This is a genomic window from Myxococcus sp. XM-1-1-1 (assembly GCF_020037095.1).
GTDB classification, from domain to species: Bacteria; Myxococcota; Myxococcia; order Myxococcales; family Myxococcaceae; genus Myxococcus; species Myxococcus fulvus.
This window is the reverse complement of record NZ_JAIQDH010000010.1, coordinates 288357-346027: the sequence shown is the minus strand read 5'-3', so window position 1 is coordinate 346027 and position 57671 is coordinate 288357. Positions and strand designations below refer to the sequence as shown.

Below are 57671 nucleotides of genomic sequence, written 5' to 3'. Positions count from 1 at the left end.
GCGTGTCCGTGGACGAAGGGCTCGCGGCGCTCGTGACCTGGGCGCGCGAGCACTCCGTCCCCTGAGCTAGCGTCCGTGCCCTCGTCACCCGGGCCGGCGGGTGGCCTGCTTCCCGCTCGAGGCTCCTGGTCCTCCAGGAGGAGTGTCGTCATGTCCCGCAATCATCGCGTGCGCTTGCGTCTCACCTTCTTCGCGCTGCTGCCGCTGCTCGGCGCCTGCTCGGACTCCCTCGAGCCTTGCGTCCGGGACTCCCAGGCGGCCTTCGCCCCCGCGGACTTCCTCGATGATCACCTCCGGGCGCGGCGCGTCGACTGCGGTTTCCAGAGCGGCGTGAGCGAGCTGGCCGTGGGGGCGGATGGCACCACCTGGCTCCGCCGCGGCGAGTACGAGGACCGGGGCGAGGACACCTTCTTCTTCCCGCCCGTCAAGCGCCTGTCGCAGGTGGACGCGGAGGGAGGGTGGCGGGGCGAGCTGTCGCTGCCGGACTTCGTCCACCGCCATGTGGTTCATCCCAGCGGAGAGCTCACCGTCTTCGGCTGGGAGCGCGAGGAGGACCCGCTCGCCATCCAGGTGCGCCGCATCCGACCGGATGGAACCGTCGTCGCGCAGCGGCGCTTCACCCACGCGATTCCTCCGGAGGCGCGCATGGACTTCATCGCCCTGCCGAACGGCGCCCTGGGACGGGCGCAGCTCCCGGACTCCGAGCGCAACGCCGCCATCATGCTGGCGCGGGCGGATGGAGAGGAGGCCGTCCTCCTCCTGGCGCTCGACGGCATCCGCGTGGGGCGGCTCGACGCGCGCCTGGAGACCCTGTGGCTCAGCCCCGTGGCGCCCTCGGTGGCCCTGAAGGACTTCTCCACCTGGGAGCAGATGGAGGCCGTGGGCGCCCCCTGGGTCGGCTGGGGCCTGGACGTGGACGAGCAGCACCAGGTCCACGTCGCCACGCCGCTGATGGACCTCCAGCGGCGCGCCTACGAGGAGTCCTTCGAGCGCGAGCCCAGGGGCGCGACGGGACGCGCCTTCCTCCTGTCCTCCTTCTCGCCCACGGGCGCGTTCGTCTCCGCGCGCGCCGTGTCCGCGCCCGAGCCCCAGGAGATCGTCGGCCTGGTGGTGCGGGCCGGCACCTTCGCGCTCGGCGCCAGCGAGCGGGCGCTGGTGGGCGGCAGGACCCTCTCCCCGGACCTGTACTTCGCCTCCGGACGCCTCGACGGCGCCGCGGAGGACGACCTCGTGCGCGCCCTCGACGTCGAGCGCGACGACATGCCCGTGTCCTTCGTCGCCTGCGGTCAGGCGCGTTACTGCTTCGCGGGCGACACGGGCTTCGCGCAGGACTCCACGGACCCCGAGCAGCGCAAGAGCAAGGGCTTCCTGCTCACGGTGGACGCGAGCGGCCAGCAGCAGGGCCTGTTCCAGCTTCGGCGAGAAGAGGCCGTGCACGTCCTCATCGCCAGACAAGGCGTGGGGGACTCGGTGGTGTTCGCGTTCGGCATCGACGGCTCCCGGACCACGGGGGGGCCCGGGAGCCGCGCGAAGTCCAACGAGACGTGGGTCGGCATCCTCCCGCCGCCCTGAGGCTCACCCGCTCGTCACCTCCACCTGTCCGTGCTCCACGCGCCAGCACTCGCTGGTGCAGGCGCGCGCGAAGGTGGAGTCGTGGCTCACCAGCAGCAGCGCGCCGGGGTACTCGCGCAGGGCCGCCTCCAGTCGCTCGATGGAGGGCAGGTCCAGGTGGTTGGTGGGCTCGTCGAGCACCAGCGCCCAGGCGTGCTGACCCAGGCCCCGCGCGATGAGCAGCTTGCGCACCTCACCCGGGGACGGCTGCTCCGAGCCGAGCAGCCGCTCCGGGTCCACGCCGAGCGCGGCGACGAGGGACAGCACGCGGCCCTTCTCCTCGGGAGGCAGCGCGCGCACCGCGTCCAGGGTGGCCCGGGCCTCCTCGGCGCCCACGTCCTGCGGCAGGTACAGGATGCGCTCGCGCGGCACGCGGGTGTTCTCCAGCAGCGCGCGCACCAGGGTGCTCTTGCCCGCGCCATTGGGACCCTCGATTCGCACGCGCGCCTCGCGGCCCACCGACAGCTTCACCGGACCCAGCAGCGGCACGTCCCCCACGCGCAGCTCCGGCACGTCCAGCGTGATGAGCCACGGGTTGGGCGAGCGCACGTAGTCGACGAAGACGGAGCGGCCCATCGTCTTGTCCGCGTGGAACTCGCCCACCGCGTCGCTGACCCGCTCCAGCTCCCGGCGGAGGATGCCCACGCGGCGGCCCGCATGGTTCTCTGCCCAGCCCGCGACGACGGACGCGCCCATGGAGCGCGCGTCGTTGTCGTTCTTGTCCTTGAGCCGCTTGCGGGTGCTGCGCGCCGCGTCCGCGGAGGCCTGCTCGCGCCGGGCCTGGTCCAGCATCCGGGCCGTGCGCTTCTGCTCCGCTCTGGCCTGCTGATAGGCGCCCAGCTCGGCTTCACGCTCGGCCTCCCAGTGCTGCCTCGCCGCCAGGTAGGCCCCGGGCCACAGCCGCGCGTCGCCGCCGTGCACGCGCAAGGTGTTCGTGGTGAGTGACTCGAGCAGCGGCCGGTCATGTGACACCACCACGCCCACGCCCTTGAAGCGCTTGAGCGCGGAGACGAGCCAGGCCCGGGCCTCGGCGTCCAGGTGGTTGGTGGGCTCGTCGAGCAGCAGCACGTGTGGCTCGGCCGCGAGCGCCGCGCCCACCTGCCAGCGCTTGCGCTCTCCCGGTGACTGCGTGGACCAGCGCTCCAGCGCGGAGACGTCCAGGCCCAGCTGTCCATGCAGCCGCCGCGCGAGCGAGTCCCACGACTCGGCGAACTCGGTGATGTCGGGCGTGAGCGCCTCGACCTCCTGACGGCACAGCCGCAGGGTGGGGGAGGGCGGCTCGAACTGGAGATGCCCCTCGGTGGGCGTCAGCTCTCCGGCCAGCAGGCGGAGGAGCGTGGACTTGCCCGCGCCATTGGCGCCCACCAGGCCCGTCCAGCCCGTGGGCAGGTGGAAGTCGACTTCGGAGAGGACGGTGACAGCGTCGGAATAGGCGTACGACACGCGATGCGCGCGGAGGGATGACATATGAGGCGAACTCCTGAATCCAGGGCGCGAGCACGCACGAGGCGGCTCAGCGCGATGACGACTCGAACGACCTGGGACTCAGCGGTTCTGCCTCAAGGGTGAATCGACCTCGCGTAGGGAGGGGTTGTCAGGCCCTCCGGTGGATGCGTGCCTTCAATCTATGACGCGCGCCGGGGTGGATTGCAACCCCGACGTGCCCGCCGTCCAGGTCCGACGGCGGGCGTGAAGCCTTCCAGACAGCGACGGCGGCTACTCGTCCTGCTCGGTGGGCGGCCGAGGGCGCCGCGGCGGCACGGCGGGGACGCCGGCGAGCGTGGCGGACTCGGAGAGCACGTTGCCCCGGGCAATCGCCTGCGCGCTGAGGGCCGCGGCGGTGGGCACCTGCCGCTGCGCGGGGACCTTCGCCTTGGCGGCCTCCTCGTCCTTGAAGAAGACCTCCTTGAGCGCGGAGACGGCGCCGAGCGTGGCGGTGGCCTCGTAGGGGATGAACATCTTGTTGTCCCCCTTGCTCATCTCCTGGAGGGTCTCCATGTAGCGCAGCGCGAGCACCTCGGGGGTGGCGCGGCCGTTGTGGATGGCCTCGAAGGTGAGGCGCGTGGCCTCCGCCTTGCCCTCGGCCTCCAGCATGGTGGCGCGCTTGTGGCCCTCGGCGCGGGCGATCTCCGCGTCGCGCTCGGCCTCGGCGCGGAGGATTCGGGAGATCTTCTCGCCCTCGGCCTGGAGGATGGCGGCGGCCTTGTCGCCCTCGGCCTTGGTCACCTCGGCGCGGCGCTCGCGCTCGGCGGTCATCTGCTTGGCCATGGCGGACTTGATGGCCTGGGGCGGCTCGATCTCACGCAGCTCCACGCGCGTCACCTTCACGCCCCACTTCTCCGTGGCCTCGTCCAGCACCATGCGCAGGCGCGTGTTCACCGTCTCGCGGCTGGTCAGCGTCTGGTCCAGCGTCAGGCCGCCCATGACGTTGCGCAGGTTCGTCATCGTGAGCTGCTCGATCGCCAGCGCCAGGTTCTCCACCTGGTACAGCGCCTTCGCGGGGTCGACGATCTGGTAGTAGATGACCGAGCCGACCTCCATGTTGACGTTGTCGTGGGTGATGACCTGCACCGTCTCGAAGCCCATGACCTGCTCGCGCAGGTCCACCATGGTGCTGCGCATGTAGCGGTTGCCCGTGCGCATCTCGATGGGGCGGGGGCTGTCGATGAACGGGATGAGGATGTTCAGCCCGCTGGTGGCCACGTCGTGGAACTTGCCCAGCCGCTCCACCACCATGACCTTGGCCTGGGGAACGATGCGCACGCAGGTGTAGAGCAGGAAGCCCAGCGCGCCCACCACGGCGAGTAGAAGTACGACCGTCCCTGCGTCCATCAGCGCTTCTCCTGGTTCTGTTCCCCGGGGGGAACCGATGACAGCGTCGCCGAGGGGCGGCGCACCCAAAGCTTGAGTCCTTCGACCTGCTCCACGGTGACCAGCTCGCCCGCGAGGATGGCGCCCGTCAGCGAGCGGGCCATCCACAGCTCGCCGTTGATGCGCACCGTGCCCCCGTGGGGCGCGTCGATGGCCTCCGTCACCACGGCCTCCTGACCGACCATGGCCTCGATGCCCGTCTTCAAGTGCGAGGCATCCCGCATGAAAACGTTCTTGAACAGGGTGCGCGAGGCGGTGATCAACCCGATGGCCACGGCGCTGAAGAGCCCGAGCTGGACGATGAAGGTCAGCCCCAGGCCCGCGGCGAGCGAGGCGACGAGCGCCCCGGCCGAGAACCACACGAGCCCGAAGCCGGTCAGCTTCAGCTCCAGCACCCCGAAGACGAGGGCGGCGGCGACCCAGAGCTGCCATGCGGAGGGGAACAGGTCCATGAAGGTCTCTTTGTCAGTCGATTCCCCTCCCTGTCAAACGGGGGTCGGCCGGGACGAAAGCGTCCTTCAGGACTGAGAGGGCCAAAGGCGCCGCGTCCCCTCAACGCCGGACCTTTCCAGGCTATTTCACCCGGAACAGCTCCCGCGTCTCGACGATGGGCTGATAGCCGCCGACGGTCCGGGTGAAGAGCAGTCGCTGGGGGACGCCCGTGCTGTCGCAGTCCAGGGCCTCCAGGGCGAGTGTCTCCTTGAAGACGAGCGTGTGCTGGAGGGGTTTGGAGTGGGAGGTGGTCTTCTCGATTCCGACGGTGCGGGGTGGCTCCTGGGGGCGGACGGGGTAGGACTTGGCGGGGCGGCGGGTGACGATGAACTCCACCTTGGCGGGGGAGCGCTCCAGGTCGAGCACGTAGTCGCTGGTGTCCCTGTGGCTGGGGCCCGCGGTGTCCGGGGTCAGGCTGTCGAACTGCACGTGGGTGTCCGCCCAGTAGGCGCCCCGCTCATCGCGGTGGAAGCGCACGGTGAGCGTGTAGTTGTTCTTGAGCAGGGCGTCATTGGCCATGCGGACCAGCGGGTCCTTGAGCTGCGCGTCGGTGAGGGGTGTCTGCCATTCCTTGAACACGCGCCCCTTGTAGGTGCCCAGGTACAGCTCGCGGTTGACGCCACAGGGGGCGGGCTTGCGGGAGGCGTAGCGCGTTTCCGCGCCCTGGCCCGGCGACGGGAACAGCAGGGCGGACGCGAGGATGAACAGGAAGGGAAGGGCGAAGCGGTTGAGGCCGTGCGACGACATGGGTCCTCCTCGTCGGGAGATGACGGGGCGACATGGGCCGATGCCGCCCTCCGGAGCGACTCGCGCCAGGAATGGGGCGAGAGCCGAGCGGACGACGACGGTAGGCACCGCGCACGGGCGTGACAGGGATTCTCAGGAGTCGAGCGTTGCTGCGCGGACAGCCTCGCGGGGTGTGGCGCGCGCGTGTCCGAGGTCGAACGAGGACCTCGGACGAAGGGCTGTCTGGAAACGTCGTGGCTACGGGCTCAGGGTCATGAAGAGCTCGGCGACGCCGTCCACGACCTGCGGGTGGTCCTGGGGCTCCGCGCGGAAGCCACACTTCTTTAGGACGCGGACGGAGCCGACGTTGTGGACGGCGACGCACGCGTGCAGCGGACGTGTCGGCTCCACCGTCAGGAACTCCGAGAGCGCGCGGGTCGCGATGCCCCGGCCCCAGTGCTCCCTGCCAATCCAATAGGCGATGAGCCGCTCGCCGTTCTGCTCCCAGCTGCTGATGTACCCGGCGACCTGTCCGTCGACGACGATGGTGCGGGTGACGTTCTCGGGGCGGAGGACCTTCGTGCGCCAGTGCGTCATGAAGGCCTCGCGCTCCCGGGACGGGAAGGCGGCCATGTGCAGCGCGACCGGGTCGCGTTGGTGCTCGAAGAAGAGGGGGAGGTCTTCGTCCGTGACGTTGCGCAGGTGCATCAAGAGGGTCCAGCCTCCACGAGTCGGGTGTCGCGGCGAGTGTAGCTCGCGGCCCCGCTCGCGATGACTGGAATGCAAGGTGGGGGAGGGCGGCCCGAGCGCGACCGCCCTCACGTCCTCATCGGCCCGAGGGGAGCGTCCCCGCCTTCAGGCTGCTCTGGTAGTCCACCTGCCACCGCGCGGGGAGCCGCGCGAGCAGCTCCGCCGTCAGCGCCGCCCGGTCCTTGAACTCGTAGGCGCGCTGCATGGTGACGTCGCCGACCAGGAAGCCGTTGGCGTACAGCGTGCTGCCCTTGGCCTCGCGCTTCTCCTGGAGCGAGCTCCGGTCGAGCTTCAGGTTGTGCACGGCACCCGCGAACATCTCGCGGTCCGCCTTCACCAGGGTGGAGATGCCCGAGTCGGTGAGGACGCGGTTGCCGACCTTCAGCTCCTCCGCCCACACCACCCCGCGGTCCGGCGTCATCACCGGGTGGGTGCCCGTCAAGAGCAGGTCATGGCCCACGTCGTCGCGGAGGCGGACCATCTCGATGCTCTCGGTGCCCACCGTCGTGTCCGCCACACGCAGCGCCTGGCCCGAGCCGTCCGTCACCACGCGGGCTCCCTGGGCGATGCGCTCGATGGGGGCGCTCTTTCCTCCCGCGAGCTTCACCTGGGTGCCCGCCGCCAGACAGCTGTAGGAGATCTGGATCTTCGGCATGCACACCATGCTCGGCGTGAAGGTGGGCGACGAGGAGAACTGCTTGGTGACCTGCGTGGGCCTCCCCAGGCGGTTCATGGTCACGTCGATGCTCATGAACAGGTCCACGTCCTCGTAGGGCTGGAAGAAGACCCCGGTGAAGACGCCCTGGTTCTGGGGGATGTCCCACTGCACCTGCCGTGGGTCCGAGGGGTTGATGGTCAGCCAGTTGAAGAAGGTACCGAAGGCCATCTCCCGAGGACCACCGCTCTCCTCGACGAGCTTGGCGTACGTGCCCGGCGTGTTGTTGATGCTCGTCACCGGGAAGGGGAAGGTCATCGTCCCCTTCAGCGGAATCTGCACCTGCTGGAAGTTGACCAGCGGGTAGTCACAATCGCCGTTGTTGCGCTGCAGGCAGATGGTGACGATGTTGTCCGGCCTCGCGGCGGGTGCCAGGTCCCTGGGGTGGACGATGTCGCAGCCCGGCGACGGCGAGACAGTGGCCGACTTGTAGAGGACGTACTCCTGGCCGCCGAAGGAGACCAGGCTGGCCGAGTCGACGTAGAGCAGCGGATCCCGGGTCAGCGGGAGCACTCCCGTGGCGCGGGCCCACAGCTTGCGCCCATCGGCATAGACCTCGCCCCACCCATAGTCAGACACCTGGTTCTGCTGGGTCTCGTCCCAGACCACCACGTCCAGGAAGCTGTAGTCCGCGCCTCCCTGCACGGTGGAGAATGCCGTCGCCTCGAAAGTCCTCCCGTCCGGCCCGACGATGACCTTGCCGATCAAGTGGTCCCTGGGGGCCTCCGGGGAGACCTGGGCGCTCACGCCCTGCCTGCGCGCGGCGTGGCGCTCGCGCACCGACTGGAGCATGGCGAAGAACTGGGGATACTTCTCCGGGGTCTTTCCCGCGGCCGCTACCCGGGCGCGGAGGAAGCGGTACTGGGCCTCGTCGGACAGGTCCAGCGCGACGACACCACCGTGCCTCGCGGCCAGTGCTCGCACCTGGGACAGGTCTCCGGGGCGCAGCTCGTTCGAGCCCGGCGCCTCGGTGGGGCTCTGCCCGGAGTCCTGGGGGCTCTCCTTCTGGCATCCAGCCAGGGCGAGGCTCACGGTGAGCAGCAACGACAAGGGAGCAGCATGTCTGCAAAGACGTCGTGACATGGTCTACCTCTGGGGGTGGGACTGCGGTGAGAGCGGCCGTGCCAGTGCACGCGTGTCCGTCCCTGGGGAGGAACGTGGGGCGAATGACAGGGATTGGCAAAGGCATATCAAGAGTTGTTATTCATTGATATCCGTCAGGGTCCCGCAAGGTTCCGAACAAAACAAAGACATCGATTGGAGGCATGGAAGGGCGAGGAGGCCTGGTGGTTTCCCACGAGGCGACATGGGGGTTTCCACGGTGGGACAGCTCGGTGATAAGCGTCCCCCATGTCGAAGATCCTCATGGCGGCCCACCCCACGGCGGGCCACACCAACGCCCTGCGCGCCATGGGCGTGCGGCTGCGCGAGCTGGGGCACGACGTCGCGATGGCGCTCGCCGCGCCGCCGCTCCCTTTCTCGAACCTCTGGCCGGAGCCCCTGCGCGTGGCGACGACGCTGCCCCAGGCCATCCAGCGCGACGGCCTGCGGCTCATCCGGCTCCAGCCCGCACCCGCCATGCTCTGGTACGGCGCCCGTATTCCGCACGCTCGGGGCGTCGACGAGCTGGCCCTGGCGCTGCGTCTGTTCACCGCCGGGATGAAGTCGCAGGCCCGCCACCTCGCCCGGGAAATCGAGGCGTCCGGCATCGACGTGGTGCTCGGCGACTACCTCATGCCCGCGGCACTGCTCGCGGCCCGGCTGACGAGGCGGCCCTACGCGGCGTTCTACCACTCCGCGCTGCCTTTCCCCGTGGAGGGTGCGTCTCCCTTCGGCAGCGGCCTGCCGGACGACGCGCCTCGCGACGAGACCTGGGCGCGCGCGGAGCGGGCCACCCAGGCGCTCGGCGCGTGGTTCGATGCCCGGGTCGCCAGGGATGCGCGCGCGTTGGGCGTGGGCCTGCGCCCTGGCGGTTTGCTCTCCGCGCCCATCTCCGACGACCTCAACCTGCTGGCCACCCTTCCGGAGCTGGAGCCCGGGCTGAAGCCGCTCACGGGGCCCGTGGAGATGACCGGCCCCTGTCTTCCCCGGGCGCGGGACGCGGACCAGGACGACCCCGCGCTGCGCTCCCTCCAGCCCGGACGTCGCCACGTGTACGTGTCGCTGGGGACGGTGTTCAACGGCCAGCCCCGCGTGTTCGACGCCATCCTCGACGGACTGGCGCGACACGACGTCCACACCGTCGTCAGCGCGGGCGCCAGCTTCGGGCGGCTGGAGCGACGCGCGGGCCCGCGCACGCTCGTGTTCCGTCAGGTGCCCCAGGTGCCCCTGCTGCGGCGCGTGGACTTGGTGGTGACACACGGCGGGAACAACACCGTCCAGGAGTCGCTCGCCGCGGGTCGCCCCATGGTGGTGATTCCCTTCGGTGGGGATCAGCTCGCGAATGCGCGCCGCGTGGAGCGGCTCGGCGTGGGGCGCGTGGTGCTTCCCTCGGCGCTGGAGGCCTCCTCCGTCGCGAGCGCGCTCTCCCGGCTCCTGGAGTCCGCCGTCACGACCCGGGCCCGCGCGCTCGCGTCCTCGCTGGAGGGCGTGGACGGAACCGAGCGCGCGGTGCAAGCGGTGCTGCGACTGTCGAAGTGAGCGCGGTGGCGCCGCTCAGTCCTGGACCCAGCGGAACGTCACGCGATCCCCGCCGGTGAGCCGCGCCGAGAGGTTCGAGAGCTCATACACGTCGGTATGGGTTCCGAAGAGGCCCTTCGACTTGCTGAAGAGGAAGCGGGTCGACGGATCCAGCACGATGCTCGACCACTCCGAGTGGGTGTCGCAGCCGGCGGTCGAAGGCGACGGCCAGTTGCACCAGCTGTTGCCGGACTCGTTCCAGACCTTCCACGGCTGGCTGCTGCTGAGGAGGGTCACCTGCTTCCAGCGACTGATCAGCCGCCAGGCGCTCGCGGACCGTGTGCCGGTTGCCGCGAGTGCCTCGGTCCACCATGGATACGCACAGCCCGCAGAAAGCTGGCTGCGGGCGGCGGTGCTTTCTTCCCGACGCGCGTCAGGGCTTTCGCTGGGCCGCCGCGAGGAAGAAGGGCTTCGCCGCGTCATCCGCGGCCTTCCGGTACTCGGGGATGCGGCCGCGGTCGGAGGCGGCGAGGGCGGCCTTCAGCTTCGGGGCGTCGAGGTCCTGGGTGTAGCAGGGCGTGCCCGGCTGCTGGCGCCAGGAGCCCTCGAGGTCTCCGGCGTCGACCGGGTCGAAGCCGAGCTCGTCGATGAGGCGCAGGACCTTCGCCTTGGCCTCGGGGGCGCCGGCGACGGGGAGCGCGACGCGGCCGGGCGTGCCCGGAGGCTGGCTCTTGTCCGCGAGGGATTGGGAGTAGATGTTGTTGAAGGCCTTGACCACCGGCCTGCCGAGCCGCTCGCTGACCCAGACGCTCTCCGTCCTGCCTTGCTCGAGCTCGGGGATGGCGCCGTCCCGGGTCGGGTAGTAGTTGCCGGTATCGATGATGACCACGTCGGCGGGCACGCCCTGGAAGAGGTCCTTGGGCAGGTCCATCACCGCGCGCTGGGGGATGGTGACGACCACGACCTCGCCGCTCTTCGCCGCCTGGGCCGCCGTGACGGCCGTCGCGCCGATCTCCGCCGCGAGCTCCCGAATCGAGTCCGGTCCCCGCGAGTTCGCCAGGGAGACCTGGTGGCCCAGCTTCACCCACTTGCGCGCCAGCGTGGCGCCGATGTGGCCCGCTCCGATGATGCCGATCTTCATGTGTGCCTCCTGGAAGGAGGGGAGCCGGCCATGCGGGCTCCCGACCGATGGGGCACGCCTGATAACCAGCTCCTCCGACGCCTGCCCGGAAGAAATCCATCTTTCGCGAAGTCGGATTGTCCCGCACGGAGTCTGGCGGGAGGCGACTGCCTGCCCCGCCACGACATGACAGGCGGGGCAATCGTGCCGGGCGGACCGATGCCTGTGTTTCAAGGCGCGCCAGCGCCCAGACCAATGGACGTGGAGGCTGCCCGACAGGGGGGAAGGGCGGAGCCGACCTCTGAAAACGATCTCCTGCCCCCTGCGCTGCTGCGCGATCCCTCGAATCAACCAGGAGACGGAGATGCCAGGGAGGCAGGATGCCGTTCCTCATGGGAAGAGGCGTCGCCTTCCCTCCGTCGGTGCCCAGGCCGTGCGTTGCCCACCGGCTTGGGGTTCCGTGAAGGATGTGCTGGGCTCACTCCCGCAGTCCCAGCGCAGTCCCTCGTCACGGAGGATGCATGAAGAAGATCGTGTTGCTGTCGTGCGCGCTGCTGTGGGTCACCGCTTGCGGTGGTCCGGAGGCCCCGGAACCTCTCACCCCCGAGGCCCCCATCCAGGACCTCGTCTCGCAAGGAGATCTTGCCCCGACGTACTGGTACACCTGTCAGCTCCCGTGTCGGGCGGGCTTCTGTCCCACCAGCTCCATCCCATACCCAGACTGCTCCTCGGGTATCCGCTACACGTGCACGCCATGCATTGGGGGGCCTGACCCTCTGTGATGCACGTGACGTGAGTCCTTGTGAGAGGGGGGCGGAGAGTGCCCCCCCAGTCGCGCGTCCCGTTCGCCGAAGCGTGTCGACCGTCTCCCCGTCAAGCTGGGAATGAATGTCCCGGGAAATGTCCCACGGAATGAGGGTCATGCGTCTCGCCTGGCGGGACGTGCCCCCGCTGGCGCCCGTGCCGGGCGAGACTGACGACGGGGGCGGCAATCGGCCCAGGGTGAGGTCCGTGCGTGCGCGAGCCGGCGAACGAGGTCGAGCAGACCGAGGGCTACTACCGTCGCTATGGCGAAGCCGTGCATCGGCGGTGTCTGCGCCTGCTCGGCGATGAGGCGCTGGCCTGGGATTCGACGCAGGAGGTCTTCCTGCGCGTCCACTCCAACCTGAAGCAACTGCGCGCCGCGGGCTCCGCCTTGTCGTGGCTGCTCACCGTGGCGGACCGACAATGCTTCTCCGTGCTGCGCCGCCGGCGCACCGAGGCCACCCATGCGCTGTCTCGACTGGCGCCACTTCCGGAGGCCCGCGCATCGCCGGAGGCCGCGCTGGAGCGGCTTCTGGTGGACGCGGACCTGGTCAGGCGCGTCCTCGCGCACTGTCCGGAGGACGTCCAGCGCATCGTCGCCCATCGCTTCATCGACGAGCTGGAGCAGGAGCAGATCGCCACGCTGCTCGACGTCTCCCGCAAGACGGTGCAGCGCAAGCTGCAGACCTTCTTCGACACCGCGCGGCGACTCCTGGAGGTCGCCCCCCGCACCGAGCCTCGAAAGGGAACGGCCCCCGCATGAACCCCACCTCCATCCCTCGCTTCCCGGGCGTGCCGGACCTCCTGCTGGAGCGCTACCTGTGTGACGAGCTCTCCCGGGAAGAGGCCCGGCGCGTGGAAGAGGCGGCGCGCGTCTCGCCCGAACTCGCGGCGCACCTGCGGGAGCGCCAGGCCGAGAAGGCCGCCTTCGCCCTCGTGCGCCCCTTCGGCCCGGTGCGGGCCCGACTGGAGACCCCGCGTCCGAGCCGCTGGCGCGGGCCCTGGCATTGGAGCCATCCCGTGCTGGTGCTCGGCGTCGTGCTCGCGGCGGTGCTGCCCCGGCTCGTCACCCTCGAGGAGGTGGAGAAGGTTCGCGTGCGCGGCGGGCTCACCGCGCGAGTGCTCGTCAAGCGAGGTGACGCGGTCTTCGAGCAGGGGCCCGGTGTGGTGTTGCGCCCCGGAGACCGGGTCCGGGTGGAGGTGGAGGACGTCAACGGCGGCGCGCTCTATGTCCTGGCGCTGAGCGAGCGCGGCCGCGTCACACCCCTCCAGGGCTTCGAGGCCACCGGCGGCGCGTTGTCCATGGGGCCAGGCCGATGGGTGCTGCCCGGGAGCCTGGAGCTGGATGCCGCCCCCGAACAGGAGGCGCTGGTGGTGGTGCTCGCCTCCGATGCCCCGAGTGCTCCATCGCCCCAGACCGTCCAGCGCTGGCTGGAGCACGCGGCGAGGGAGACGGCCTTCCCCCCGTCACCCTCGCCGCTCCCTGGCACCCGCCACACCGTCCACGTCCTCCCCAAGGAGCTGCCATGAGGACGGTGCTGCGCTTCGGTGTCCTGCTCGCCCTGGTCGTTACCTCCGTCGCGAGCGCGGAGAGCCGGTTCTCCATCAGCGTGGGCCACAACCTGGGCCGGGACACGGACGAGCCTTTGCGCTGGGCCCAGCAGGACGCCGAGCGCATGGACGCCGTCTTCGGCCAGCTCGGCGGAGTCCCCGAGGACCGTCGTCTCCTGCTGCGGGGGGAGTCCGTCTCCAATCTCAAGCTCGGGCTCGCGCGGATGCGAGGCCGCATCGAGGAGGCGCGGCGCGCCGGAGAGCGCACGCTGCTGTTCTTCTTCTACTCGGGCCACGGTGACGAGTCGGCCCTGCGCATGGGCGGCGAGGCGCTCCCGCTCGCGGAGCTGCAACGCCTGCTGTCGGAGGTCCCCGCCACCGTCACCGTCGCGGTGCTGGACGCCTGTCACAGCGGCGCGCTCGTGCGAGGCCGCTCCAAGGGCCTCAAGTCCGCGCCCGCGTTCGACATCTCCTTCCTCCGCCAGGTGGGACCGCAGGGGCGCGTGTTCATCGCATCCGCGGGGGCTCACGAGGTGGCGCAGGAGTCGGACAGCCTCCGGGGTTCGTTCTTCACGCACCACCTGATTTCAGGCCTGAGGGGCGCGGCGGACGTGGACGCCGATGGCCGCGTCTCGCTCACGGAGGCCTATGGCCACGTCTACCACCGCACCCTGGCGGGCTCGCACGCCTCCACGGCGGCGGTGCAGCACCCGGAGCTGTCCAGCCAGCTCGCGGGAGAAGGGGACCTGTTCCTCACCACGCTCTCGCGGGCCCACGCGCAGCTCGAGCTGCCACCACGGGTGGGAGACAGCGTCGTGCTCGTGGACGAGCGCACGTTGCAGGTCATGGCGGAGGTGGAGCCCCGAGGTGAAGAGCCGGTGCGCGTCGCGCTGCCAGCGGGTCGCTATCGGGTCCAGGTGCGGCGAGGCCCCCAGGTGCTCTACGGCAAGGTGTACCTGCCCTGGGGCGACAAGCAGCGCCTGGAGCCCGCGTCGCTGGAGGTCCGCACGCTGGCCCTGCACCAGCGCAAGGGCGCGCTCCTGGAGTCCAGCAACTGGCGGCTCCAGGCGGCGGTGGGCGCGGGCCGCTCGTCGACGCAGCTGGGAGGGTGGGGGCCTCAGGTGGGAGTGCTGCTCGCGAGGGAGAGCTCCGGTGGGCTTGGGTTGTCCTTCCTCGGAGGACTCAGCCTGGGGGGCACCCGGGGCGCAACGAACGCGCAGCGATTCGAGCAGGTGGAGCTGGGGCTGTGGAGTGGCCTGGGCCTCGCGGGCTCGGTGGGGCGAGTCTGGATGGGAGCCCACGCGGGCCTCGGTGTGCTGGGCCTGGCTCAGCGCGCGACGAGCCCGGATGCGGAGCGCCGCCGCGAGCTGGGCCTCCCCACGCGACGGACACGCACGGGCGCGGGCGCGGCCACCTTCGCCGCGCTCTCCGCGGAGGTCCCGGTGAGCGCGCGCACGGGCCTCTTCGCCCGGCTGGGCGGCCATGTCGCGCTGATGCGCGAGGACGAGAAGCTCAGGACGCAATTCGCGCCACAGTTGATGCTGGGTTGCACCTGGGGGCTGTGAGCGTGGGTGGCATGTCCCACGTGAGTCCGTCCACGCGTCTCCTTGCTCGCATCGACTGGATGGCGCGAGCGCTTCGAGAAGAGGGCGCGCGGGTTCGCCGGCTGATGCCTGTCACGTGACCTGGGATTGCGCCCGGGTCCGAGAGGAAGGCCATATGACGACGATGCGGGAGCGCGGTTTCTGGAAGTGGAGCCTGCTTGCACTGGCATTGACGGGATGCGGTGGTGTCATGGGAGACGAGGCGGAGGACGAAGCCCTGCTGACGCTGGAGGGCACGCTGCGCGCCTCTTCCACCTTCGACCTGGGGAACTCCGACCGCATTCGCGCGTCGCTCCTCTGGGATGTCTGGCCCAAGGTCGTCGTGGACTGCATGGTCCAGCGGACGTACCCGGAGGGCCTCGCCCGGTGCCAGCGATTGGCCCCGAAGACGTCGTACCACCACCCCGACGCGGACGTCAGGGTCAACGGCCACTTCCCCAACACCTTCAGCATGTCCCTCAATCGCCTGCCGGATCCCGCGGCACTGATTGGAGAGGAGGGCTCCAAGCTGGGCATGGCCTACGTGATGGCCTACGTGGACGGCAACGGCAACGGCACCCTGGACCGGGTGTCGAACGAGGCCACTTCCAGCCCTGACATCGTCGTCGGGTTCCAGTCGGGCTTCAGCGCGGACTCGACGGAGCAGTCCTTCATCCTGTACCGCGAGGGCGCGCTCCACCCGCTCTACCGCTTCGACTTCCCGGACTGCCCGGAGATCCCCCAGGGGTACTCCGTGGTGACGCTGCACTACACGGAAGAAGGGACGGAGTGCACCGTGAAGACGCGCAGGGTGGACCTGGACATGGATCTGGAGGCGAACCAGGCCTTCCAGCAGCTCGCCTGCGAGGAGCCCAACGCTCGAGTCCTCCTGGACACGGTGCGAGCCTCCACCGTGGGGCCTCCGCCCGTGGGGAGCACCCAGCGGTGCGGCACGTTCATCCACTCCATCTCGCGCAATGACCAGGTGCTGTACGTGAATCCCCACCCCGAGCGCTTCTGCTCCGTGGCGAACACGGAGGTGTACATGCTGAAGGACTACTGGGATGGCACCTGGGATGACCGGGCCTCGCCGCCGTCCTGGTGGCCCTGCCCGGTGGTGACCACGCCCTGAGGTGACGACCGCGGGGGCCCGCGCCCGTCACTGCCGCGGATAGGAGTCCTTCGCGGCTTCCCGGCGGGCGCGCTCCGCGGCCTCGCTCTCCTCTCGCCGACGGTCCGCTGCCGCGCGCTCTTCGATGGCGCGCGTCAGCGCCTCCGGCGTCTTCTCTCGGAGGAGCGGGGCGAGCTGCTCGAGCGCGCGCTGGAGGTCGGGGAAGGGAACCCGGTTCTTGTCGACCAGGATCTTCCACGGCTCGGAGACCGAGGTCCGCTCCAGGTCGAAGGTGACGTGCTGCACCTGCCGCTCGGTGGGGACGTCGATGCGGGCCCCTGTGAACCGGTCCTGCTCGCAAGCGCTGACCCAGACGGACTCGTGCGAGCCCGACTTCATCCGCCGTCCTCGAACGCCGTACTGGACCTTGCAGAGCTTCAGGGAGCCCAGCTGCGCCTGGATGCCGGCCATCTCCTGGAGCGCGCCGACGTCGATCTCCTCACTGTCTCCGGCCGAGCCACCTGACCCGCCCAGCATGACCCCGGCTCCCAGGGCGCCCGCCATGACCATCACTGCGGCGCCGGCGAAGAGGACCACCTTGTTGTTGGACCTGGGCGCGGGGGACGGGCGGGATGGGCTCATGGAGGAAGCACCTTAAGTGGGGGCTCTCGGGGAGAGAAATCGAAAGATGTCTCCCCGCATCGGGTGCGGCGCGGGCTGATGACTCGACGTGGATGGTGGCAACCCCTGCGGGGGGGATGAAGAACGACTGGGCGGGGATGAATCCGCCCGGGTGATATCGCGCACCCACGTGCGCCAGCGCTCCTCCGCCGTCGAACTCGGGTCTCCCGTCACGAAAGGACGTGAGAGGGCGGTGAGACACCGACCCTCTTCGTGACCAGGAGGGGTACCCATGACGTGCAGACACGGGCGCTGGCGTTGGTGTGTCGCCGCCACCCAGAAGGAACTCGATGCCGTGGCGCGCATCCGCTGGGCGGTCTTCGGCGGAGAGCTGGGCTTGTTGTCCGAGCAGTCCGCGGTGTCCCGGCGGGAGGTGACGTGCGTCGACACGCTCGACACCACGGTGCACGTGCTCGTCCATGCCGGTGACGAGCCGGTGGCGACGATGCGCGTGGCGCTGCCCAACGCGGAGGTGGCGGCGAACCTGGGCGGGAAGGTGGGGCTCGAGATGGAGCAGCGGGTGGACCTCTCGGGGCTGCTCCAGCCGGGGAGGCTGGTCGCGGAGCCCTCGCGCTTCTGTGTGTTGCCCCAGTGGCGGCGCTCGGAGGCCGTCACGTGGCTGCAGGCGGGCATGTACGCGGAGAGCCGGCGGCGCGGCGTGACGCACTGGATTGCGTCCGCGAACCTGGAGACGGACTCGGCCGAGGACGCGCGCCTCGCCTGGCGGGTGGCGGCGCGCCGCGGCTGGCTGAGCCCTCACTGGCGCGTCTCCATCCCCGACACGTGTCGCGCCCCGGCGCGTCCCCGCAGCCCCTTCTACACGCCCGAGGAGCGGGCCAGGGCGGCGCGAGGACAGTGGGACGGGCTGCGGCTGCCCCGGGCGCCCGCGCTCTTCGCCAGGACGATGGGCGCGCGCTTCATCGCCGAGCCCCTCTACGACACGTATTTCCAGTGGTTCACGCTGCCGCTCGTCATGGCGCTCGATGAGATTCCGACGGACTCCCTGGCGCGCTTCCACGCGCTGGAGCACGGCGTGAGCCTGGCCGCCTAGGCGGTCGCGGTTCCTTTCCCTTCACCTTCAACACGCAGCGACCGGGAGCCCCAGGGGCACCGGACAGGAGACGTACGTGCACACCCAGACGGAGAATCACGTGGGAGCGAATTGGTTGGCGGCGCTGGACGCGGAGGCGCGAGGGCTGGTGGAGGCGGTGGACGCGCAGCCCGACGCTCGAAGCCTCCTCGAGGGCACCCTCGACAAGGAGGGCTACATCCACTTCCTCATCCAGACGTACCACTACGCCCGCTGGAGCACGCCCATCCTCGCGGAGGCGGGCGTGCGGCTGAGGCAGCAGGGCCGGCTCCCGGAGCTGGCGACGCTGCTCATCCAGAAGGGCGAGGAGGAGCGGGGGCACGACCGGTGGCTGCTGTCGGACCTGAAGAACCTGGGGTGCTCGGAGGAGGCCGTGGAGTCGGCGGCGCGCAGCCCCGCGGTGGAGGCGTATACGGGGTGGAACTTCTTCACCTCCCGCGCGGGCGTGGCGACGGCGGCGCTGGGGACCGCGTACGTGCTGGAGTACCTGTCACAGACGCGGGCGGGCCTGTGGGCCGAGCGGCTGCGGGAGCTGTCCACCATCCCCAACATCCGCAAGTCGGTGACGTTCCTGCGCAGCCACGGCGCGCTGGACGGGGACCACGTGGCGGAGATGGAGCGGCTCTTCGCGGGGCTGACGGAGCCGGAGGACCAGGAGGCGATCCTCTTCTCTGCCCGGGTCGCGCGGTGCGTCTACCCGCGCATCTTCCGTCAGGGCGGTGAGCTCGCGAGGTAGCGCTCCGCGCCCGCGAGTCGGAGGCGCCTCCGACTCGCGGTGGGGCGCCTCACACCGGCTTGCTGAGGAGGGCGAGCTGGTAGAGGAAGTCGGCGCGGTCGTCGACGCCCAGCTTGCCGAAGAGGTTGCGCACGTGGGTCTTCACCGTCTGGTCGGAGATCTTGAGGTCATCGGCGATCTGCCCGTTGGACCAGTTGCGGAGCACGCCCTTCGCGATGTCGAGCTCGCGGGTGGTGAGCTCGCGTTGCATGTGCAGGGGCAGGGGGATGGAGTGGGGGAGCTCGGTCAAGAGGAGGGCCCACTGGCGAGGAGCGTCATTGGCGGGCAGCTCGATGAACCGGCACGTGCGGTAGCCGTCGGGATGATTGACGACCCAGAGGTTCTTGCCGAGCCGCTCGTCCGGGGTCATCCGGATGAGGGTGTCCAGCTGCTCCTTGAAGGCAAACGGGAGCCCGGAGGCGTGGAGCTCCGACGGCGTGAACCAGCGCTCCAGCAGATGGGTGGCGTGCTGGGAGCGGAACACCTCGCGCCTGGGCGGCTCCAGGATGATGAAGGCGGAGTCGTCGCGCTGGTAGAGCTCCTGGAGCAGCTGCGCGCCGGCGGTCATGTCCTGGAAGTCCTGGCAGTTGCCGAGGGTGTTGGCGAAGTGCCGGGTGACGCTGGCGAGGGCGGTGACGCTCTGGTCGGGGAAGGGCGAGCGCTGGTGCCGGTAGAACGCGAGGGCGCCGACGAGGCCCGGGCGGATGGGCACGAGGACGGCCATGATGTGCTCCAGGGGCTGCTCCAGCTCCCGGCTGCGTTGATAGACGAGGGTGCGCTCGTAGTCCCGGCGTGAGAGGAGTTGCGTATCGCAGATGGGCACGCCGGGCTTGGCGAGGATGGGGTCCCGGAGGAAGTCATGGTCGACCAGGCCGGCATACTCCTCGAGGATGGGGATGCGGTGGCCGGGGACGTGCCAGCGGAAGTCGAGCGTGGGCGCAAGGCGCATGAGGCACAGCGCCATGGCGTCGGCCTGGACGAACTCGAGCATCGACGTGCGGCTCGCCTCGAGGGCTTTCGGAACGGAGCGCTGGCTGCCGAGCGCGATGATTGCGTTGTCCCGGACCACGAGCTCTCGAGTGTTGAAGTCCGTCGGATTGAACATCCACTCCTCCTGGTCAGGCCACCCCGTGGGGTGCGCCAGCATGTCCTTCATCCATACATAAGTCCGGGCTGTAAATCTGTCCCTCACCCCGCAGTGGTATGGACAGGAGGCCTCGATGGGCGTTGGTGTATGCCGAGTCAAAGACGACTCAGTGCATGGAGTCCGCGGACTGGTGCGGCGCACAGGCAACCAGGCCCCTCCTCGTTGAAAGCGTCATCGCATGAATCGGGGCGTGATGGCACCACCACGCCTCGGCTCGCGCCCGTGCTCGTCCCTGGTCTCGAGAAGGTCGTCGCGGTGGTCGCGGGCGCTCTCTTCTTGCTCGCGGATGGCCCCGTCGCCTGAGGCGCAACCTCTACGGTCGGCGTGTGGGCTTCTACGTGCTTGCGGTGGTGCCAGCGCTTCTTTAGAGAGGCGCTCAGCCGCGCAGTGCTCGGATGTCGTCGAGTGTCTCCTGGCGAGTGGCCGCGCGGCGCGAACGCCACTGCGCCATCACGAAAGCAATCCATGAACCGTTACATCGCAATTGTCGCGACGGGCCTTGCTGCGTCCATGCTCACCGCTTGTGGAGATGACGCCGAGAAGAAGCCGGGACCTTCGACGGAGGAGTCCGAGGGCTACACCTTGAGCGGGCAGGTGACGTCGTTGGAGCCCGCGATGGTTTCGGGTCGCAGCAAGGTGACCATCGCCTGGGACAACTGGATGGGATCGGGGGACGTCATCGTCTCCCAGGGCAACCGCCTGCTGACCGGGAGCGTCCCTGGGGCGTTCACCTTGACGCTGGAGGACGCACCTCCGACGGCGGCCCTCAACCACTTGAATCCCGGGCTGCTGGGCACGGGGTACTTCGCTGTCTACGACGATGTGGACGGTGATGGCGTCATGGACCTGGATGACGACGAGGCCCTCCAGGGACTCTCCATCCACCACGCGGTGCTCTACGTGCCGGAGGTGACGGAGGACGTCCTGGCGTGGCTGCGCAACAGGGGGCTCGTCACCAACCTGGAGGCGCTGAAGCCCGGCTTCAACCTGGCGCGGGGCGTCTGCCGCGAGGACCAGTCCTTCGACTCCCTGGAGATCATCCCCGTCGAGCCCGTGGAGGTGCTCGGTGGCGTCGACTTGAGCGACGGGTGTCTCAACATCCACTGAGTCGAAGTACCGCGTAGCGGTGGCCATGCGACGCGCGGAGCAGGTGCGTCGCGTGGCGCTCGGGGCGGGTGCACCGGCTCGCTCACCGTGGATTGACCCAGCGCCAGGGGGCTCCTTAAGGTGTGTTTCCACCTCTGGAAGGAACACCGGGATGTCTCGCCAGCTTGTCGCCGTGCTCTGCTGCGTGCTTGCCGTGGGGCCGTTGGCTGCTCCGGCGGCGAATCCAGAGCTGACCACTCGCCTCGACGCGCAACTGAAGCGCAACCGCGAGCGCTACGGTATCGCGGGTCAGGCCGTGCTCATCCGCCACAACGGTCAGCTCGTCTATCAGGCCGCGACCGGTGAAAAGGATGTCGAGCGCCACGCGCCTGTGTCGACCGACACCGTGTTCAACGCCTATTCGTTGGCCAAGCTGCTGGCCAGTGTGTTGGTGATGCAGTTGGTCGAGCAGGGCGGTGTCGAGCTGGATGCACCCGCCAGCCGCTATCTGCCCGAGCTTCCCGATGCGTGGAAGGCGATCAGCGTGCGCCACTTCCTGAACCACAGCTCCGGTGTGCCGGAGTACTTCGAGAACCGCGAGGGGACCCTGGTGTCGAAGGGACACGCGGGGCTTGCGCCCACGTTGGAGGCGGCGTTCGCGGGGCTGGCGGACACGCCGATGCAGTTCGCCACCGGCAGCAGCAACCGCTACACGCAGACGAACTTCCTGGTGCTGACCGCGTTGCTGGAAGCGCACTATCGTCAGCCCTATGCGGCCATCGTGCGCCAGCGCATCCTGAAGCCACTGGGGCTGCGCAACACCTGGCTGGGACCTGCTGGCGTGCCCTCCGCGCGCCTGGCCAGGGGGTACATCGGCAAGGACGGCGCGCTGCGGCGGGAGGATGATATCGCCTGGCCCGCCTATGCGCTGGGGCATGCCAGCCTGCACACCACCGTGGGAGATCTCGATCGCTTCCTGCAGGCGCTGGCCGCCGGCAAGCTGGTGCGTCGGGCGACGCTCCGGACGCTGTTTCAGCCGCGGAAGCTCAGCACGGGTCGCGACAGTGGGTTCATCAGTGGCTGGGAGTTCGGGCAGAGCGGCGACTATCGGCAGATGAGCCACGACGGTGGCACTCGCGTTCGGGCTCGCCTGTTGTTCAAGGACTCGCTGGTGGGTGACACCTGGACGTTCGTTTATTTCACCAACGGCAGCGTGCGCAATGTCTGGTCACGCACGCTGGTGGACAGCACCATGGCGCAGGTGGCGCCACGGCTGTTTCCGCGAGAGACGCTGTCCGAGCGGTTGATCACCCATGCCCTCGCTGATGAGGGCGCCGATGACACGGGATTGAAGACCTGGTTGCGCGACGGCAGCGGCGTCGCCACTGAGGAGTTGGAGCGCGCGATCAACAGCGCCGGCTATTCCGTCCGAGAGAACCTCGGCGACCGCGCGGCGCTGAAGGTGTTCACCCTCAACACCGTGCTTCATCCGGAGTCAGCCAATGCCTGGGACAGCCTGGCTGAATGCCATGCCGCGCTGGGGGATGCGGTGACCGCGGCGGAGCTCTACGCGAAGTCGCGGCGACTGGCCGATGCCGTGAAGGCGAAGCCGTAATCAGGCGTGCGGGGTGATGACCGGCCTTCCTTCGGGCGCTGTCGGTGGCGCGATGGCCGTGGAGGGGACGAAGGTTGCGACGGGTTCGCTCTTGCCCTTGACCGCCACCGGAGGGGCAGGAGACCAGGTGAAGGTCTCTCCCGCGGTGGCGCGCGTGGATGAGGACACGAGCAGCGGCGTCCCCACCTGCTTGGTGAGCCCTTCGATGCGGCTGGCCAGGTTCACCGCGTCACCGATCACTGTGTACTCGCGCCGCTGAGGGCTGCCGACGTCTCCCACGACGACGCGGCCGGTGTGGATGCCAATTCCGATCTGCAGTGGCTCCTCGCCTCGCGCCACGCGCTCCGTGTTGAGCGCCGCCAGCACGTCGAGCATCTCCAGTCCACACGCCACGGCCGCGCGCGCATGGTCCGGGTGGTCCAGGGGGGCGCCGAAGTAAGCGAGGATGCCGTCGCCGATGAACTTGTCGAGCGTCCCGCCATGGCGGAACACCACTTCCACCATGCGCGACAGGTACTCGTTGAGCAGCGCGACCACCTGGGGGCTGTCCATCCGCTCGGACATGGAGGTGAAGCCGCGGATGTCGGAGAACAGCAGCGTCACCTCGCGATGCTGGCCCGTGGCGAGGCCGGTGCCTCGATCGGCGATGTGGCGGGCCACCTCGGGGGAGAAGTAGCGACCCAGGCGCTCGCGGCGAGCCTGCTCGCGGGAGATGCCATGCAGCAGGTGTTGGATGCGGTGCGTGGCATAGGCGAGCGTCAGGGCCGTGACGCCGAGGATGACGACGAGCACGGGGGCGAGGCTCCAGTCCTCGGCAGTGCCCTGGCTCATCAGGAAAACCGAGAAGCCCATACCCATCACGGCGCAGAGCGCCACGGTGACGACGTCCAGCGACAGCACCGACAGCGCGAGGAGCACGCAGAACACCCCGCAGGACATGGGGCCCACGAGATTCGCGGGCACATCAGCCAGGAGGGTGACGTATTGCTGGATGAAGACCATGGGCGCGTCCACCAGCGCCACGGCCAGGCCCGCATACCTGTACCCGCGAGTGAAGACCGCCGCCGCCCAGAGCACACCCGCGAGCACCAGGTAGACGCCCAGCGCCACTGGGGACGCGGGCCACGAGAGGCTCAGGCTCAAGCAGAGCCAGGCGAGCACACCGAAGAAGCGCAGGGCCCCCAGACGACGGGCCACACGAAGCCGTTCGTCGACGAGGTTGCGCTCGAAGGCGATGGACAGGTCCGGCTCAGCCGGGTCGAGGAGACGAGTCGCGAGCTGCGGCAGCATGTATTCATGACGCTACCAGAGGCGGCCCGGGCCCTTTTGCGTGAAGCCGGTCTGTCACCCGGGGTGCGTTTCGGACGGAGGCGCCGTCACCCCGGGTAATACCTGTGGTTTCAGTCCGAGGACGCGTGGGCTGCGTCGGAGGTGTCTTGGCACATGCTGGGAGACGCGTCCGAACTGGAGGCACAGGTCTCGCTGGAGGTGCCATCGACCCAATCCGCCAGCCAGCCGCGAAAGCCGGTGAGTTCGAGCTCGCGTTGGCCGTAGATGCCGAGGGCTGCTTCGGCGGCGGCCTGTCGACACTTTCGCGCGTAGCGGTAGCCGAGGACGATTGCCCAGACTGCTCCCAGGAGACCCATCAGGACCGACAGCACCACCGCTGCTTGAAGTACCCAGGTCATGGCCACCTCCTGGTGGGCCAATCTATCTCAAGTCCGCACGGCCTCCGATCTGCGGGAAACGCTCATAAGTTCGCTTGAGGGCATCCAGGTGGGTGGGGTTGTCGTAGTCGAGAGGCGTATCCGTGAGTTGCACAACCCATCCTCCTGATGCCGTGCGCCGCGCTCGCGTGAGCAAATCGGTGTCGCGAGCAGGATCAGGGAACCCGATGGTTCGAGCGGTAGCGGCGGACCAGTAGTTCACCCATCCGAGGAAAGAGGGCGTCTCTTTCTCAGGGAGCTTCTCTGGGAGGCTGAGCATGGGCAGCCCACGAGGTGAGTGATCCGGCCCACTCGCAGAGCGGCGAAGCTGCTTCGCGATTTCCGAGCCATAGCCCTGCTGCGACGCATGTCCCCAGAATGCTTGCGCCCCCTCTGCCACGGCCTCCAGCACAGCCGCAGTTGCCGTGAGCACAGGTGGGTCGAGTGGCAGTTTGGCATGCACTTCGAATTGGGCCTGCCCACCCGGGCTGAAGAGCGCAGAGTTTTCACACCCCATCACTGTGACGGGGTAGCTCTCGTTCCCGTTGCACAGCAGCGGGAAGCCCCCGTCCTCGATACTCTTCATGAGCCACGCGTCGCGCTGCGGCAGTGGAATGGGTCTTCCGCTTTCGGAGATCCGCCACTCCAGGCGCAAGCCAGGGAGCGCCTTTTCCATCCCCTGGATGGCATCGAGAGCGCGGCCGTCTGTGCCTGCAAGCGCAGGCGCATAGACGATGAGGGTGAGGGTTCTCGGTTGGGTCATCGAGGGCATCCCGTGACGACGACATTGAGTGTGGGAATCTCGTCGAGCAGTGCGCGCTGGTGATCTTCGGTGCTCACACCGACGACGAAGTCGTATCCACATCTTGCCGCGGTGTCTCGCTCCTTTCTGATTTGTTTCAACTCGCTCTCAATCTCCCGGTCCTGGATGAAGCGATTGTACGTGTCGAACTGATGGGTCTTGAGCTCCCACAGCACGCGCGCGCCGACCTGTAGTGCATCGAAGCGCACTCCGTTCACGATGACGTCCATCCCAGGGTATCGGTTCGGAGGAAACGTGTCGGCGCACGCGTTATGCGGAGCATCATTGCCCGCGTGTGGCACGGGGATGGGCCTGCACTCCGGGCGACGCTCTTGTTCCGCGGGCTCGGTTGGCACTGGTGGGAATGCGTCCTGACCCGCTGGCTCGCGCTTTCGATTCGCGGAAGGTTCCCGCAGGGCCGGCTTCGTCTGGAGCGAGGCCTCGTCATTCTCCGAGCTGCTCCCCCGCAGCTCATACGCCTCCAGCGCTTCCTCGATGACGACCCCCACCACCACGACACCCAAGACAATCACCGCGCCCACGACAATCTCGGGCGCGGCCAGGACACACAGGCCGATACCCAGGGCCGCCGCGCCCGCCGACGCGACCGTGCATCTCCGCGTCGGGTCGTTGAACCGGACCCGGTCATGGTCGAGCGCGTGGAAGCAGCGCTCCGCGAGCACGGGCCACGGTTGGGAGGCCTCGCGGACGACGCATCGTCCATCATCCCTCCACGGCAGCTCCGCCGCCCGCTGGAGGTTGGCGAGCCGAGTGGCTCGAGGCCCAAGCTCCCTGGGCCCCGGTGCCGACGTGGCGCACGCCGTGAGGAACAGCAGGAGTGCCGCACAGGCGCGCGAGCTCATGGTCACGCCCGTTCAATCAAGTGACGAAGCCGCAGGTCAAGGAGGCTCGGTCCTCGCGGGTCCCTCTGGAAGCACGTGGAAACAGGGAACCGAACCCACCAAGTCCCTCGCACGTCGAACGAAGATCCGACCTAGCGCCTGAACGGCCGGTCAGTGTCTTGATCGGGCGTGGACTACGCCGAGCTCGTCTGTCGCTCCAACTTCTCGTTCCTGCACGGGGCCTCGCACCCGGAGGAGCTCATCGTCACGGCCGCCCGGCTTGGTCAGCGCGCCCTGGCGCTGACGGACGCGGATGGTCTCTACGGGGCCGTGAAGGCCCACCTGGCCGCGAAGGAGCACGGCCTGCGCCTCATCCTGGGCGCGGAGCTGACGCTCGAGGACGGGCCTCCCGTGGTCGTCTACGCCGCGGACGCCGGGGGCTACTCCAACCTCTGCTCCCTGGTCTCCCAGAGCCGCATGACCCACCCCAAGGGTGAAGCCGGGCTGCCCTGGCGCGCCCTGGCGGAGCGCTCCAGCGGCCTCCTCGCGCTCCTCCCCGAACCCGCCCCCCTGGAGCGCATCGCCCCCCTCGCGGAGGCCTTCCCGGAGCGCTTCCACGTCGGCCTGTGCCGCACTCTGTCCGCCGGAGACTCCGCGCGCGAAGCGCAAGCCGTCGCACTGGCCCGAGAGCTGAGGACCCCCCTCGTCGTGCACAACGACGTGCACACGCACCACCGACGCCGTCAGCCGCTCCAGGACGTCCTGACCGCCGTGCGGTACGGCACCACCGTGGACCGCGTGGGCACGCGCCTGATGCCCAACGCGGAGCGCACGCTGAAGGGCCCCCAGGAGATGGCGCGCCTGTTCGCGGACCGGCCGGACGCGCTGGAGCGCACCGTGGAGCTGGCCTCGCGCTGTCGCGCCTCCCTGGACGACCTGCGCTACCGCTTCCCCGAGGAGGACCTGCCCCCGGGCCGCACCGCGGACGAGCACCTGCGCGCCCTGACCTACGAAGGGCTCACCGTCCGCTACCCAGCGGGTGTGCCCCCCGAGGTGGTCAAGCAGATCGAACACGAGCTGCGCCTCATCGCCGCGCTGGACTTCGCGGGTTACTTCCTGGCGCTCTGGGACATCGTCGGCTTCGCGCGGCGACGCGGAATCCTCTGCCAGGGCCGAGGCAGCGCGGCGAACTCGGCGGTCTGCTACGCGCTGCAGATCACCGCCATCGACCCGGTGCGCATGGGCCTGCTGTTCGAGCGCTTCCTCAGCATGGCCCGCAGGGAGCCCCCGGACATCGACGTGGACTTCGAGCACGAGCGGCGCGAGGAGGTCCTCCAGTACGTCTACGAGAAGCACGGCCGGCACCGCGCCGGCATGGTGTGCGAGGTCATCTGCTACCGGGGACGGCTCGCCCTGCGCGAGGCCGGCAAGGCCATGGGCCTGTCCCTGGACCAGGTCGACCGGCTCTCCAAGGTCTCCGCCGCCCACGGCTTCGAGGTGACGCCAGAGGTCCTTCTCGAGGCCGGCCTGTCCGCGTTCGACCGCCGCGTCCAGCGCACCCTGTCCCTCGCCTCCGAGCTGGAAGGTTTCCCCCGACACCTCTCCATCCACGTCGGTGGCTTCGTGATGACCCGCGAGCCCCTGACCCAGCTGGTCCCCGTGGAGAACGCGGCCATGCCCGGCCGCACCGTCATCCAGTGGGAGAAGGACGACATCAACTCCATCGGCCTGCTCAAGGTGGACCTGCTCGCCCTGGGCATGCTCACCGCGCTCTCGAAGTGTTTCACCCTGATTCGCGAGCACCACGGCCGTGAGCTGTCATTGGCCACCATCCCCGCCGAGGACCCCAAGGTCTACGACATGCTGTGCGAGGCGGACACCGTGGGCGTGTTCCAAATCGAGAGCCGCGCCCAGATGAACATGCTGCCCCGGCTCAAGCCGCGGACCTTCTACGACCTGGTCGTGGAGATCGCCCTCATCCGCCCCGGCCCCATCGTCGGGAAGATGGTCCACCCGTTCCTGCGCCGGAGGAACGGCGAGGAGACCGTCGTGTACCCGAGCGAGGCCGTGAAGGAGATCCTCGGCAAGACGCTCGGCGTGCCGCTCTTCCAGGAGCAGGCGATGAAGCTCGCCATGGTGGCCGCCGGCTTCTCCGCCGAGGAGGCGGACGGCCTTCGTCGCGTGCTGAGCCACAAGCGCGCCGAGTCGATGCTCCTCCAGTACCGAGGCCGCTTCGTGGAGGGCTGCCTGTCACGCGGCTACGCCCGCGCCCAGGCCGAGGAGTGGTTCGACAACTTCCGCGGCTTCGCCCACTACGGCTTCCCCGAGAGCCACTCCGCCAGCTTCGCGTTGATCTCCTACGCGTCCAGCTGGCTCAAGTGCCACTACCCGGCGGCCTTCACCACCGCGCTCCTGAACTCCCAACCCATGGGCTTCTACGCCCCGCACACCCTGGTCGCGGACGTGCAACGCCACGGCGTGGAGGTGCGCCCCGTCGACGTGCGCGTGTCCCGGTGGGACTGCACGCTGGAGGACGAGGGCAGGGCGCTGCGGCTCGGGCTGCGGATGGTGCGCGGCCTGGGCGAAGCCGCGGGCCGCCGCGTGGAGACGGGGCGCGGCGAGCACGGCTACACCGACGTCGGAGACCTGGCGCGGCGGGCCCGCATCCCCCGGCACGAGCTGACTCGCCTGGCCCTCGCGGGCGCGCTCGCGTCGCTGAGCGGCTCACGACGACAGGCCCTCTGGGACCTCCAGGCGCTGGGGCCGCTGGACTCGGACGACCTGTTCTTCGGCATGTCGATGGACGGCACGAAGGTGGAGCTGCCTTCGATGGACGTGTACGCGCGCGTCTGCGCGGACTACGACACCGTGGGCCTGTCCCTGGAGAAGCATCCGCTGGAGCTCGTGCGCCCGCTGCTCAAGCGCCAGGGCGCGGTGACGGCGGAGGGCCTGAAGACGGTGGCCTCCGGGCGCACAGTGACGGTGGGCGGGATGATGATCTGCCGCCAGCGGCCTCCCACCGCACGCGGCATGTGCTTCCTCTCGCTGGAGGACGAGACGGGCATCGCCAACCTCGTGGTGCCTCCGGACGTCTACGAGCGCTGCCGCAAGGAGCTCCACGGCGCGCTGTTCCTGGTGGGGCAGGGCGTGCTGGAGCGCTCGGGCAAGGTGACCAACGTGAAGGTGAAGACGGTGTGGGGGCTCGAGGCCGCCGCCCGCCTGGAGCCCTCGAGCGAGCGGCGCCGCACCTCCGCCTGAGTCCCGCCAGGACGCACTGCCGGTCCGACGTCACTCCGGACACGCCACGGGTGTCTGTCTACCCCTCTGGCGCCGGGCTCGCGTACCACCGCGACGCAGCCGCGTCCTCGTGGACCGCGTCCCTGGCGGAGGGACCGGGGCGCACCGTGTGGAGCCGCCTCGGCACGCCGCTGGCAATAGGGGGCGCACCCCCTCCTCGACCCGGACGGAACTGGCATGCCGAAGGACGTCTTCACCGTGTGTTTCTGTGGAACCGGCTGCGCGCGCGACGAAGGCGAGGAGACCCGGTACTGGGACTACAAGACCTCGCTGGTCCGCTTCCTGTCCAAGACCGAGCGCCAGCTCAAGAGCGACAAGAACATCTTCGACCCGCAGACGGGCTACATCCCGGTGCGCATCCACAAGGAGATCTCCGGCGGGCTGCGCAACACGAAGCGCAGCGGCTCCGTGCGAGGAGTGGGTGAGAACGACTGGTACGACCAGATGGACCGTTGCGACCCCCTGCTCAGCAACCTGGAGCTGACTCCCGGAGACCTGCGCAAATACGTGTCGGGCTACTCCGAGGGCGATCAACGCGGCATGGCGAACCAGGGCCTGGGGTGGGCCGACGCCGCGCTCGCGCTCCACGGCGCGAGCCTCGCGGCGGCCAGCGGCGCGGAGCAATACAACTTCATCGGGCACAGCCGTGGCGGCGTCGAGGCCATCATGGCCGCCTGGTTCCTCTACGCCTATGGCGGAGAGGCCCGAAAGAACATCCCCATCAACATCTTCGCCATCGACCCCGTCCCGGGCATGGGTGAGTGGTACAGCATCCAGACTCAGCTGGCCCCCCAGGTCGCCAACTACGTCGGCGTCTATGCGTGGGACCACCTGGACACGGGCTTCAGCGCGGTGATTCCCCGGCCCAACGCCCGGATGACCAAGCAGAAGGCACACCAGGACATCGAGGATGGACGGGGACTGGGGAGCACCTGGGCGACGCTCGCGAACAACCGCCAGCTCGCCGACCCCCTCGTCCGTCAGGAACTGCCCCAGCCGGAGGGGTACAAGCTCTACGCCATCCGGGGACGCCACGGCACCGTCGCGGGCATCTACACCACGGACGGGCTCTATGACGCCTCCAAGGTCAGCGACGACGTCGGCGCGGTCCCCCGGCTCGTCTACAAGATGGCCCGTGGGTACCTGACCCAGTGGGACACCGAATTCCAGACGCGAAGCCGCGTGCGCGAGGGCGTCAAGTCACTGCGCAGGCGCATCCACACGGCGCACTCCCACTTCGACACCATGGCGCTCGGTGAGGTCCGCACGTCCCGGCTGCCCTTGCGCCAGTCCGTGCGGCGCGTCTCCTCCATCCACGGCATGCGCACCTGGGACCGCTACTACCTCGAGGACGTGGTGGGCACGCCTCCCTACAACCTGACCTATCCCTGCACCATCGAACAGGCCGGGGACGGGTGGATCGACTGGACCTTCCTGTGAGCCCGCGCGGCCACCGAGACATCGCAAACCCCTCCAGGCGTGGAGCTCGACGACGATGAGCAAGATCGATGACGTGCTGTCCGTGGTGCCCGACAAGTACTTCACGCACGTGAGCCACGACTGCTACGTGCGGCTGCTGGACACGCCCCGCATCTGGGGGCTGCCGTTCGGCCCGGAGATCATGCAGGAGGCCCGGCGCCGCACCAACGACTTCGAGCGCGCCCTGGTGGAGGTCCTCCAGAAGACGCGCTTCCGCTGCGACGTGGCGTCCCTCAACAGCCCGGACCCCGCCTGGGCGAAGATCATCCTGGGGGCCCTCGACACGGCGATGATGGCCAACAAGGGCAAGCCCATCCAGATCCGCTTCCTCTTCGGGCAGACGCCCATGCTCCTCAAGGACGGCACGTCGCCCAACCTCATCGACTTCCAGGGCGCGCTGATCCGGCTGGTGCGCTCTCGCAAGAAGGACTGGGGCGCGGTGCCGGAGATCTGGATGGCGAAGTTCTACCGCCTGCAGGAGGGCCTGCTGTCGGGCTTCTCCGCCTTCGTCAGCGCGTCGCTGCCGTCGTGGCTGGCGCCGGACTCCGACGACGACTTCACGAAGATGACGTGGAACCACTCGAAGATCGTCGCCTCGGATGGCGCCGAGGCGCTGGTCGGCGGGCACAACCTGAACATGGACCTGTTCACCAGCTATCCCCCCGTGCACGACGTGTCCGTCGTCATGCACGGCGCGGGGGCCCTGGGCGCGCAGCGGTTCCTGAACCGGATGTGGTCCTGCAGGACGGACGTGGTGACCAAGGAGCGCCTGGACCCGGACACCCTGACGTGGGTGAACGGGGACGACGACAAGGCGGAGGTGCGAAAGCCCCTGGACCCGCTGGACCTGAAGGAGGCCCAGGACCTGCGCGCGCAGCGCTACGAGCTCTTCTCCAGGATCCACATCGGCGGTCTGCCGGTGGACAGTCCTCGCGCCCGCCGCCGGATCGGCAACGAGCCGCTGCCCACCGTCTGGGAGGAGGACACCGAAGAGGACCTCCTGCCGGATGTCATCCGCGAGGACGACCTGCAGACGCTCAGGGACCTGGAGCAGCCCGTCTTCGAGGAGGACCGGACCATCGGCTACGCGGGCATGGGGGAGTACAAGCGCGCGACGCGCGTGCTGTCCATCGGCAAGCACTGGTCCGGCTCGGACATGAAGGAAGACTACGAGAAGGCGTCCGAGCTCATGAAGGAGAACCTCATCATGGGCTGCACGGACGTGCTGCGCCTGTCTCAGATGGACCTGGTGAGCGCGTGGAAGAAGAAGTGGTCCTCGCACGTCGTCTGTCATTGGATCATGGAGTCGCTGCTCGTCAACCCGCACCTGGTGGTGCAGGTGGTGGTGTCGCCCCTGGACGCGGGCGCGGGCGCGGAAGGAGACCAGTACTCGTTCGGCTCGGGCGCGTGCCGCACGTTCGAGCTGTTCCAGTACTACATGGCGAGGACGCTGGAGGACGCGCTGCGGCCGGATGCCGAGCGGCGGCTTCGCGCCCTGGACCGCCTGCACATCGCGCCGTTCTATTACACGGACGTGCCCCGGGATAAGACGCGGGAGGGGGAGTCGTACTTCTGGCCGCAGCTGACGCCCGAGGGCTACACGGCGACCTTGAAGCAGAAGGCGCTCTCCGAGGTGCCGCCGGTCAAGGGCATCATCGGCAACGCGGTGGAGTCCGTGCAGAAGGCCAGTGGCGCGGTCTTCCCCAAGGTCCCGTCGGCGCCGGGCAACCACTCCAAGATCATGATCGCCGACGACCAGGCGTACGTGGTCGGGTCTGACAACCTGTATCCAGGCTTCCTCTCGGAGTTCAACTACCTGGTGGAGGGGCCGGTCGCGGTGGGCGACATGCTGCGCAATTACTGGGAGCCGCTCTGGTCCTTCTCGGGCAAGCATTGCGTCAATCCCCGCTGTGATGGGGGATGCAAGACCCTCAAGAATCCTCCCAAGCCCAGGTCGGGCCGTGGGGGGATGTCCGAGCTGCCCGCGAGCCGGTTGTTGATGGGCATGGGGCATGGGAGCCCGCTGCCGCGTCCCGAGCTCTTCGGTGGCCGCATGCCAGGGGGGCTCCAGTCGTCCTCGTTCTTCGCCCGGAAGGGCTCGGGTCAGGACTGGTCCGAGCCGCTCCTGAACGCCGGCAACCAGGGGAAGGTCCTGCGGGTCGACCTGCGCGCGCCGCCGGACCTGATGGAGATCCTGAAGAAGGACGAGGAGACGGCGAAGAAGGAGAAGGAGGAGCGGGATCGCCTCAAGCGCCTGCAGCCCGTGTCCTCGTCCCCGTCGACGGGGACGACGCAGCAGACCGCCTCCACGACGACGGGCGGGTCCTCGCCCTCGACGAAGGACTCGTCCTCCAGTGCCTTCGAGAACCACGACAAGATCGAGGGGACGCACTACTACACGGACCAGCAGATCGACACGCTCCTGCGCCACTACCTGCGCGGCGTGCCGAACGTGGTCGTGCTGCGTGGCATCAACCTCTACGTGCTCAATCGCATCGCGCCGGACACGTATGACGAGGCGCTCCAGGGCATGGTCGCGGATGGCCCGCCCCGCGTCCTCGTCCAGCCCTACAACATCAATGGCAACCACTGGGGGCTCATCTACATCAAGGTGGCGCCCCCGGCGCGAGGCGTCCGGGGCCAGGCGCGTGTGCTCTTCGTCGACCCGCTGGGGCCGCAAGGTGTGCCCAACCTGGGCACGTTGCGGCGCGCGTTCCCGGACCTGCTGGTCGAGCGCTCCGGCATCCGTTACCAGGACGATGTCATGGGGAGCTACAAGGACGGCCAGCACAGCTGCGGTCCGTGGATCATCCAGATCGCCCGGCACCTCGTCGCGAACGATGGGGCCCTGCCTCCCACGGCGCGCCACCCGCGTGACGCCGCCGTCGGGTTCCGCGCGGAGCATCAGCAGATCCTGGACAACCTCAACCGACAGTTCATGGACGAGTTCGTCATCGTGGAGGACTACTTCGACTCGCCCAAGCCCCTGGTCAAGAGCGGGGAGCTCCCGAAGCCACAGCCTCCCGTGGACAACAGCAAGAAGGACTCGGACGACGACGACGACTTCGTCATGGTCTGAGCCCGGGACAGCACAGGGTGAAGCTGACGCGTCAACCCGCGGCGTTCCCAGCGCGCATGACGTGTCAGCGATGTCCCGTGCCACGGCTCGCGCAGGGGGCTCACTCTGGGCGGCCCCTGGTTCACGCATTGCAATCCTCCGAGTCCATCTGGGACTGGAGGATGCATTGCGCTTCGTGAGTCGAGTGGTGGTCGCGGTCGGGCTGTTGGGGTGTGGGGGGGCGGAGCTGGAAGTGCCCGAGGCGATGGAGCAGGGGACGCAGGAGATCGTGGGAGGCGTCGAGGCGCGGCCCGGTTCGTGGCCCTGGATCGTCAGCCTGCAACAGGGCGGGAGCCATTTCTGTGGTGGCAGCCTGATTCGGGTGGGTAGCCGGCAGGAGACGGACATCGTCCTCACCGCCGCGCACTGTGTCGCGGATGGATATTCGGGCGTGATGGTGGTCGCGGGTGCCCATGACCTCTATCGGCCCACCTCCGCGCAGGTGACGGTCCGCGTGGCGAACGCCGTCTCTCATCCGCGGTACGACCCGGACACGACGAAGAACGACCTCGCCGTCCTCAAGCTGGAGCGCCCCATCCGCATCGGGGGAACGTGTGGCGAGCCCGCCGTGCCCCAGCGTCCCAACCTCTCCGCCGTGGTGTCCCTCACCGACGCGCTGAGCGTCCAGGCCGTGTGTCTTCCGGCCGTGGGCGCGGAGCTCGCGGAGGGCACGATGGCGTCCATCGCGGGCTGGGGCCTGACGCGAGAGGGGGGCCATGACTCTTCCAGCATCCTGCTGCAGGTCGGTGTTCCCATCGTCGGTGACCGAGCCCTGACGCAGAGCTATCGCACGCAAGGTATCGAGATCGACGGCCCCACCATGCTGGGCGCAGGCTATGCGCAGGGGGGCAAGGACGCGTGCCAGGGAGACAGCGGGGGACCGCTCGTCATGAAGTCCGGGACGAAGTACGTGCTCCACGGCATCACGAGCTTCGGCGTGGGCTGCGCGAGGGCGGGGCTCCCTGGGGTCTACACCCAGGTCTCCAGCTTCCTGCCGTGGATCCAGGCGCGCGTCGCCGAGCTCAGCAGCGTCCGGTAACCATGGCACCTCACCGCTGACATGAGGACGGCCGGGAGACTGTCCTCCCGGCCGTCCCGTTCCCAGGTCAGCGCGCGATGGACTCGCAGGGTGTCTCGGGGATGAGGATCTTCACATACGGCGTCGTATAGCCCGTCCTGCCCTGGGGCAGGCCGCACACGCACCGCCAGGAGCCGACGCGGGTGGTGAGCGTCTCGTCGCTGAAGTAGTGGATGTTGAATTCGGAGTCGCAGACGGGCGGCGCCTCGGCATGACGGGACTCGACGTCCGCTTCCTGTTCCCCTGAAGCCTCGGGACCTCCACAGGCCGTCGTCAGGACCGCGATGGAAATCGTCAGACTCCGCGTCAGCTGTCCGAAGCGCATGGGCTCTTCCTTGCCTGTCATTCGAGTGGAGGCCCTCCCTTGCAGGAGGGTCGCTCGAAAGCCTATCACTAACTCACGGGAATCGACTGGGCGTGATGGAAGTAGTTGGTCGGGTCCCAGCGGCGCTTCACCTTGACCAGGTTGCGCGGTGCCTGACGGAAGTTCTGGAGGAAGTACAGCCACAGGGCCTGGTCCACGTTGCCCCGGGCATGGGTGCCCAGCACCTCATCCGGGTAGTTGTAGTAGCAGCCGTCCACCGTGCCCGTGGAGTCCCGCGTGGGATTGGGTGTCCCGCCGTACGCCGCGTACACGTCCTTGTAGAAGCCGTTGATCCAGCTCACGTGGGCCTCGGCCTGCTCCCGGAAGGGCGACATCAGGCCCTCGCCGGGCTTGGAGGCGTTGTTCCAGTACGTCTGGTACTGGAGCTTCATCAGTGAGCTGCGCTGGGGCACCGGCGTCGAGTCCGCCGGGTAGCGGTTGATGGCCCCGCCGTAGCTGTCCACCTGCAGCAGGCTCTGCGCCATGTCCGCCTGGGGAATCCCCGCGGGGTAGCGGTGGAGCCACTCGTAGATGGCCGTCACCTGCTCGGCCGGGAACGCCTTCTTCATGTACGCGGACTTGTACTTGCCGAACTGGTTGGGCCCGGAGCCGTTCAGCGTCTGGAGCGCCTCCAGATAGGTGATGTGCTGGGCCTCATCGCTGGCCAGCAGGTGCGTCATCATCCCCGGGTGGCCTCCCAGCGGCCTCACCAGCGGTCTGGACCGGGCGACCTTCGCGAAGCGCTTCTGGATGCGCGCCACGCTGTCCTCCGCGTGCCTGCGGTGCTGGTCATGCTTCGTCCCGGCCGGGGACGTCACCTGCAACACCATGCCCACCTGGCTCGCCGCGACGTGGTTCAACTTGAGCAACGTGAAGTTGCTGTCGGGCAGCGTCGTCACCAGGTCCGCGTACTCCGCGAGCAGGTTCGTGAAGGCCGTCAGGTCCAGGCTGGACCAGTCCCACGCCAGCGTCCACAGCGTGGCGTGGTCCGGTGCGTCCGGGAGCTGCTGGAAGTAGTACCGCGCGATGACCCCGAAGTTGCCGCCGCCCGCGCCGCGCAGGGCCCAGAACAGGTCCTTCTCGTCCGGGTCCGCGCTGGACGCGGAGACATGGCTCAGCTTCCCCCGGCCCGCGGCCGCGTCCCAGGTGACGATGTCCACCGCGCTCAGGTGGTCCACCGTCAGTCCGTGCAGCCGGGACAGCAGCCCGTAGCCTCCGCCGGTGATGTGCCCGCCCGCGCCCACCGAGTAGCAGGAGCCCGCGGGCAGCGTCTTCCCGAACGTGTTGAGCAGCGTGCGGTAGACGGTCCAGTTCTCACAGCCCGCGTCGACGAAGTACGCCTGCCTCGCGTTGTCGAAGCCGACCTGGTTCAACGCGGACATGTCGATGACCGCGGCCGTCTCGTCGTTGTAGACGAAGTTCTCGTAGCAATGGCGGCCGGAGGTGATCTTCACGTTGCGCCCATGGGTCGACAGCGCCTCGTTGACGATGGCGAGCACCTGTTCCGGGTGCGTGGGGACGTAGACAGCCTTCAGGTTCGGCGCGAACCAGCGGCGGTCGAAGCCCTGGCGGTCGCTGAGGATCAGCGGGCGCGTCGGACCTCGACTCGCCAATGAGGGGTTTTCGACGACGGGGGCAGTGGTCATGGTCCATCCTCCGGGGTGGAGACAGCGTCAACGGCTTGCGACACGAGCCTGGTTCGAGGCGTTCCCAGCAGCTCCGGCGAGCAGACGCGCCATGTTGTCGTGGAGGACCAGGCGGGCCTCCAGCTCGGTGATGAGGGACAGCGGGCCATCCTCGGCGGTGAGGACGTCCACGAAGGCACGCTGGTCCCCCTGCATGCGGAACACGGGCCAGTCCGTGCCGAAGAGGACCTTGTGGTTGATGCCGCGAGCCACCACGCGCCGCAGGGCCTCGTCTGACGACGTCCTCAACAGGCTCTGATAGCCGCTGACATCCAGGTACACGTTGGGCCGGTACGCGCACAGCATGGCGCACTCGTCGGGGTAGCTCACCGAGCCGTGCGCGAGGATGAAGTTGACGGTGGGGAACGAGCGCGCCGCCAGGTCCAGCATCAGCGGCGTCGACGTGTCGAACGCCAGCACCGGTGACGTGGGCCCGATGTGCACCACCACCGGCACGCGGTGGTGCGCGCACAGCTCGTAGTAGGGGAACAGCTCCGGCGCGCTGGGGCTCATCCCGCACGGAGGATAGACCTTGAATCCGCTGAAGCCCCACTCCACCAGCGAGCGCTCGAACAGGTCCACTCCGTCCTTCCCCCACCGGGGGTCCACGCCGCCGAACACCACGAGCTTCCCGGGGTGGCGCTTCAGCACCTCGGCGTGCGCCAGGAGGGTCTCCTCGACGGTGAGCGGACAGTCCGTGAGCGCGTAGCTGTAGTCGGCCGCGAGCAGCACCGCGCACTCGATGCCCGCGGCCTCCATCTCCGCCACCAACTGGTCGCAGAGCGGGTCCTGGAGCTTCTGGAGGTAGGCGTTCGCCAGCTTCTGGGGCGTGGCGCGCACGCCCTGCGCGGTGAGGGCCGCGACGCCGTTGGCCACGACGCCGTCGATGAAGGAGCGGGGGATGAACCGCTCCGAGGCGATGTGGCAGTGCGCGTCGATGATGCGCGGTGGAGGGCCTTGCGTCATGCCGACTCCGCCCGAGGGCCGGCCGCGCGGGCCTGTTCGACCAGGCGCCGGCTCATGTCGATGGCATCCCGCACGGTGTGGAGCCGGCCCAGGTCCACATCCGAGGCGAGCTCGTCCAGGGCCACGCCGAAGGTCTCCTCCAGCCGGAACAGCAGGCTCGCCACGCCGAGCGAGTCGATGCCCAGGTCCTTGCGCAGGCTCAGCTCCGGTGTGATCGCCGCCTTGCGGAACCGGCGCGGCACGGCCTGGGCAATCATCGCGATGACCTTCTCCTCGAACGTCGGGTCGCCCGTCATGGTGCTCCTCGAAGTCCTGCGGGGTGCTCAGCTCGCGGCGCGGTCGAGCTGGGTCTGGAAGACGTCGCCGATGCGCTTGCGGTCCAACTTCAGATTCGGGCGCAGAAGCCCGTTCTCCCGCGTGAAGGCCTCCTGCGCGAACACCACGCGCCCCACGCGCAGCGACTGCCGCTGTCCTCCCACTTCCTCCACGTGGCGCTCGATGCGGCGCTTCGCCTCCACGTCGTCGGGGTTCTTGGGGAGCACCACCGCGACCAGGCACGTCAGGGTGCCGCCGCCGAACACCACGGACTTGGCCACCTCCGGGCAGCGGTCGATCTCCGCCTCCACCAGCTCCGGATGCACCTTCTCCCCGCCCGAGGTGATGATGATCTCCTTCTTGCGGCCCACCAGGTACAGGTAGCCCTCCGCGTCGAAGCGCCCCACGTCACCCGTGGCCACGCGGTTGCCGCCGATGAAGGTCTTCTCGTTCTCTCCGTCCGCGCACTCGAAGTAGCCGGTCGCGTACATGTGCTCGCGGTGGACGATGATCTCCCCATCCGGCGCCAGCTCCACCTTGGGACCCGGGAGCAGCCGGCCCACGCTCCCCAGCCGGTGGGCCTCGGCGGTGTTGAGGGAGACCGAGCCGCACTCGGTGACGCCGTAGGTCTCGAAGACGGGCAGGCGCATCAGCTCGAGCAGCTCCAGCGTGGAGCGCTTGGTGGGGGCCATCCCCGTCACCATGAAGCGCATGCGTCCACCGAGCGTCTCGTGGACCTCGCGGAAGATCCTCCGGGCCAGGGCGTCGCGCGCGGACCGGGAGGGCAGACGCCGGGCGATTCCTCCGAGGACCCGGGCCAGCAGCTGCTTCGAGCGGGGCAGGTTGCCGAAGCGGGTCTCGATCGCTTCGTAGAGCGTGGGCGGGGCCACCAGCGCGGTGGGCCGCAGCTCCTTCATCGCGCGGAACAGGTGGACGGGCTCCGTGACGATGAGGTCGAACCCGTACCAGAACGCCGCGTAGTACATCAGCCGCTGCTGGAAGTTGGAGATGGGCAGGAACAACAGCATCGAGTCATCGGAGCGGGTCCTCGCCGCGCGGACGAAGGCGTCCAGGCTCTCCTCGACCCCCCGGCGGTTGAGGACGAGCCCCTTCAGCCACCCCGAGGAGCCCGACGAGAAGACGAGCCAGGGCTGGTCGAAGCCCTCCGGGGGTGGCTCGGTGCCTCGCTCGATGGCGCGCACGCCGTCGTTGGGGCCATCGAGCGCGGCGAGGGCGGCGTTCGTGTGTCCCTCCCGTTGCCTTCCAGGGACCAGGAGCAAGGAGAGCTGGTAGCGCTCGAGCAGCTCGTCGGGAGGTCTCGCGGCGAAGTCGTCGGGGAACGCGACGGTGACGGCGCGAAGCTCGAGCAGCGCCAGGTCGTGGACCAGCCACTCGTAGCAGTTCGGTGCCCGGAGGCCCACGCGCATGCCTGGGCGGATGCCCCAGCGCTCCAGCGCGGCCCTCGTCGTCACGACGTCCTCGTGCACCTGCGCGTGGCTTCGGCGGACGACCTTGCCCTTCTCGAAGGTGATGACCTCGCGCGAGGGATGCTCCAGCAGGCGGGGCAGCATCCGACGCACGTCGATGGCGTCCATCGGCGTCTCCTCGTTCCGGGCGTGGCTCATGGGCCTTCCTCCTGGAGCGCCGCCCACTGTCGTTGGGCCTCCTCGGCGGGGAGCGCCTCCAGCTCCGCGAGCAGCAGGGCCACCTCGTCCTCACTCGCTGCATCCGCACGGGTCTGGACGATGACCACCGCGAGCCGCTCGACGGTGGGCGCCTCGAACACGCGTCGCAGGGGCAGCTCCGTCCCCAGCTCACCGCGGATGCGGGACACCAGTCGGGTCGCGAGCAGCGAGTGGCCTCCCAGCTCGAAGAAGTCGTCGTGGACGCCCACGCGCGCGACTCGCAGCAGCTCCGTCCAGAGCTTCGCCAGGGCTTCCTCCACGGGCGTCCTCGGCGCGACGAAGCGGTCCGCGCTCGCGGGCAGGACCTCGTCGGAGTCGGGCAGGGCGCGCCGGTTGAGTTTGCCGGTGGGCGTGAGAGGCAGGGCGTCCATCCGCACGAACGCAGACGGCACCATGTGCTCGGGCAGCGAGGCTCCGAGCCAGGCGCGCAGCTCGCTTGCGGCGAGGTCGCGGGCGTCCACCGTCTGGAAGAAAGCCACCAGCCTGGGGCGTCCTTCTCCATCGGGCCGGGTCGTCACCGCGGCCTCCTTCACCGCCGGGTGTTGCCGCAGCCGTGCCTCGACCTCGCCGGGCTCGACCCGATAGCCGCGAATCTTCACCTGCTCGTCCACGCGCCCCAGGAACTGGACGGTGCCGTCGCGCAGATAGCGTGCTCGGTCGCCTGTGCGGTACAGGCGCTCGCCGGGCCGGGATGGGTCGGGCGGGCCGGGGATGAACTTCTCCGCCGTCGCGACGGGGCGGCCCAGGTAGCCGCGCGCGAGCATCATCCCGCCGAGGTGCAGCTCACCTGGGACTCCCACGGGGACCTGTTGTCCCCAGCGGTCCAGCACGTGGAGCGTGGCGTTGGGGATGGGGCGTCCGATGGCGGGGAGCGCGGGCCACGACGCGGGAGGCCCTTCCAGCGTCAGCTCGCTCACCACGTGGGTCTCCGATGGACCGTATTGGTTGTGCAGCGTGGCCTGGAGGCGCGAGAACAGGTGGGCGATGGACGGAGTGATCTGGAGCTGCTCGCCCGCGGTGATGACCTCGCGCAGGCTGGCGGGGGTGCCACCCAGCTCCCGGGCCCGGTCCGCGAGCTGCTGGAGCGCGACGTAGGGGAGGAAGACGCGGTGGATGTCCTCGGTCGCGAGCAGGCGCCACAGCACCTCCGGGTCCCTGCGCTGCTCCTCCGTGACGAGGACCAGCGTGCCGCCCGCGCACCACGTGGAGAACAGCTCCTGGAAGGACACGTCGAAGCTCAAGGACGCGAACTGCAATGTCCTCGCGCCAAGGGGGAGCTGGGAGCGGGCCATCTGCCAGTGGAGCAGATTGACCAGCGGACGGTGCGGCATCGCCACGCCCTTGGGGGTGCCCGTGGAGCCGGAGGTGAAGATGACGTACGCCAGCGAGTCCGGTGACGGTGGTGCCCGTGGCGCGATGGGGCGGAGCGGGGCGGTGTCCTCTTCGTCGCAGTCGATGAGCCGGGCGAGGTCGACGGGGAGCCGCTCGCGTGTGCCCCGGTGGGTGAGCACCACGGGCACCTTCGCGTCGGTGAGCATGAAGGCGAGTCGCTCCTTCGGGAACCCGGGGTCCAGGGGCAGGTACGCGGCCCCGGAGCGCAGGACGGCGAGCACCGCCACCACCATCTCCAGCGAGCGCTCCAGGCAGATTCCGACGACGACCCCAGGCCCGGCGCCGAGTCCACGCAGGCGTGTGGCCAGGGCCTCCGAGCGTTCATCGAGCTCGCGGTAGGTCAGGGCGCGGGGGCCGAGGAGGACGGCTCGCAGGTCCGGGGTGCGCTCGGCCTGCCGCGCGAACAGCTCGTGCACGCACAGGTCCGGCGCGGGCGTACGGGGCGGATTCCAGCGCGCCAGCGCGGCCTGTTCCGCCGGGTCCAGCATGGAGAGCCGCGCGACGGGGAGGTCCGGTGTGGCGAGCGCGGAGGCGAGGAGGTTGCGCAGGTGGGACGCCATCCCGGCGATGGTCTCCGGGTCGAACAGGTCCGAGTTGTACTCGAGGCTCGCCTGGAGGGACTCCGAGGTCTCCGCGACGAACAGGATGAGGTCGAACTTGGCGGTGCCCGTGCCCATCGCGGGGGCACCGGAGGCCAGTCTCGCGCCCTCCGCGGACAAGGGTCGCCCCGTGTTCTGCAGGGCGAGCATCACCTGGAACAGCGGGTTGTACGCGAGGTTGCGTCCGGGGTTCAGCTCCTCGACCAGCTTCTCGAAGGGCAGGTGCTGGTGCGCGTAGGCGCCGAGCGACACCTCGCGGACGCGTGCGAGCAGTTGCCGGAAGCTCTCCTCGCCGGTGACGCGGGTTCGCATGGGGAGCGTGTTGGCGAAGAAGCCGATCATCCCCTCCAGCTCGGGACGCACCCGGTTCGCGATGGGGGAGCCGACCACCAGGTCGTCCTGCCCCGAGTAGCGGTGGAGCAGCAGGTTGAACGCCGCGAGCAGCCCCATGAACAACGTGCAGCCCTCGGCCTGGCAGAAGCGCAGCAGGGCCGTGGAGGGCAGGGTGAAGGGATGGAGGCCGCCTCGGAAGACCTGGACCGGAGGACGCGCCCTGTCCGTGGGCAGCGACACCACGGGCGGCGCGCCGCGCAGGTGCTCCTTCCAATAGGCGAGCTGACGTTCGAGCACGGAGCCCGTCAGCCACTGTCGCTGCCAGGCCGCGAAGTCCGCGTACTGGAGCTCCAGCGGAGGCAGCGATGCGGGTGTGCCCGTCCGGCCCGCTTCGTAGAGGACGCTCAGCTCACGGAAGAGCACGTCGGCCGACCAGGCATCGGCCACGATGTGGTGCACGGTGAGGAGCAGGACGTAGTCGTTGTCCGCGAGGTGCAGGAGCCGGGCGCGCAGCAGCGGGCCGCGTGAGAGGTCGAAGGGATGCTGCGCTTCGAGGGCGGCGAGTCGTTGGGCCTCGTGTTCTCGCGTGGCCTCGGGCCAGGCGCGCAGGTCGACGACTGGCAGGGCGACACTGCCTGGGGGCGCGATGACCTGGACCGGTTGTTGGTCCATCACGGTGAACGTGGTGCGGAGCGACTCGTGCCGGAGCACGAGGGCGTTCAGGCTCCCCTGGAGCGCGGCCACGTCGAGGGGGGCCCGAATCCGGAAGGAGGTGGGGATGTTGTAGAAGGCGCTGTTGGGTTCGAACTGGTCGAGGAACCAGAGGCGCTGCTGCGCGAAGGAGAGCGGGAGCGGGCGGTCCCTGGGCGCGGGGCGGATGGGGGGAGGACGGCCGGAGTCGTGGCCGAGTCGCTCGATGGTTCGCGCGAGCTGCGCGATGGTGGGCGCCTCGAAGAGCTGACGCAGGGGCAGGTCCACGCCGAACGCATCGCATGCGCGCGCCACGACCTGGGTCGCGAGCAGGGAGTGTCCACCCAGGCGGAAGAAGTCATCGTGGATGCCCACGCGCTCCAGGCTGAAGGCCTGGGCCCAGATGCGGGCGAGGGTTTCCTCCACGGGGTCACGCGGTGCCGAGTAGGGCGCTGCCGAGGCACCGGCGGTGTCTCGACGTTCGAGCTCGGTCAGCAGGGCTCGGCGTGCGTGCTCCTCTGTGGGGGCACGTGGAAGTGCGTCCAGGAAGAGGAAGGAGTCGGGCAGGGCGGAGTCGGGGAGTCGGTCCTCGAGGTGTTGTCGGAGGGCTTCGCGTTCGGAGGACGGGGCGACCACGGCGGCCACCAACTGCGAGCCCGGCCGGATGACGACCGTGGCTTCCGTCACCTGGGGATGCGCACGCAGGGCCTGTTCGACTTCGCCCAGTTCGAGGCGTGTTCCGCGATGCAGGTGTCGCCCATCACGTCGACCCACCCACTCGAGCCCTCCGTCGGGCAAGCGACGCGCGAGGTCTCCCGTTCGCACCAGGTTGTCGCGGGGGAAGGTGCGCTCGGGTGAGGAGAGATATCCAGAGGCGAGATGCTCACCCGAGACGTACAGGTCCCCGACGAAGCCCGAGGGAACGGGGGACAGGGCTTCGTCGAGCAGGTGCAGGGTGGTGCCCGCCACGGGTGTACCGATTCGGGTGACGGGGCGCTCGGAAGGAGAGGGCGCTGCCACGGGACGGAGCGCGGCGATTCCGCCGACTTCTGTCCAGCCGTACACGTGGAGGACGCGACTGAGGACGTCGGGAGGAAGCGAGCTCGTCAGCAGGGCCTCCTCGTCGGGGCCGCCGGTCCACAACATGAGTCGAAGGGAGCGGAGGGACCAGGGGAACTCACGGCCCAGCTTCACGAGCATGGGCGTGGTCAACGCGATGACGGAGACCGAGTGCTCGCGCAGATGCATGGCCAGCTTGCGCGGAGTCAGGCTTCGCCCGCCTGACAGAGGCGCGAGCCGGGCACCGGCGGCGAGCGCGCCCAACAGGAAGAAGGGCGCGGCTTCGTCCCACGTCCCTTCGGGGAAGGAGAGGCAATCGTCGGGGCTCAGCCTCAGGTCAGGCAGTCGACATGCCGCCGCGAGGGCCGCGTGGCTCATCACCACGCCCAGCGGCCGGCCCTCGGGACCTGGACGAGGCAGGACGCAGGCAAGCCCATCGAGCGTTGTCGCTTCAAGAGAGCCAGCACCCAGCGGTGGGGCCGCGGGGCCTGGACGTGGCAGGGCGCGAGCGAACCCGTCGCGAATCGTAGGGATGGGCTCGTCTTCTTTCGCTGGTGCGAATCCAGCGGAGCGCGTCCCAGCCGCGAGAGGTGCCATGTCACCGGTGGGGGGCGCATCAGCGCTCAGGCAATGCTCCAGGAGGATGTGCCGTCCAGGGAGCCCCTGCAGCCGTGTGGCCTGATGTTGCTGGCAGAGGATGTGCGACGGGCGCAGCGCCTCCACGGTGGCGGCCAGTCGAGACGCGGGCTCGCTCGTGTCGAGCGGGATGAACGCTCCTCCTGCGCACAGCACACCGAGATGGGCCACCACCAGCTCCGGCGATGGCTCCACGAAGAGCCCCACCAACATTCCCGGCGAGACTCCCTGTGTCCGCAGCGCTCGGGCCACCAGGTCCGCGCGGTGGACCAGCTCGCCGTAGCTCAGCGCGTCCTCACCGGTCTGGACCGCGACGGCCTCCGGGTGGCTCATCGCTCTCGCGGACACCTGCTCGTGAACACGTTCGACGCTCGACCGGACCGGCACCTCCGGCAACGGCTGCGCTGCCTCGACTCGTCGCCGCGCCTCGGCGTCCAGCAGCGGCAACGACGCCGTCGTCCGGTCCGGTTCCTCCGCGATGCCCCACAGCAGCGCGTGGAAGCAGCTCGCGAGGCGGGCGATCATCTCGCCCTCGAACAGGTCCAGGTTGTACTCGAAGAACGCGTGAGCCCCGGCCTCCGCCTCCGTCACGCAGAGGGTCAGGTCGAACTTGGCCGTGCCGCTCGAATACAACGGCGGCGTGTCGGATGCCGGTGCCCGGCTCGCATCACGAGGCCCCGTGTTCTGCAGGACGAACATCACCTGGAACAACGGGTTGTGACCCAGGTTGCGCTCGGGGCGGAGCTCCTCGACGAGCTTCTCGAAGGGCAGGTCCTGATGCGCGAACGCCCCCAGCGTCATCTCCCGGACCCGCCCCAGGAGCTGCCGGAAGCTCGGCGTCCCCGAGAGGTCGGCGCGCAGCACCAGCGTGTTGGCGAAGAAGCCGACCAGTCCCTCCAGCTCCGGACGCATCCGGTTCGCGATGGGCGTGCCGATGCACACGTCCGTCTCACCACTGAGCCGATGGAGGAGGGTGGCGAAGGCGGACAGCAGCAACATGAAGCTCGTCGCCCCCTCCCTCCGACCCAAAACCCCCAACCGCTCCATCAGCGCGGGCTCGAGCGAGAAGACGTGATGACCACCCCGCTGACCCACCACCCGGGGACGTGGCCCATGGGTGGGCAGCGCCAACAGACTGGGCACCGACGCGAGCTGCTTCCGCCAGTACGCCAGGTGCCCCTCCAGCACCTCTCCGCGCAGCGTCTTCCGCTGCCACGCCGCGAAGTCCACGTACTGGAGCGGCAGCGCCGGGAGCGGCGAGGGACGTCCCGCCGAGAAGGCCTCGTACAGCCGCGCCAGCTCGTCGAACAACACCCGCATCGACCAGCCATCCGCGATGATGTGATGCAGCACCAGCACGAGCAGGTGCTCGGTGTCGCTCGACGAGTAGAGCGTCATCCGGAGCAGCGGCCCGCGCTCCAGGTCGAACGGTCGCCGACACTCCTCCATCGCCAGTCGCTGCGCCTCCACCGCGCGCGTGGCCTCGTCCTCGCCAGAAGGGCGCACCGCGGACAGCTTCAGCTCCAGCGCAGGCAGGACCCGCTGCACCGGCTCGCCGCGCACCAGGGCGAAGAGGGTGCGCAGGGATTCATGGCGCTGCACGAGCGCATTGAGACAGCGTTGCAACACCGCCAGGTCGATGGGCCCCGTCAGCCGGGTCACCGCCGGAAGATTGTACGTCGGGTTCCCAGGCTGGAAACGGTCCAGGAACCACAGCCGCGCCTGTGCATAGGAGAGCGGAGGCTCGGGGCGCGTGCCCTTGTCCCGCAGGGTCCGCGCCAACAGGGCTCTGCGCTCATCCGGCGAGAGCTGGGCGAGGGCGGGAGCGCTCATTTCGCCAGCTCCCCGCGCGCGGCCAGCTCCTCCAACATCGCCGACACCTCCGCGTCCGAGAGGTGGGCGACGTCCGCCAGCTCCGTGTCCCGCTCCAGCTTGGGAATGGCCGAGGCCACCGGCGTCGCCCCCTGTTCCGCCACCACCTTCGCGAGCGCCTCCACGGTGGGCGTCTCGAAGAGCCGGCGCAGCGGCACCTCCACCCCGTAGGCGTCATGGATGCGCGACACCACGCGCGTCGCCAGGAGGGAGTGTCCCCCCAGCTCGAAGAAGTTGTCGTGGACCCCGACGCGCGCGCGGCCGAGCAGCTCGGCGAACACGTGCGCCAGCTTCTCCTCCACCGCGCCACGCGGCGCCACATAGGCCGTCCTCGTCGCCGTATCGAGCTCTCCAGGGAGCGGCAGCGCGCGCCGGTCCAGCTTGCCGTTGGGCAGCAGGGGCAAGGCCTCCAGCGCCACGAAGGCGGTGGGCACCATGTGCTCGGGCAAGGTGCGCGACAGGTGGCGTCGCAGCGCGCCGGGCAGGTCCTCCCCGGGGCCGCTCACCACATAGGCCACCAGCCGCTTGTCGCCCGGCGTCACCTCGCGAGCCATCACCACCGCGTGGCGCACGCGAGGATGCGAGCGCAGCGCCGCCTCCACCTCGCCCAGCTCGATGCGGAACCCTCGAATCTTCTCCTGGTCATCCAGTCGCCCGAGGAAGTCGATGTTCCCATCCGCCCGGAAGCGCGCGCGGTCACCGGTGCGATATAGCCGCTGTCCGGGCTCGGTGCTGAACGGGTCCGGGATGAAGCGCTCCGCGGTAAGCTCGGGGCGCCCGAGGTAGCCGCGTCCCACGCCGATGCCGCCGATGAACAGCTCCCCCGGGAGACCGACAGGAACAGGCTCCAGCGTCGCGTCCAGGATGAACAACCGGGTGTTGTGGATGGGCTTGCCGATGGGCACCCGACCACCACTGCCAGTCGCAGGACACGTCCACGCGGACACCTCCACCGCCGCTTCGGTGGGGCCGTAGAGGTTGTGCAGCTCCGCCCGGAAGCGTGCGTGGAAGCGCGCCTCCAGGTCGGGCGTGACGGCCTCTCCGCTGATGATGACCTGCCGCAGGGTTTCGCAGCGCTCGACACCCCGGTGCTCCAGCAGGACGCGCAGCATCGACGGGACGAAGTGCGCGGCGGTCACCCGTTCAGCGGCCATCAGGTCGATGAGGTAACCCGGGTCGCGGTGTCCTCCGGGCTTCGCGATGACCACGGTGGCGCCCGTCATCAGCGGCCAGAACAGCTCGGTGATCGACACGTCGAAGCTGGTCGGCGTCTTGTGGAGCATCCTGTCGCGCCCATCCAACCGGTACGTCTGGCGCATCCAGGCCAGGCGGTTGGCGATGCCCGCATGGGAGTTCATCGCGCCCTTGGGACGCCCGGTGGAGCCGGAGGTGTAGATGACATACGCGAGCTGCGCGGGGTGCACGGGAAGCGCCGGGTCGCTGTCCTGCTCGCGAGCCACCTCCTCCCACTCCGTGTCCAGGCGGAGCACGCGGGCACGCGTCCCGGGCAGCGTCGACGCGAGGCTCGCCTGGGTGATGAGCACCGCGGGCGCGGAGTCCTCCAGCATGAAGGCCAGTCGTTCCGAGGGATACTCCGGGTCCAGCGGCACATACGCGCCACCTGCCTGCAGGATGCCCAGCAGCGCGACGAGCAGCTCCGGCGAACGCTCCATGCACACGCCCACCCGGACCTCCGGCCCCACGCCGTGACGCCCGAGGAAGCGCGCGAGCTGGTTCGCGCGGGACACGAGCTCCCGGTACGTCACCCGCTCCAGCCCGGCCATGAGCGCCACCGCCTCCGGTGTCCGCGCGGCCTGCGCCACGATGACGCGGTGGAGGAATCCCGGCTCCTCCCGGGACACGGTGGTGTCGTTCCACTCCACCAACAGCCGCCGCCGCTCCTCGTCGCCCAGGAGTGGAAGCCTCGAGATGGGTTGCGCCGGCGCAAGGACGATGGCGTGGAGCAGGGCGAGGAAGTGCGAGCCCATCCGCGTCACGGTCTCCGGCTCGAACAGCTCCGTGTCGTACTCGAACAGCGCGAATGCTCCACCGCGCGGCGCCTCCGCCACCGACAGCGTCAGGTCGAACTTGGAGGTCGTGGTCGGTACCCGAGGTGCTTCCGGTCCACCGGGAGATGCGCTGCCCTGGGGACGCTCCGCGCTCTGGAACGAGAACATCACCTGGAACAGCGGGTTGCTGCCCAGGTTGCGCTCGGGTTGCAGCTCCTCGACCAGCTTCTCGAAGGGAATGTCCTGGTGGGCGTAGGCGCCCAGCGTCACCTCGCGGACGCGCGCCAGGACGTCCTGGAAGCCGAGCGCGCCCGAGAGCTGGGTCCGCAGCACCAGCGTGTTGACGAAGAAGCCGATCAACCCCTCCAGCTCGGGTCGTCCCCGATTGGCGATGGGCGTGCCGACGACCAGGTCCTCCTGTCCGGTGGCGCGGTACAGGAGGACATCGAAGGCCGCGAGCATCACCATGAACGGCGTGGCCCCGACGCGCTGCCCCAGGGCCCGGAGCCTCTCATGCAGGTCGGCGTCCAGCGTCACCAGGTGCCCCGCGCCGCGGTGGGCCTGCATCAACGGACGCACCCTGTCCGTCGGAAGCTCCAGCCGAGGCGGCGCCCCCGCGAGCTGCGTCCTCCAATACTCGAGGTGCCGGGTGTAGACGTCGCCGCGGAGCAGCTCCCGCTGCCAATGGGAGTAGTCCGCATACTGGAGCCGCGGCTCCGGCAGGGGCGAGGGCCAGCCCGCGCTGAACGCGTTGTAGAGCGCCCCCAGCTCCCGCAGGAAGACGCCCATGGACCAGCCGTCCGAGACGATGTGGTGCATCGTCACGAGCAGCACGTGGTCTGCCTCCGCCAGCGTCACCAACGAGACGCGCAGCAGCGGACCCTCGGCGAGGGAGAACGGGCGCAGGGCATCGAGCGCCGCCAGGCGTTGCGCTTCCGACTCGCGCTGCGCGGCGGGCATCGAGCGCAGGTCGGTGATGTCCAGCGTCACCTGTCGCGAGGGCGCCACGACCTGCATGGGCTCGCCGTCGACGGCCGTGAAGGTGGTCCGCAGCGATTCGTGCCTGCGCACCAGCTCGTCGAGGCTCTTGCGCAGGGCCTCCACGTTCAGCGCGAAGCCCAGTCGGAGGGGCGAGGGGATGTTGTAGACGGGGCTCGCGGACTCGAACTGGTGGAGGAACCACAGGCGGCGCTGGGCGTATGAGGCGGGGAAGACGAAGGCCTCGCGAAGCTCCGGGACCGCGGGTGATGAGGCCATGGTGGGCGTCACGCGGCTCGTGGGTGCTCACACCCCCGAGGTGGGCGCGTCCTTTCCGACGACGGGGATGGGGATGCGTCGTGCCTGCCTGTCGAGCGGCAGGAGGGCCGGCTCGGTGGACTTCGCGCCGCTGTCTCGCGAGGTGTCGAGCGCCTGCGCCAGCGCGGCCACCGTGGGCCGCTCGAAGAGGGTGCGCAGCGGGAGCTCCACCCCGGCCGCGGCGGACAGCCGGGACACGATGCGGGTGGCCAGCAACGAGTGGCCGCCCAGGTCGAAGAAGTCATCGAGCACGCCGACGCGCTGAAGCTCCAGGACCTCGCCCCACACGCGCGCCACCAGGGCCTCGGTGGTGGTGCGGGGCGCAACCGGCTCCGCGCGTGCCCGGGCGAGCGCATCCCGACTCACGGCGGGAAGCGCACGGCGGTCCAGCTTCCCGTGCGAGGTCCTGGGCAGTGACTCCAGCGGAATGAACGCGGCGGGGACCATGTACTCCGGCAGCGCTCGCCGGAGCGCTCCCCGCAGGTTCGCCGGGTCGACCGTCTGCCCCTCCTTGGGGACGACATATGCGAGCAGGCGCGCGCCATCGGTGCCGGCGCGCTCGGCCACCACCGCGGCGGCCTGCACCTCGGGTCGGCTCAACAGGGCCGCTTCGACCTCCGCGGGCTCAATCCGGTAGCCGCGGACCTTCACCATCTCGTCCGCGCGTCCCACGAAGCACAGGTCGCCCTCGCGCTGACGGCGCACCACGTCGCCGGTGCGGTACATGCGCGCGCCGGGCTCGGTGGAGAAGGGGGCCGGCAGGAAGCGCTCCCCGGTGAGGTCCGGCCGTCGGTGATAGCCGCGCGAGACACACGCGCCCCCCAGGTACAGCTCACCCGGGACGCCGAACGGGACGGGCTCCAGGTTCGCGTCCAGGACATACGTGCGGACGCCAGGCAGTGACCTGCCGATGGGCGGCGTGACCTGGAGGTCCTCGGGGCACAGCGCGCAGGTGCTCCAGATGGAGCCCTCGGTGGGACCGTAGACGTTGAACAGTCGCCGTCCGCGCCCCCAGCGCGTCACCAGCTCCAGGGGACAGGCCTCTCCGCCCACCACCATCATCCGCAGCTCGGGAAGCTCCGCCCAGGGCAGCGCGGCCAGCGAGGAAGGGGGCAGCGTGACGGCGTGGATGCGCTGCTCCTTCAGCAGCTCCAGCAGCGGGGCTCCAGGCAGCAGCGCCTTCGTCGGCGCCAGATAGAGCGTCCCACCCGAGCGCAGCGCCATCAGCAGCTCGAACAGCGAGACATCGAAGGTCCACGCGGAGAACTGGAGGATGCGGGCCGAGGGCGGCAGATCGAAGAGGCGCTGCTCGGCCTCGGCCGCGTTGCACACGGTGCGGTGGGCCACCGCCACGCCCTTGGGGCGCCCCGTGGAGCCGGAGGTGTAGATGACATACGCCAGGTTGTCCGGTGTGGCCTGGGGACGCAGGTCGCTCGGGTCCTCCTCCTCCAGCGCGCCCCAGAGCGTGTCCACCGTGAGCCGTGTTCCCGGGAAGGGAGGCAACCGCTCGCACAGCGCCTCCTCCGTCACGAGGAGCCGCGCTCCCGAGTCCTCCAGCACATACGCCATGCGGTCCTGGGGATGCGCCGGGTCCAGCGGGACGTAGACACCCCCGGCCTTCCAGAGGGCCAGCACGACGACGACCAGGTCTGGTGAGCGCTCCATGCACACGCTCACGGGGACCTCCGGGCCAACGCCCAGCGCACGCAGGCGTCGCGCCAGCTGGTTCGACCGTGCATTGAGCTGGCCATACGTCAGCGTGCGACCAGGTGACTCCAGCGCGAGCGCCTCCGGGCGGAGCCTCGCCTGTCGCTCACAGAGCTGATGGAGCAGCTCGAAGTCCGGCGCGTCGCCTTCGTCGCGCGGGACGTCGTGTGCTTCGCCATGCGGGCTCATCGAGAGCCGCGAGATGCGCCGCTCCGGATGGGACGCCGCGCTCGCCAGGAGGGCCTGGAGGTTCTCCGCGAGGCTCACCAGGGTGGGCGCGTCGAACAGGCTGGTGTTGTACTCCAGGGCCATGAGCAGCCCGCCGTCCGTCGTCTCCATGGCGCACACGGTGAGGTCGAACTTCGACGTCCCGGCGCTGAACTGCGGCGCGGCGAAGCGGGTGCTCGCCTCCAGGTTCGCCTGCGCGTTCTGCAGGATGAACATCACCTGGAAGAGCGGGTTGTGGGACAGGTTGCGCTCGGGCTGGAGCTCCTCCACCAGGCGGTCGAAGGGGAGCTCCTGATGCGCGAAGGCCTCCAGCGTCACGTCCCGTACGCGGGCCACCAGCTCACGGAAGGTCGGGTCCCCCGACAGGTCCGCGCGCAGGACCAGCGTGTTGACGAAGAAGCCGATCAACCCCTCCGTCTCCACCCGGGTCCGATTGGCGATGGGCGCGCCCACCACCACGTCCGTCTGTCGGCTGTAGCGCTGGAGCAGCACATCCACCGCCGCCAGCAGCGTCATGAAGAGCGTGGCGTTGAGCTCGCGGCCCACGGCGCGAAGCCCCTCCACCGTGGAGGCTTGAATCGGGAAGGTGTACGTGGCGCCTCGGAACACCTGCACCGGAGGGCGCGGCCGGTCCGTGGGCAGGTCCAGCAGGGTGGGCATCCCCGCCAGCCGCTGCTTCCAGTAGGAGAGGTGCCGTCGCAGCACGTCGCCGCGCAGCCAGTCGCGCTGCCACACCGCGAAGTCCGCGTACTGGATGGGAAGCTCCGGGAGCGGTGATGGCTGGCCGGCGCTGAACGCGGCATACAGCGCGGAGACCTCGCGCGCGAGCACGCCCATCGACCAGCCATCCGAGACGATGTGGTGCATGCCCAGCACCAGCACGTGGTCGTCCTCGGCCAGTCGGAAGAGGGTGGCGCGCAGCGGTGGCTCCTCGGTGAGGCGGAAGGGGCGGTGGGCCTCGATGGCGGTGCGTCGCGCGGCCTCCGCTTCTCGCTGCTCGGGGGGAAGCTCGCTCAGGTCGACCACCGGCAACGTGAGCGCGCGGTGCGCCGCCACGCGCTGGGTCGGCTCCCCGTCCTGGAGGACGAACGTGGTCCGGAGCACCTCGTGACGGCGCACCACCTCGTTCAGCGCCTCCTCCAACCTGGAGGGCCAGAGCAGGCCCCGGAAGCGCGTGGCGAGCGGCAGGTTGTAGAACGGATTGCCCGGCTCCAACTGCTCCAGGAACCACAGCCGCTGCTGCGCGAAGGACAGCGGGGGTGGGCCGGAGTCCCCGGGGCGCCTCGGGATGCGGTCCGGCGCGACGGTGGGCCTGAGCAGGCGACGCTCCAGCAGGGCGCGTTTCTCGGGCGAGAGGTTGGCGATGCGCTCGCCGACGCGCTGGCTCATGTCACGCGCTCCACTTCTCCGGACAGGCCATCCACCTGGCGCGGGTCCTCGAAGAACCGCTCCATCACCTCGGCCACGAGCGCGGGCCGGTCATAGAGGCAGTAGTGCGTCCCGGCGTGGACCTCCAGGTAGCGTCCGTCGGCAAAGCGCCGAGCCACTTCACAGGCCGCCGCGGACGAGGCCACCCGGTCCAGCTCACCTCCCAACAGCAGCACGGGCGCGCGGACCTCCCGGGCCCGGGCCCGGACGTCATAGGCCCAGAAGTCGATGAGCTGCCGGGCGTAGTCGAGCGTCGACGCCTCCGTCCGGAACGGCGCCAGCACCTCCGTCTCGAGGTCCCGGTTCATCCGGGTGAGGACCTCGGTGGAGTCGGGCGGGTGCGCGCTCGCGCGGGTCCGCAGGGAGTTCATCACCGAGGACACCATCGCAGGGCGCCGGTCGAGCATCCGGAACAGCGGCTCCAGCGTCTCCTCGTAGTCGGTGTCCAGCTCCTTCGGGCCGCCGTCGCACTTGAACGACGGATTGAGGAACACCGACGAGACGACGGCGTTCGGGTGCCGGAGGCTGAACTCCACCGCCACCGAGGCGCCGGTGCACCAGCCCACCAGGTGGCAGCGGGAGACACCCTCCGCGTTGAGCACCGCCTCCAGGTCCTTCACCTGGTCCTCGAGGAGCAGAGGGCGCGTCGCTTCCCGTGGCTCCCAGAGCAGGACGCGGCGTCCCTTGGAGAGCAGACACTCCAACAGCCGCGCCCAGTAGCGCAGGCCCTGTCCCAGCGCATTGAGGATGACCACCGGGGGCTCCCCCATGCCTCCGGAGAGGCACGTCAGCTCCGAGTCGCCACCGACGGCCACTGTCGAGCGTCGCAGCGAGGACCAGACCGTGTCGACCCTCCGCCGCCGCTCCGCGTGGGCCATGTCCTGGGCCTTCCTCACGGCGCGGAACATCGAGCGCCAGGCCCTGGGCTCCATCGTCAGCGCTCGCGGCTCCACGCCCGCGAAGGCGTAGAGCTCCTCGGAGCCCCGAGGTGGTGACACGTGCAGGTGTCGCTCGAAGTCCCGGAGCCGCAGCTGGAACAGCCGGTCCACGGGCGCCAGGGATTCATGCGGACCGACGGCGAGCAGGCTCAGCCCATACTCCAGGCCCAGGTGCTCGCAGAGCTCCGCGAAGGGAAGGGGCACGGGCGCGACGAGGTCGAGGACTCGGCCTCGGGTGTCGGGACGGCTCGCCAGTCCGCGCGACAGCTTCACGGCGTGGTGGACCGGCAGGACGCTCGGTTGCGCGTCGATGGGGGCGCGTACCCGCAGCGCGTGGTGTTCGAAGTACCCGGGGGCACGCTCCTCGACCTCGTGCTTCAGCGTGTGCAGGGCCGAGAGCAGCGGCAGCAGCCCTTCACTCCAGCCCGTGCCTTCCTCGGAGGGCACGCCCAGCAGGAGCCCCGGGCGGAACAGCCGCCAGGGGATGTCCCGTGCCCCGCACGGCCCTGCGAGCTGACGCTCCAGCTCCTCCGTCGACACGGAGGGTTGGCTCACCAGGTTCAGCTCGCCGATGCGCGAGCGCGGCAACATCTCCAGGGCCGCCGACGACAGACACCACAGCTCGTCCACCGGTGCGTCCCACGCCCCTGGAACGACCCAGCGCAGGCGCGTGGCCAGCAGCTCCTCGCGGACGCCCTCCGACATCGTCGGCGCGAGGTGTCTCGCGGCGTGACGGATGGCCTCCAGGGGCCCCGTGCGGGCTCCCTGGAGCGGCGGGCTCGACACCCCACAATGGACGAGCTCTCCCGGCTCCCGGGGCGACAACAACGCGTCCGCCACCAGGTGGCTGCCGAGGAGGCTCTCCACTCCGAACATCAGCACCGTGCGGCTCACGGAGCGCGCTCGGGCTACTTCGGGGGAGCGGGGGGCGGCGTGGGCTTCCTGCTGGGATCCGGCTCGATGCGCTCAGCACCTCCCGAGGGCGTGTCGCTCTTCCCCAGCACCCCCGGGTCGTTCAGCCAATAGCCATACATGGCGATGTGATGAAAGGTCTGCGACCAGGCCATCAGCGCAATCGAGTCCAGGGCATGGACATCCGTGTTGGCCATGACCTTCTCGACCGCGGATTTGTAATCCTTCAATGCATTCAGATAACGCTGGGTGAGGTCGACGTCCTTCCAGGCGTCGTCGATCCGCTGGCGATGCTCCGCGTGGGCCGTGGCGTAATCCTTGCCACCGTCCCAGGGTTGCTGCGCGGCCATGAAGACCCGCCGCTGGGCCTCGTTCGAGGACCCTCCCAGTTCGAGCATGAATGCGTTGTAGGCGGACTCCAATTGCTTGTAGACGGAGTCCGCGGAAGCCCCAGGCCGCCCATTCGCCATGAGTCCCTCCCGGAAAGTTGGAGGATGCTATTGTAAAGGATTGTCACGGTCAATGCGTCGCCAGGGGTGGAGTGTCTTCTTTTGGAGAGAGCAGCCATGGAGTCATTGATTGCTCGGTTGCGGCAGTCCATCGGACCGGAGTCTGTCTTGACGGGGGTGGATGCCACCCGGCGGATGGCGCCGGGGAGCCGGTCATCCGTGCTGTTGCTGCCCCGTGACACCGAGGACGTGAGCCGGGTGCTCGCGCTGTGTCATCAGGCCCGTCGGCCCGTGGTCGCGCAGGGGGGGCTGACGGGGCTGGTGCACGGCGCCGTGTGCGGGGTGGACGAGGTGGCGCTCGCGTTCGACCGGATGCGGCGCGTCGAGGAGGTGGACGTCCTCAATCGCTGCCTGACGGCGCAGGCCGGAGTGCCGTTGCAGGCGGCGCAGGAGGCGGCGGAGGAGGTGGGGTTGATGGTGCCCGTGGACCTGGGGGCTCGCGGCAGCGCCACCGTGGGAGGCACCGTGGCCACGAACGCGGGCGGCACGCGCGTGCTGCGCTTCGGGATGATGCGGGAGGCGGTGCTGGGCCTGGAGGCGGTGCTGGCCGACGGCACGGTGGTGGACTCGCGCGGGAAGATGCTCAAGAACAACGCGGGCTATGACCTGAAGCACCTGTTCATCGGCTCGGAGGGCACGCTGGGGCTGGTGACGCGGGTGGTGCTGCGGCTGCGGCCCATGCCCAGGGGGCACCACACGGCGCTGGTGGCGGTGGACGGCTTCGAGCGCCTGGCCCGCTTCCTCGGGGTGATGGAGGCGGGACTCCAGGGCGAGCTCACCTCGTTCGAGGTGATGTGGCGCTCGTTCTACGACTTGATGACCACGCCTCCCTCGCGCGGCCGGCCCATCCTCCCCGCGGGGTGTGAGTACTACGTGCTGGTGGAGACCATGGGGCCCCGGGCGGAGGAGGGCGGCGAGACGCTGCTGTCGGCCCTGGCCCAGGCGGAGTCGCAGGGGCTCCTCGCCCACTCGGCGGTGGCCACCAGCGCCGCGCAGCGCCGCGAGATGTGGGGCCTGCGCGAGGAGCTGGACCCGCTCAAGCGCACCGGCCCCGTCTTCTCCTACGACGTCAGCCTGCCCCTGGACGCGATGGAGGACTATGTCGCGCGGGTGAAGGCGCGGCTCGCGGAGCGCTTCGGCGCCGCGCACCACTGCCATGTCTTCGGACACCTCGCGGATGGGAACCTGCACCTGTCCATCGGCGCGGGAGGCTCGGACGCGCACGGCGACGTCGACGACATCGTCTATGGGATGCTGGAGCGGCAGACGAGCTCGGTCTCCGCGGAGCACGGAATCGGGCTGCTCAAGAAGGGGCACCTGTGGCGCTCGCGGAGCGAGGCCGAGCTGGCCGTGATGCGCGTGCTCAAGCAGGCCCTGGACCCGCATGGCATCCTCAATCCAGGCAAGGTGTTCGAGCTCCACCGCCCGGAGTGAGCGGGCGCGTCAGGGATTCGGGACGGAGGCGAGCGCCTCCGCCAGCAGCTCGCGGGCCGCCAGCGGCCCCACGGTGATTCGCACGAGCTGACCGAAGGGCTCCGAGGGATGGCGCACGAGGATGTCCTTCTCGTCCAGCCAGCGCGCGACCGCTCGGGCCCGCGTGGTGCCGCCGAAGTCGAAGCTCACGAAGTTGGCGGAGCTGGGGAGCACTGTCGCGCCCACGCGCCGGGCCAGCTCGGCGTAGTGCTCCCGTCCCTCGCGCGTCGCGCCAATCACCTGGCCCAGGAAGTCGACATCCCGCCAGGCCGCCAGCGCCAGCTCCTGGGAGAGCTGACTCACCGCGAAGTGCTGACGGATGCGGTCCAGCGTCGACACCTGCTCGGGAGACGCGAGCGCATAGCCCACGCGCGCGGCCGCCAGGCCATGGGCCTTGGAGAACGTGCGCAGCCGCACCAGGTTGGGGCGGCTGCGCGTGAAGGGGAGCACGCTGCCCGGGTCCGCGAACTCGACGTAGGCCTCGTCGAGCAGCAGCAGGCACTCCTCGGGGAGCTGGTCCAGCAGCCGCTCCAGCTCCGCGGGGCCATGGTGCGTGCCCGTGGGGTTGTCCGGATTGGCCAGATACAGCAGCTTCGCGCGCTGTCGTCGCGCGGCGTCGACCAGCGCGTCCAGGTCGTTCCATCCGGCGCGGGTGTACGGCACGTGGACCAGTCGCCCGCCACAGCCGCGCACGTAGTAGTCGAAGCTGGGGTAGCCGCCGAGCGAGGTCACCGCGGTGTCGCCCGGGTCCAGGTAGGCCCGCGAGAAGAGGCCGAGCAGCCCTTCGATTCCCTCCGCCACCACCACGTGCTCGTGCGTCAAGCCCCGGCCCTGGGCGATCGCCGTCCGCAGCTCGAACTGCGCGGGGTCCGAGTAGTAGGGCAGCTCACCGCCGCGCGTGGCCAG

Annotated in this window: 41 protein-coding genes (2 of these 41 cut by a window edge); 16 read left to right on the top strand and 25 right to left on the bottom strand. The window is 69.5% G+C overall.

Annotated features, from left to right (window positions below):
• Window positions 1-65, top strand: the 3' end of a protein-coding gene (locus K8640_RS21730; RefSeq protein WP_223748785.1) for an NAD-dependent epimerase/dehydratase family protein. It extends 910 nt beyond the left edge of the window; 65 of the gene's 975 nt are visible here — the last part of the coding sequence; its start codon lies beyond the left edge, outside the window; the stop codon is at window positions 63-65.
• 85 nt (window positions 66-150) lie between these two features.
• Window positions 151-1572, top strand: coding sequence for a hypothetical protein (locus K8640_RS21725; RefSeq protein ID WP_223748771.1), 1422 nt, complete (start codon window positions 151-153; stop codon window positions 1570-1572).
• 3 nt (window positions 1573-1575) lie between these two features.
• Here the strand turns inward: K8640_RS21725 and K8640_RS21720 are convergent, their stop codons facing one another.
• The 6 genes from K8640_RS21720 to K8640_RS21695 all read right to left on the bottom strand — a co-directional run bounded on the left by K8640_RS21720 (window position 1576) and on the right by K8640_RS21695 (window position 8248).
• Window positions 1576-3078 carry an ATP-binding cassette domain-containing protein gene (locus tag K8640_RS21720; RefSeq protein ID WP_223748770.1) on the bottom strand — a complete coding sequence of 501 codons (1503 nt, stop codon included), beginning with the start codon at window positions 3076-3078 and terminating at the stop codon, window positions 1576-1578.
• A 249-nt stretch (window positions 3079-3327) separates the two neighbouring features.
• Window positions 3328-4443 carry an SPFH domain-containing protein gene (locus K8640_RS21715; protein WP_223748769.1) on the bottom strand — a complete coding sequence of 372 codons (1116 nt, stop codon included), beginning with the start codon at window positions 4441-4443 and terminating at the stop codon, window positions 3328-3330.
• On the bottom strand, window positions 4443-4934 hold the full coding sequence (locus K8640_RS21710) for an NfeD family protein (protein WP_223748768.1): 492 nt from the start codon (window positions 4932-4934) through the stop codon (window positions 4443-4445). Before K8640_RS21710 ends, K8640_RS21715 begins: the two co-directional genes overlap by 1 nt.
• Before the next feature lie 121 nt (window positions 4935-5055).
• Entirely contained in the window at window positions 5056-5721 is a 666-nt protein-coding gene (locus tag K8640_RS21705; protein WP_223748767.1) for a hypothetical protein, read from the bottom strand.
• A gap of 237 nt (window positions 5722-5958) precedes the next feature.
• A complete protein-coding gene (locus K8640_RS21700; RefSeq protein WP_223748784.1) occupies window positions 5959-6408 on the bottom strand; it encodes a GNAT family N-acetyltransferase in 450 nt (149 codons plus the stop codon).
• 118 nt (window positions 6409-6526) lie between these two features.
• Complete coding sequence (locus K8640_RS21695) at window positions 6527-8248, bottom strand: Hint domain-containing protein (RefSeq protein WP_223748766.1); 1722 nt, start codon at window positions 8246-8248, stop codon at window positions 6527-6529.
• A 267-nt stretch (window positions 8249-8515) separates the two neighbouring features.
• On the opposite strand from K8640_RS21695, the gene K8640_RS21690 reads away from it, so the two are divergent.
• The gene (locus tag K8640_RS21690) at window positions 8516-9805 is read left to right on the top strand and encodes a glycosyltransferase (protein ID WP_223748765.1); all 1290 of its coding nucleotides are present in this window, start codon (window positions 8516-8518) and stop codon (window positions 9803-9805) included.
• 15 nt (window positions 9806-9820) lie between these two features.
• Here K8640_RS21690 and K8640_RS21685 read toward each other — a convergent pair whose 3' ends face one another.
• Both K8640_RS21685 and K8640_RS21680 read right to left on the bottom strand, forming a co-directional pair.
• Window positions 9821-10081: a hypothetical protein gene (locus K8640_RS21685; RefSeq protein WP_223748764.1), complete on the bottom strand. Its 261-nt coding sequence runs from the start codon at window positions 10079-10081 to the stop codon at window positions 9821-9823.
• Window positions 10082-10217: 136 nt separating this feature from the next.
• On the bottom strand, window positions 10218-11087 hold the full coding sequence (locus tag K8640_RS21680; RefSeq protein ID WP_370640371.1) for an NADPH-dependent F420 reductase: 870 nt from the start codon (window positions 11085-11087) through the stop codon (window positions 10218-10220).
• Between the two features lie 832 nt (window positions 11088-11919).
• On the opposite strand from K8640_RS21680, the gene K8640_RS21675 reads away from it, so the two are divergent.
• From K8640_RS21675 to K8640_RS21660, 4 genes are all read left to right on the top strand, one after another.
• The gene (locus K8640_RS21675; RefSeq protein ID WP_223748763.1) at window positions 11920-12471 is read left to right on the top strand and encodes a sigma-70 family RNA polymerase sigma factor; all 552 of its coding nucleotides are present in this window, start codon (window positions 11920-11922) and stop codon (window positions 12469-12471) included.
• Window positions 12468-13238 (top strand): hypothetical protein, encoded by a 771-nt coding sequence (locus tag K8640_RS21670; RefSeq protein ID WP_223748762.1) that lies wholly within the window; start codon window positions 12468-12470, stop codon window positions 13236-13238. The genes K8640_RS21675 and K8640_RS21670 overlap by 4 nt, the downstream gene beginning before the upstream one ends.
• Complete coding sequence (locus K8640_RS21665; RefSeq protein ID WP_223748761.1) at window positions 13235-14824, top strand: caspase family protein; 1590 nt, start codon at window positions 13235-13237, stop codon at window positions 14822-14824. The genes K8640_RS21670 and K8640_RS21665 overlap by 4 nt, the downstream gene beginning before the upstream one ends.
• Window positions 14825-15053: 229 nt before the next feature.
• Entirely contained in the window at window positions 15054-15974 is a 921-nt protein-coding gene (locus tag K8640_RS21660) for a hypothetical protein (protein ID WP_223748760.1), read from the top strand.
• Window positions 15975-16001: 27 nt separating this feature from the next.
• Here K8640_RS21660 and K8640_RS21655 read toward each other — a convergent pair whose 3' ends face one another.
• Window positions 16002-16595 (bottom strand): hypothetical protein, encoded by a 594-nt coding sequence (locus K8640_RS21655; protein ID WP_223748759.1) that lies wholly within the window; start codon window positions 16593-16595, stop codon window positions 16002-16004.
• A 271-nt stretch (window positions 16596-16866) separates the two neighbouring features.
• Between K8640_RS21655 and K8640_RS21650 the strand changes: the two genes are divergently transcribed.
• Both K8640_RS21650 and K8640_RS21645 read left to right on the top strand, forming a co-directional pair.
• Window positions 16867-17685 (top strand): GNAT family N-acyltransferase, encoded by an 819-nt coding sequence (locus K8640_RS21650; protein ID WP_223748758.1) that lies wholly within the window; start codon window positions 16867-16869, stop codon window positions 17683-17685.
• Window positions 17686-17761: 76 nt separating this feature from the next.
• The gene (locus K8640_RS21645; RefSeq protein WP_223748757.1) at window positions 17762-18460 is read left to right on the top strand and encodes an iron-containing redox enzyme family protein; all 699 of its coding nucleotides are present in this window, start codon (window positions 17762-17764) and stop codon (window positions 18458-18460) included.
• A gap of 49 nt (window positions 18461-18509) precedes the next feature.
• Here the strand turns inward: K8640_RS21645 and K8640_RS21640 are convergent, their stop codons facing one another.
• Window positions 18510-19655, bottom strand: a complete 1146-nt coding sequence (locus K8640_RS21640; protein WP_223748756.1) for a LuxR C-terminal-related transcriptional regulator — start codon at window positions 19653-19655, stop codon at window positions 18510-18512.
• Between the two features lie 456 nt (window positions 19656-20111).
• Here K8640_RS21640 and K8640_RS21635 point away from each other — a divergent pair, with 456 nt between their 5' ends.
• Both K8640_RS21635 and K8640_RS21630 read left to right on the top strand, forming a co-directional pair.
• On the top strand, window positions 20112-20753 hold the full coding sequence (locus K8640_RS21635; RefSeq protein WP_223748755.1) for a hypothetical protein: 642 nt from the start codon (window positions 20112-20114) through the stop codon (window positions 20751-20753).
• Between the two features lie 151 nt (window positions 20754-20904).
• The gene (locus tag K8640_RS21630; RefSeq protein WP_223748754.1) at window positions 20905-22347 is read left to right on the top strand and encodes a serine hydrolase; all 1443 of its coding nucleotides are present in this window, start codon (window positions 20905-20907) and stop codon (window positions 22345-22347) included.
• On the opposite strand, the gene K8640_RS21625 is transcribed toward K8640_RS21630, so the two are convergent.
• The 4 genes from K8640_RS21625 to K8640_RS21610 form a co-directional block, all read right to left on the bottom strand.
• The gene (locus K8640_RS21625; protein WP_223748753.1) at window positions 22348-23637 is read right to left on the bottom strand and encodes an adenylate/guanylate cyclase domain-containing protein; all 1290 of its coding nucleotides are present in this window, start codon (window positions 23635-23637) and stop codon (window positions 22348-22350) included.
• Between the two features lie 110 nt (window positions 23638-23747).
• Complete coding sequence (locus K8640_RS21620) at window positions 23748-24035, bottom strand: hypothetical protein (protein ID WP_223748752.1); 288 nt, start codon at window positions 24033-24035, stop codon at window positions 23748-23750.
• Between the two features lie 22 nt (window positions 24036-24057).
• Window positions 24058-24816, bottom strand: a complete 759-nt coding sequence (locus tag K8640_RS21615; protein ID WP_223748751.1) for a DUF5953 family protein — start codon at window positions 24814-24816, stop codon at window positions 24058-24060.
• Window positions 24813-25538 carry a DUF6310 domain-containing protein gene (locus tag K8640_RS21610; protein ID WP_370640370.1) on the bottom strand — a complete coding sequence of 242 codons (726 nt, stop codon included), beginning with the start codon at window positions 25536-25538 and terminating at the stop codon, window positions 24813-24815. Before K8640_RS21610 ends, K8640_RS21615 begins: the two co-directional genes overlap by 4 nt.
• Window positions 25539-25886: 348 nt before the next feature.
• Between K8640_RS21610 and K8640_RS21605 the strand changes: the two genes are divergently transcribed.
• The 4 genes from K8640_RS21605 to K8640_RS21590 all read left to right on the top strand — a co-directional run bounded on the left by K8640_RS21605 (window position 25887) and on the right by K8640_RS21590 (window position 34630).
• Window positions 25887-28955 carry an error-prone DNA polymerase gene (locus K8640_RS21605; protein ID WP_223748749.1) on the top strand — a complete coding sequence of 1023 codons (3069 nt, stop codon included), beginning with the start codon at window positions 25887-25889 and terminating at the stop codon, window positions 28953-28955.
• 216 nt (window positions 28956-29171) lie between these two features.
• Window positions 29172-30434, top strand: coding sequence for a Tat pathway signal protein (locus tag K8640_RS21600; RefSeq protein WP_141332565.1), 1263 nt, complete (start codon window positions 29172-29174; stop codon window positions 30432-30434).
• A gap of 55 nt (window positions 30435-30489) precedes the next feature.
• Window positions 30490-33552, top strand: coding sequence for a hypothetical protein (locus K8640_RS21595; protein ID WP_223748748.1), 3063 nt, complete (start codon window positions 30490-30492; stop codon window positions 33550-33552).
• Window positions 33553-33727: 175 nt separating this feature from the next.
• Window positions 33728-34630 carry a serine protease gene (locus K8640_RS21590; protein ID WP_223748747.1) on the top strand — a complete coding sequence of 301 codons (903 nt, stop codon included), beginning with the start codon at window positions 33728-33730 and terminating at the stop codon, window positions 34628-34630.
• 67 nt (window positions 34631-34697) lie between these two features.
• Here K8640_RS21590 and K8640_RS21585 read toward each other — a convergent pair whose 3' ends face one another.
• From K8640_RS21585 to K8640_RS21540, 10 genes are read right to left on the bottom strand one after another with little or no spacing between them, the layout of a single operon-like run.
• On the bottom strand, window positions 34698-35015 hold the full coding sequence (locus K8640_RS21585; RefSeq protein ID WP_223748746.1) for a hypothetical protein: 318 nt from the start codon (window positions 35013-35015) through the stop codon (window positions 34698-34700).
• A gap of 47 nt (window positions 35016-35062) precedes the next feature.
• On the bottom strand, window positions 35063-36679 hold the full coding sequence (locus tag K8640_RS21580; protein WP_223748745.1) for an FAD-binding protein: 1617 nt from the start codon (window positions 36677-36679) through the stop codon (window positions 35063-35065).
• A gap of 27 nt (window positions 36680-36706) precedes the next feature.
• Window positions 36707-37684, bottom strand: coding sequence for an amidohydrolase family protein (locus tag K8640_RS21575; protein WP_223748744.1), 978 nt, complete (start codon window positions 37682-37684; stop codon window positions 36707-36709).
• The gene (locus K8640_RS21570; RefSeq protein WP_046713658.1) at window positions 37681-37980 is read right to left on the bottom strand and encodes an acyl carrier protein; all 300 of its coding nucleotides are present in this window, start codon (window positions 37978-37980) and stop codon (window positions 37681-37683) included. Before K8640_RS21570 ends, K8640_RS21575 begins: the two co-directional genes overlap by 4 nt.
• 27 nt (window positions 37981-38007) lie before the next feature.
• Window positions 38008-39624 carry an AMP-binding protein gene (locus K8640_RS21565; RefSeq protein WP_223748743.1) on the bottom strand — a complete coding sequence of 539 codons (1617 nt, stop codon included), beginning with the start codon at window positions 39622-39624 and terminating at the stop codon, window positions 38008-38010.
• The gene (locus tag K8640_RS21560) at window positions 39621-46226 is read right to left on the bottom strand and encodes a non-ribosomal peptide synthetase (protein WP_223748742.1); all 6606 of its coding nucleotides are present in this window, start codon (window positions 46224-46226) and stop codon (window positions 39621-39623) included. Before K8640_RS21560 ends, K8640_RS21565 begins: the two co-directional genes overlap by 4 nt.
• Entirely contained in the window at window positions 46223-49531 is a 3309-nt protein-coding gene (locus K8640_RS21555) for a non-ribosomal peptide synthetase (protein ID WP_223748741.1), read from the bottom strand. Before K8640_RS21555 ends, K8640_RS21560 begins: the two co-directional genes overlap by 4 nt.
• A 27-nt stretch (window positions 49532-49558) precedes the next feature.
• Complete coding sequence (locus tag K8640_RS21550) at window positions 49559-52894, bottom strand: non-ribosomal peptide synthetase (RefSeq protein WP_223748740.1); 3336 nt, start codon at window positions 52892-52894, stop codon at window positions 49559-49561.
• Window positions 52891-54765, bottom strand: a complete 1875-nt coding sequence (locus K8640_RS43170; RefSeq protein ID WP_223748739.1) for an alpha/beta fold hydrolase — start codon at window positions 54763-54765, stop codon at window positions 52891-52893. The genes K8640_RS21550 and K8640_RS43170 overlap by 4 nt, the downstream gene beginning before the upstream one ends.
• 14 nt (window positions 54766-54779) lie before the next feature.
• A complete protein-coding gene (locus K8640_RS21540) occupies window positions 54780-55253 on the bottom strand; it encodes a hypothetical protein (RefSeq protein ID WP_223748738.1) in 474 nt (157 codons plus the stop codon).
• 198 nt (window positions 55254-55451) lie between these two features.
• On the opposite strand from K8640_RS21540, the gene K8640_RS21535 reads away from it, so the two are divergent.
• Complete coding sequence (locus K8640_RS21535; protein WP_223748737.1) at window positions 55452-56726, top strand: FAD-binding oxidoreductase; 1275 nt, start codon at window positions 55452-55454, stop codon at window positions 56724-56726.
• 9 nt (window positions 56727-56735) lie between these two features.
• On the opposite strand, the gene K8640_RS21530 is transcribed toward K8640_RS21535, so the two are convergent.
• On the bottom strand, window positions 56736-57671 hold the 3' portion of the coding sequence (locus K8640_RS21530) for an aminotransferase class I/II-fold pyridoxal phosphate-dependent enzyme (RefSeq protein ID WP_223748736.1). The gene runs 156 nt beyond the window's last position; only the last 936 of its 1092 coding nucleotides appear in the window; its start codon lies off the right edge, out of view; it ends in the stop codon at window positions 56736-56738.

Bases quoted from the DNA above. Each gene is read 5' to 3' on its own strand.
- K8640_RS21725 (WP_223748771.1), top strand. From the start codon at position 151: ATGTCCCGCAATCATCGCGTGCGCTTGCGTCTCACCTTCTTCGCGCTG.
- K8640_RS21720 (WP_223748770.1), bottom strand. From the start codon at position 3,078: ATGTCATCCCTCCGCGCGCATCGCGTGTCGTACGCCTATTCCGACGCT.
- K8640_RS21715 (WP_223748769.1), bottom strand. From the start codon at position 4,443: ATGGACGCAGGGACGGTCGTACTTCTACTCGCCGTGGTGGGCGCGCTG.
- K8640_RS21710 (WP_223748768.1), bottom strand. From the start codon at position 4,934: ATGGACCTGTTCCCCTCCGCATGGCAGCTCTGGGTCGCCGCCGCCCTC.
- K8640_RS21705 (WP_223748767.1), bottom strand. From the start codon at position 5,721: ATGTCGTCGCACGGCCTCAACCGCTTCGCCCTTCCCTTCCTGTTCATC.
- K8640_RS21700 (WP_223748784.1), bottom strand. From the start codon at position 6,408: ATGCACCTGCGCAACGTCACGGACGAAGACCTCCCCCTCTTCTTCGAG.
- K8640_RS21695 (WP_223748766.1), bottom strand. From the start codon at position 8,248: ATGTCACGACGTCTTTGCAGACATGCTGCTCCCTTGTCGTTGCTGCTC.
- K8640_RS21690 (WP_223748765.1), top strand. From the start codon at position 8,516: ATGTCGAAGATCCTCATGGCGGCCCACCCCACGGCGGGCCACACCAAC.
- K8640_RS21670 (WP_223748762.1), top strand. From the start codon at position 12,468: ATGAACCCCACCTCCATCCCTCGCTTCCCGGGCGTGCCGGACCTCCTG.
- K8640_RS21665 (WP_223748761.1), top strand. From the start codon at position 13,235: ATGAGGACGGTGCTGCGCTTCGGTGTCCTGCTCGCCCTGGTCGTTACC.
- K8640_RS21660 (WP_223748760.1), top strand. From the start codon at position 15,054: ATGGGAGACGAGGCGGAGGACGAAGCCCTGCTGACGCTGGAGGGCACG.
- K8640_RS21655 (WP_223748759.1), bottom strand. From the start codon at position 16,595: ATGAGCCCATCCCGCCCGTCCCCCGCGCCCAGGTCCAACAACAAGGTG.
- K8640_RS21650 (WP_223748758.1), top strand. From the start codon at position 16,867: ATGACGTGCAGACACGGGCGCTGGCGTTGGTGTGTCGCCGCCACCCAG.
- K8640_RS21640 (WP_223748756.1), bottom strand. From the start codon at position 19,655: ATGAAGGACATGCTGGCGCACCCCACGGGGTGGCCTGACCAGGAGGAG.
- K8640_RS21635 (WP_223748755.1), top strand. From the start codon at position 20,112: ATGAACCGTTACATCGCAATTGTCGCGACGGGCCTTGCTGCGTCCATG.
- K8640_RS21630 (WP_223748754.1), top strand. From the start codon at position 20,905: ATGTCTCGCCAGCTTGTCGCCGTGCTCTGCTGCGTGCTTGCCGTGGGG.
- K8640_RS21625 (WP_223748753.1), bottom strand. From the start codon at position 23,637: ATGCTGCCGCAGCTCGCGACTCGTCTCCTCGACCCGGCTGAGCCGGAC.
- K8640_RS21620 (WP_223748752.1), bottom strand. From the start codon at position 24,035: ATGACCTGGGTACTTCAAGCAGCGGTGGTGCTGTCGGTCCTGATGGGT.
- K8640_RS21615 (WP_223748751.1), bottom strand. From the start codon at position 24,816: ATGACCCAACCGAGAACCCTCACCCTCATCGTCTATGCGCCTGCGCTT.
- K8640_RS21600 (WP_141332565.1), top strand. From the start codon at position 29,172: ATGCCGAAGGACGTCTTCACCGTGTGTTTCTGTGGAACCGGCTGCGCG.
- K8640_RS21595 (WP_223748748.1), top strand. From the start codon at position 30,490: ATGAGCAAGATCGATGACGTGCTGTCCGTGGTGCCCGACAAGTACTTC.
- K8640_RS21585 (WP_223748746.1), bottom strand. From the start codon at position 35,015: ATGACAGGCAAGGAAGAGCCCATGCGCTTCGGACAGCTGACGCGGAGT.
- K8640_RS21580 (WP_223748745.1), bottom strand. From the start codon at position 36,679: ATGACCACTGCCCCCGTCGTCGAAAACCCCTCATTGGCGAGTCGAGGT.
- K8640_RS21575 (WP_223748744.1), bottom strand. From the start codon at position 37,684: ATGACGCAAGGCCCTCCACCGCGCATCATCGACGCGCACTGCCACATC.
- K8640_RS21570 (WP_046713658.1), bottom strand. From the start codon at position 37,980: ATGACGGGCGACCCGACGTTCGAGGAGAAGGTCATCGCGATGATTGCC.
- K8640_RS21565 (WP_223748743.1), bottom strand. From the start codon at position 39,624: ATGAGCCACGCCCGGAACGAGGAGACGCCGATGGACGCCATCGACGTG.
- K8640_RS21560 (WP_223748742.1), bottom strand. From the start codon at position 46,226: ATGAGCGCTCCCGCCCTCGCCCAGCTCTCGCCGGATGAGCGCAGAGCC.
- K8640_RS21555 (WP_223748741.1), bottom strand. From the start codon at position 49,531: ATGGCCTCATCACCCGCGGTCCCGGAGCTTCGCGAGGCCTTCGTCTTC.
- K8640_RS21550 (WP_223748740.1), bottom strand. From the start codon at position 52,894: ATGAGCCAGCGCGTCGGCGAGCGCATCGCCAACCTCTCGCCCGAGAAA.
- K8640_RS21540 (WP_223748738.1), bottom strand. From the start codon at position 55,253: ATGGCGAATGGGCGGCCTGGGGCTTCCGCGGACTCCGTCTACAAGCAA.